General features: G+C 46.4%; 41 protein-coding genes and 1 pseudogene (2 of these 42 only partly in view). 7 read left to right on the top strand and 35 right to left on the bottom strand.

Annotated features, from left to right (window positions below):
• A protein-coding gene (locus tag B4V02_RS02530; protein ID WP_094153656.1) for a nitrite/sulfite reductase crosses the window boundary here: on the top strand, positions 1-1,319 show its 3' portion. 307 nt of this gene lie to the left of the window's left edge; 1,319 of the gene's 1,626 nt are visible here — the last part of the coding sequence; the start codon falls outside the window, past its left edge; it ends in the stop codon at positions 1,317-1,319.
• Positions 1,320-1,428: 109 nt separating this feature from the next.
• Here the strand turns inward: B4V02_RS02530 and B4V02_RS02525 are convergent, their stop codons facing one another.
• From B4V02_RS02525 to uvrB, 3 genes are all read right to left on the bottom strand, one after another.
• The gene (locus B4V02_RS02525; RefSeq protein ID WP_094153655.1) at positions 1,429-2,640 is read right to left on the bottom strand and encodes a hypothetical protein; all 1,212 of its coding nucleotides are present in this window, start codon (positions 2,638-2,640) and stop codon (positions 1,429-1,431) included.
• A 409-nt stretch (positions 2,641-3,049) separates the two neighbouring features.
• Entirely contained in the window at positions 3,050-5,911 is a 2,862-nt protein-coding gene (gene uvrA / locus B4V02_RS02520; RefSeq protein WP_094153654.1) for an excinuclease ABC subunit UvrA, read from the bottom strand.
• A gap of 173 nt (positions 5,912-6,084) precedes the next feature.
• Positions 6,085-8,076 (bottom strand): excinuclease ABC subunit UvrB, encoded by a 1,992-nt coding sequence (uvrB, locus tag B4V02_RS02515; protein WP_094153653.1) that lies wholly within the window; start codon positions 8,074-8,076, stop codon positions 6,085-6,087.
• Between the two features lie 208 nt (positions 8,077-8,284).
• Here uvrB and B4V02_RS02510 point away from each other — a divergent pair, with 208 nt between their 5' ends.
• Positions 8,285-9,115: a flagellar motor protein gene (locus B4V02_RS02510; RefSeq protein WP_007432643.1), complete on the top strand. Its 831-nt coding sequence runs from the start codon at positions 8,285-8,287 to the stop codon at positions 9,113-9,115.
• Positions 9,099-9,911, top strand: a complete 813-nt coding sequence (locus B4V02_RS02505; protein WP_094153652.1) for a flagellar motor protein MotB — start codon at positions 9,099-9,101, stop codon at positions 9,909-9,911. The genes B4V02_RS02510 and B4V02_RS02505 overlap by 17 nt, the downstream gene beginning before the upstream one ends.
• A gap of 238 nt (positions 9,912-10,149) precedes the next feature.
• Here B4V02_RS02505 and B4V02_RS02500 read toward each other — a convergent pair whose 3' ends face one another.
• Together B4V02_RS02500 and B4V02_RS02495 are read right to left on the bottom strand one after the other, a co-directional pair.
• Positions 10,150-10,377, bottom strand: coding sequence for an aspartyl-phosphate phosphatase Spo0E family protein (locus tag B4V02_RS02500; protein WP_094153651.1), 228 nt, complete (start codon positions 10,375-10,377; stop codon positions 10,150-10,152).
• 208 nt (positions 10,378-10,585) lie between these two features.
• Complete coding sequence (locus B4V02_RS02495) at positions 10,586-11,983, bottom strand: DNA-binding protein (RefSeq protein ID WP_094153650.1); 1,398 nt, start codon at positions 11,981-11,983, stop codon at positions 10,586-10,588.
• Positions 11,984-12,238: 255 nt separating this feature from the next.
• Here B4V02_RS02495 and B4V02_RS02490 point away from each other — a divergent pair, with 255 nt between their 5' ends.
• Positions 12,239-12,622: a helix-turn-helix domain-containing protein gene (locus B4V02_RS02490; protein ID WP_094153649.1), complete on the top strand. Its 384-nt coding sequence runs from the start codon at positions 12,239-12,241 to the stop codon at positions 12,620-12,622.
• A gap of 83 nt (positions 12,623-12,705) precedes the next feature.
• On the opposite strand, the gene B4V02_RS02485 is transcribed toward B4V02_RS02490, so the two are convergent.
• Positions 12,706-14,103: a helix-turn-helix domain-containing protein gene (locus B4V02_RS02485; RefSeq protein ID WP_094153648.1), complete on the bottom strand. Its 1,398-nt coding sequence runs from the start codon at positions 14,101-14,103 to the stop codon at positions 12,706-12,708.
• A gap of 42 nt (positions 14,104-14,145) precedes the next feature.
• A pseudogene (locus B4V02_RS02480) lies at positions 14,146-15,536 on the bottom strand (helix-turn-helix domain-containing protein).
• 897 nt (positions 15,537-16,433) lie between these two features.
• Here B4V02_RS02480 and B4V02_RS02475 point away from each other — a divergent pair.
• Both B4V02_RS02475 and B4V02_RS02470 read left to right on the top strand, forming a co-directional pair.
• Entirely contained in the window at positions 16,434-17,009 is a 576-nt protein-coding gene (locus tag B4V02_RS02475; RefSeq protein ID WP_094153647.1) for an RNA polymerase sigma factor, read from the top strand.
• On the top strand, positions 16,981-18,117 hold the full coding sequence (locus B4V02_RS02470; RefSeq protein WP_094153646.1) for a DUF4179 domain-containing protein: 1,137 nt from the start codon (positions 16,981-16,983) through the stop codon (positions 18,115-18,117). The genes B4V02_RS02475 and B4V02_RS02470 overlap by 29 nt, the downstream gene beginning before the upstream one ends.
• Before the next feature lie 69 nt (positions 18,118-18,186).
• Here the strand turns inward: B4V02_RS02470 and B4V02_RS02465 are convergent, their stop codons facing one another.
• The 11 genes from B4V02_RS02465 to ftsE form a co-directional block, all read right to left on the bottom strand.
• Positions 18,187-18,546 (bottom strand): BLB8/JUQZ-1 family protein, encoded by a 360-nt coding sequence (locus tag B4V02_RS02465; RefSeq protein WP_094153645.1) that lies wholly within the window; start codon positions 18,544-18,546, stop codon positions 18,187-18,189.
• A 201-nt stretch (positions 18,547-18,747) separates the two neighbouring features.
• Positions 18,748-20,076: a helix-turn-helix domain-containing protein gene (locus B4V02_RS02460; protein WP_157739698.1), complete on the bottom strand. Its 1,329-nt coding sequence runs from the start codon at positions 20,074-20,076 to the stop codon at positions 18,748-18,750.
• Between the two features lie 413 nt (positions 20,077-20,489).
• Positions 20,490-21,224, bottom strand: a complete 735-nt coding sequence (sigI, locus tag B4V02_RS02455) for an RNA polymerase sigma-I factor (RefSeq protein WP_094153644.1) — start codon at positions 21,222-21,224, stop codon at positions 20,490-20,492.
• 166 nt (positions 21,225-21,390) lie between these two features.
• On the bottom strand, positions 21,391-25,464 hold the full coding sequence (locus B4V02_RS02450) for a glycosyl hydrolase (RefSeq protein WP_094153643.1): 4,074 nt from the start codon (positions 25,462-25,464) through the stop codon (positions 21,391-21,393).
• Between the two features lie 741 nt (positions 25,465-26,205).
• Complete coding sequence (locus B4V02_RS02445) at positions 26,206-26,589, bottom strand: hypothetical protein (protein WP_007432654.1); 384 nt, start codon at positions 26,587-26,589, stop codon at positions 26,206-26,208.
• A gap of 269 nt (positions 26,590-26,858) precedes the next feature.
• A complete protein-coding gene (locus B4V02_RS02440) occupies positions 26,859-27,416 on the bottom strand; it encodes a class I SAM-dependent methyltransferase (RefSeq protein ID WP_007432655.1) in 558 nt (185 codons plus the stop codon).
• Between the two features lie 179 nt (positions 27,417-27,595).
• A complete protein-coding gene (locus B4V02_RS02435; protein ID WP_094153642.1) occupies positions 27,596-28,915 on the bottom strand; it encodes a PDZ domain-containing protein in 1,320 nt (439 codons plus the stop codon).
• 166 nt (positions 28,916-29,081) lie between these two features.
• Entirely contained in the window at positions 29,082-30,548 is a 1,467-nt protein-coding gene (locus B4V02_RS02430) for a S41 family peptidase (protein ID WP_094153641.1), read from the bottom strand.
• A 206-nt stretch (positions 30,549-30,754) separates the two neighbouring features.
• Entirely contained in the window at positions 30,755-32,035 is a 1,281-nt protein-coding gene (locus B4V02_RS02425; RefSeq protein WP_094153640.1) for a murein hydrolase activator EnvC family protein, read from the bottom strand.
• Between the two features lie 98 nt (positions 32,036-32,133).
• The gene (ftsX, locus tag B4V02_RS02420; protein ID WP_094153639.1) at positions 32,134-33,051 is read right to left on the bottom strand and encodes a permease-like cell division protein FtsX; all 918 of its coding nucleotides are present in this window, start codon (positions 33,049-33,051) and stop codon (positions 32,134-32,136) included.
• Complete coding sequence (gene ftsE / locus B4V02_RS02415; protein WP_094153638.1) at positions 33,041-33,727, bottom strand: cell division ATP-binding protein FtsE; 687 nt, start codon at positions 33,725-33,727, stop codon at positions 33,041-33,043. The genes ftsX and ftsE overlap by 11 nt, the downstream gene beginning before the upstream one ends.
• A 224-nt stretch (positions 33,728-33,951) precedes the next feature.
• Between ftsE and B4V02_RS02410 the strand changes: the two genes are divergently transcribed.
• The gene (locus B4V02_RS02410) at positions 33,952-35,367 is read left to right on the top strand and encodes a VanW family protein (protein WP_094153637.1); all 1,416 of its coding nucleotides are present in this window, start codon (positions 33,952-33,954) and stop codon (positions 35,365-35,367) included.
• A gap of 77 nt (positions 35,368-35,444) precedes the next feature.
• Here the strand turns inward: B4V02_RS02410 and B4V02_RS02405 are convergent, their stop codons facing one another.
• The 17 genes from B4V02_RS02405 to hpf all read right to left on the bottom strand — a co-directional run.
• Positions 35,445-36,626 carry an S-layer homology domain-containing protein gene (locus B4V02_RS02405; RefSeq protein WP_094153636.1) on the bottom strand — a complete coding sequence of 394 codons (1,182 nt, stop codon included), beginning with the start codon at positions 36,624-36,626 and terminating at the stop codon, positions 35,445-35,447.
• Between the two features lie 268 nt (positions 36,627-36,894).
• On the bottom strand, positions 36,895-38,529 hold the full coding sequence (locus B4V02_RS02400; RefSeq protein WP_094153635.1) for a glycosyltransferase family 39 protein: 1,635 nt from the start codon (positions 38,527-38,529) through the stop codon (positions 36,895-36,897).
• A 100-nt stretch (positions 38,530-38,629) separates the two neighbouring features.
• Positions 38,630-39,049 (bottom strand): GtrA family protein, encoded by a 420-nt coding sequence (locus tag B4V02_RS02395; RefSeq protein WP_007432664.1) that lies wholly within the window; start codon positions 39,047-39,049, stop codon positions 38,630-38,632.
• The gene (locus B4V02_RS02390; RefSeq protein WP_094153634.1) at positions 39,012-40,019 is read right to left on the bottom strand and encodes a glycosyltransferase family 2 protein; all 1,008 of its coding nucleotides are present in this window, start codon (positions 40,017-40,019) and stop codon (positions 39,012-39,014) included. Before B4V02_RS02390 ends, B4V02_RS02395 begins: the two co-directional genes overlap by 38 nt.
• 23 nt (positions 40,020-40,042) lie before the next feature.
• The gene (locus B4V02_RS02385) at positions 40,043-42,499 is read right to left on the bottom strand and encodes a cyclic di-GMP-binding domain-containing protein, MshE-related (protein ID WP_094153633.1); all 2,457 of its coding nucleotides are present in this window, start codon (positions 42,497-42,499) and stop codon (positions 40,043-40,045) included.
• Positions 42,492-42,743: a hypothetical protein gene (locus tag B4V02_RS02380; RefSeq protein ID WP_094153632.1), complete on the bottom strand. Its 252-nt coding sequence runs from the start codon at positions 42,741-42,743 to the stop codon at positions 42,492-42,494. Before B4V02_RS02380 ends, B4V02_RS02385 begins: the two co-directional genes overlap by 8 nt.
• Before the next feature lie 435 nt (positions 42,744-43,178).
• Positions 43,179-44,591 (bottom strand): argininosuccinate lyase, encoded by a 1,413-nt coding sequence (argH, locus tag B4V02_RS02375; protein ID WP_094153631.1) that lies wholly within the window; start codon positions 44,589-44,591, stop codon positions 43,179-43,181.
• Positions 44,592-44,678: 87 nt separating this feature from the next.
• The gene (locus B4V02_RS02370) at positions 44,679-45,914 is read right to left on the bottom strand and encodes an argininosuccinate synthase (protein WP_094153630.1); all 1,236 of its coding nucleotides are present in this window, start codon (positions 45,912-45,914) and stop codon (positions 44,679-44,681) included.
• A gap of 54 nt (positions 45,915-45,968) precedes the next feature.
• A complete protein-coding gene (gene argF / locus B4V02_RS02365; RefSeq protein WP_094153629.1) occupies positions 45,969-46,925 on the bottom strand; it encodes an ornithine carbamoyltransferase in 957 nt (318 codons plus the stop codon).
• Positions 46,926-46,973: 48 nt separating this feature from the next.
• Entirely contained in the window at positions 46,974-48,236 is a 1,263-nt protein-coding gene (locus B4V02_RS02360) for an acetylornithine transaminase (RefSeq protein ID WP_094153628.1), read from the bottom strand.
• A 59-nt stretch (positions 48,237-48,295) separates the two neighbouring features.
• Positions 48,296-49,135 carry an acetylglutamate kinase gene (gene argB / locus B4V02_RS02355; RefSeq protein ID WP_094153627.1) on the bottom strand — a complete coding sequence of 280 codons (840 nt, stop codon included), beginning with the start codon at positions 49,133-49,135 and terminating at the stop codon, positions 48,296-48,298.
• A 120-nt stretch (positions 49,136-49,255) separates the two neighbouring features.
• Positions 49,256-50,482, bottom strand: coding sequence for a bifunctional glutamate N-acetyltransferase/amino-acid acetyltransferase ArgJ (argJ, locus tag B4V02_RS02350; protein ID WP_094156924.1), 1,227 nt, complete (start codon positions 50,480-50,482; stop codon positions 49,256-49,258).
• Between the two features lie 112 nt (positions 50,483-50,594).
• Positions 50,595-51,644: an N-acetyl-gamma-glutamyl-phosphate reductase gene (gene argC / locus B4V02_RS02345; protein ID WP_094153626.1), complete on the bottom strand. Its 1,050-nt coding sequence runs from the start codon at positions 51,642-51,644 to the stop codon at positions 50,595-50,597.
• A gap of 221 nt (positions 51,645-51,865) precedes the next feature.
• Positions 51,866-52,765, bottom strand: coding sequence for a YitT family protein (locus tag B4V02_RS02340; protein WP_094153625.1), 900 nt, complete (start codon positions 52,763-52,765; stop codon positions 51,866-51,868).
• A gap of 99 nt (positions 52,766-52,864) precedes the next feature.
• A protein-coding gene (gene prfB, locus B4V02_RS02335; protein WP_157739697.1) for a peptide chain release factor 2 occupies positions 52,865-53,978 on the bottom strand; the annotation gives its coding sequence in 2 pieces (ribosomal slippage) (positions 52,865-53,905 and positions 53,907-53,978; 1,113 coding nt in all).
• 515 nt (positions 53,979-54,493) lie between these two features.
• A complete protein-coding gene (gene secA, locus B4V02_RS02330) occupies positions 54,494-56,944 on the bottom strand; it encodes a preprotein translocase subunit SecA (RefSeq protein WP_094153623.1) in 2,451 nt (816 codons plus the stop codon).
• A 368-nt stretch (positions 56,945-57,312) separates the two neighbouring features.
• Positions 57,313-57,671: the 3' portion of a ribosome hibernation-promoting factor, HPF/YfiA family gene (gene hpf, locus B4V02_RS02325; protein WP_007432680.1), read on the bottom strand. Its footprint extends 196 nt past the window's final position; only the last 359 of its 555 coding nucleotides appear in the window; its start codon lies off the right edge, out of view; its stop codon occupies positions 57,313-57,315.

Here is a 57,671-nt window from a genome sequence, read left to right as displayed (position 1 = left end):
CTCGTCAGGCCATTCAATTTCACTGGTTGACGGTTGAAAGCTTGCCCGATATTTTCGAGCGACTGGAAAAAGTCGATTTGTATTCCTTTGAAGCCTGTGGAGATTGCCCGCGTACCATTGTCGGCAACCCGCTGGCTGGCATTGATCCCAATGAATTGGTCGATACCAGAGAGATTGTCGATGAGGTGAACCGTTTTTTCTTATTAAATCGGGACTTCTCCAATCTGCCGCGCAAGTACAAGATGTCGATCTCCGGCAATACGTACAACAACGCACAGGCTGAAATTAACGATTTGTCCTTCACGCCAGCCACCAAAATCATCGACGGGAAAGAAGTAGTCGGCTTCCATGCGATGGTTGGGGGAGGTTTATCCGCCAAGCCACACTTGGCGCAGTCACTGGATCTGTTTGTTCGCCCTGAGGAGGTACTAAAGGTTGCTATTGCCGTCACAACCATTTTCCGTGACTACGGCTATCGTGAAAAACGGCATCATGCCCGTCTGAAATTCCTCGTCGCCGATTGGGGCCCGGAAAAGTTCCTGACTAAGCTCACTGAGTATATCGGCGAAATGCCGGGACGAGGTGAGGACAAAACGATCGGCTGGCAAGCCGCCTATTTTGACGGTGTACATCCTCAAGCCCAGAAGGGCCTGAATTATGTCGGTCTGAACGTGCCTGTCGGCCGTCTGAGCGCTGACGAGCTGCATGAACTGGCTGATCTCGCTGATCGCTATGGTGATGGACAGATTCGTACCACCATGTCCCAAAATATACTGCTGAGTGGCGTACCGGACGACCAAGTGGATGAGTTGCTGAAAGCTCCTGTATTGCAGCGCCTGACACCACAGCCCAAGCATTTTATGAGCCGCACGGTATCGTGCACAGGGAATGAATTCTGCAATCTGGCAATTGTGGAGACCAAAAAACGGGCGGTTGACGTGGCCGAGTATTTGGATCAGCATGTCGATTTGGATGAAAAAGTGCGTATTCATTTTATTGGCTGCCCAAATTCCTGTGGTCAAAAGCATATTGCGGACATCGGCTTGCAGGGCTCGCTTCTTAAAACCCCCGAAGGCTTGGTCGATGCGTTCGACATCGCGGTCGGCGGAGCACTCGGATCAGGTGCCCAACTCAACAAGGCACTCAAGGGCCGCGTGCGCGGGGACCAGGTTGGACCTGTCCTGGCAGAACTCATTCTGTACTACAAAGAAAATCGGAACCCTGGTGAAAGCTTTTACGCGTATGTACAACGTGTGGGTATTCCGGCTTTCCAGGAAAAGCTGTCTGACATTTTACAGTCCAGCATCGTTGCATCCTAGATACGGATCCAATATCAGCCTGTTTGTATCTCATATACAAGCAGGCTGTTTTTTTATGGCCACAACTATTCAATATCGCCCTCGGGGACTCGCAAAAAAAGACACCGGATTACTCCGGCATCAATATTTTCGCAAAATCGAGCACTGTTGGTTTCCGGGCACCTGATGTAGATGTTACCACCGCGTAGCCTGATGGTATTTTATATATCAAGCCCGTATCATATCGGATGCCAAAGGAATTGTCTTCCTTATAATGAGTCGTGGTTTCCCACTTCTTTGTCCCGTTTCCTTCCAAGCCTGTGATGGTGATTCCATGCATCTTCGTGGTTTTTCCCAGTGGATCATATCGATCACTGAACTGAACGTACAGCTGTTCTTCAGGCAGGTACACCCTGTCAGCCGGATAGTCCTCTGTATTGCCAAACAATTGCAGACCATTGCTTAAAACCTGTGTGCGCTTGCTGTTTCCTTTAAGTCCCGTTACAGCAATATGACCACTGGGCAGCTCACGTACGGCTGCAATGTCCTTGCCTGAGCCCAAATCCAAATGGATATCACGCATATCGCGACCATATACATCTGCTTGTACCCCTATCGGGCCATCCAAGCTGTTCATAAGCGCATAATATCCATTGTAGCTGCCAACCAGCCAACCCGAGTTCACCCCGGTCGTCGTTCGATTCCATTGGATATCGCCATCTCCTGTATATTTGAGCACAGTGAAAGTCTGCTCCGGACGGTTCAGAGAGGAGACCAGAAAACCTCCGTCCGCAAGCGGTTCCAAACCTATCCGGGAATCCTGTCCATGGGATATCAAACCATCTGTTTGCAACGTTTTGGACCACACAGCATTTCCATCGTTGTCCAATCGTGTAGCCTGTAAATCTTGTATTCCGTTCGGTTGGGTATAGTCAGTCAAAAACAGCATGCCACCATCTGGCGTTTCCCGCTGCACCCCCCTAGTGCTCGTTCCCGGTTGCACGTTCAATTCCTGCTGGTGCTTCCATACACTCTCCAGAGAGCTGTCCAGCTTGCCATATGTAACATGCACTACACTTGCCTCTAAATCGTCCTCGATATCCAGAATTAAAAATCCACCGTTCGCCGTGGGCTGGATATAATCGTAGGCGTTGTCTACATCCTTAATGCTTCCAAGCGCCGCACTGGTTTCAATCTCGGCTTGCTTGGGCACAAGTGCTTGAGATACCTCTGATGCATAGGATGGTGAAGCACTATATCCCATCACACATGCCGCTAAAGTAATTCCTGCCGCCCATGCATATACACGTGTACGTAGAACTCTGTTTTGCATAATCTTCAAAACGTTCCAGCTCCCTTCATGACTTTACCTCAGAGATGTTTTATAAACCTTGGACGTGATCAGACTACAGACGGTTTCGCTTCAACTTGGAATGGTTGTCACGGGGCACGGAGCTTTGTTGATGCCATATACTTATGAGTTAAATATTTACCTCTTCAAGTCCGAGCCTAAACATTCGCAACTCCAAAATAGAGAGACAACTCAGAACTTTCTGTCGATGAATATAACTATAGATTTATTATTCCAGCGCTTGGCAAACTAGCTGTCACATGCTTTAACGCAAGAAATTGATAAAAGTTTTCTTTTTTTCAAAAATAATAAAGCCCTGCCAAGGGAAAGGCCTAAATACGCTAATTCGTATTCCGCCTTCCTGCCTGTGCAGGGCTTCCAAAACATACGCTAATCCTATCTATAGATCAACGGTCTGAAGCGCTTGGCTGCGCTCCGTATCCCGTTCAAGGATTGGTTTTAAATATCGGCCTGTATACGATTCTTCCACTTTCACGAGCTGCTCCGGTGTTCCAGTAGCCAAGATCGTTCCACCGCCGCTTCCGCCTTCCGGTCCCAGATCAATCAAATAATCGGCTGTCTTAATCACATCCAGATTATGCTCAATAACCAGCACCGTCTCTCCTGAATCAACCAAACGATGCAGTACCATCAATAATCGGTCAATATCGTGAACGTGCAGACCGGTTGTCGGCTCGTCCAAAATATAGATCGTTTTGCCTGTGCTGCGACGATACAGCTCAGAAGCCAGCTTCACGCGCTGAGCTTCACCTCCAGACAGGGTAGTCGCAGGCTGACCCAGCTTGACATAACCCAAGCCTACATCCATCAGCGTCTGAATCTTGCGATGAATCTTCGGGATATTTTCAAAAAACTCTGTCGCGTCCTCTACCGTCATATCCAGTATATCAGCAATACTTTTGCCCTTGTATTTAACCTCTAAGGTCTCCCGATTATACCGTTTGCCTTTGCACACTTCGCACGGGACGTACACATCCGGCAGGAAATGCATCTCAATCTTGATTATGCCGTCACCTTTACAAGCTTCACAGCGACCACCTTTAATGTTAAAGCTAAAGCGACCTTTTTGGTAACCTCGGATCTTGGCCTCATTTGTTTTTGAAAACAAATCACGAATATCATCAAATACCCCGGTGTAGGTCGCAGGATTGGAACGCGGCGTACGGCCGATCGGAGACTGATCAATATCAACAACCTTATCAATATGCTCAAGCCCGCGAATTTCCTTATGCTGGCCCGGACGTACTCTCGCCCGGTTCAGATCACGCGCCAGCGTTTTGTACAGGATTTCGTTGACCAGTGTTGACTTGCCAGAACCGGATACGCCAGTAACAGCGGTAAACACACCTAACGGAATTTTAACATTCAAATTTTTGAGGTTGTTCTCCTTGGCCCCGCGAACCTCCAGCCACTTATCCGCAGGCTTGCGCCGTTCGGTATTGACCGGAATGAACTTGCGCCCGCTCAAATATTGCCCTGTCAAGGAGTTCGGATCTTCCATGACTTCCTGCGGGGTCCCCTGGGACATGATCATCCCGCCATGGATTCCTGCTCCCGGTCCAATATCAATGATATAGTCCGCCGCCATCATTGTATCTTCGTCATGCTCCACCACAATCAACGTATTTCCGAGATTCCGCATATGCTCCAAAGCACTAATCAGGCGGTCATTGTCTCGCTGGTGCAATCCGATACTAGGCTCGTCCAAAATATAGAGCACGCCCATTAGACTGGACCCAATTTGTGTCGCCAGCCGAATACGCTGTGCCTCACCACCGGACAACGTTCCTGCGGAACGGCTTAATGTCAAATATTCCAGACCGACATTGACCAGGAAGCCCAAACGGCTGTTAATTTCTTTTAAAATGAGATTGGCAATCGATTTCTCCTTCTCACTCAGCTCCAGCGTTTGAAAAAAGTGAGCCGCTTCTGTGATGGACAAATCAGTCACATAGGCGATATTTTGCTCCTGAATGGTTACCGCCAGGCTCTCTTTCTTCAGGCGGTGTCCCTTACAGGTGTTACATGGTTTGGCGCTCATGAAGCCTTCAATAAATTCACGGATACCATCAGAAGCTGTGTCACGATAACGGCGCTCCAGATTCGGAATGATTCCCTCAAAGGTCACATAGGCTTCCTTGCGTTGACCAAAATCATTTTCGTAACGGAACCGAATCTTCTGGTCAGCCGTCCCGTGTAAAATGATGTTCATTTGCTCTGTGGTCAATTGGCTAACAGGAACATCCTGCGGAATACCGAAATGCTCGCATACCGACTGTAAAAATTGCGGATAATAAGTGGAAGTTCCACCACTCCAGGCCTGAAATGCTCCCTCCTCCACGCTCTTTTGAGGATCGGGAATGAGCAAATCAGGGTCCACTACCATTTTAGCACCCAATCCGTCACAATCCGGGCAAGCACCAAACGGATTGTTAAAAGAGAACATCCGCGGGGTCAGCTCATCTATGCTAAAACCGCAAATCGGGCACGCAAAATTAGAGCTAAATCGCAGCTCTTCTTGCCCCATAATATCCACAAGCAGTTGGCCACCTGACAGTTTTAGAGCCGTCTCAATCGAGTCGGATAGACGCGCACGCACATCTTCCTTGACCACGATCCGGTCTACGACCACTTCAATCGAATGCTTCTTATTCTTCTCCAGCTCTATCTTTTCCGACAGCTCTCGCAATTCGCCATTGACACGTACCCGCACAAAGCCCTGCTTGGCTATATCCGCGAATAGTGTTTTATGCTCACCTTTGCGTCCGGATACCAATGGAGCCAAAATTTGCAGTCGTGTCTTTTCAGGATACTGCATGATGCGATCCACCATCTGTTCAACGGTCTGGGATGTGATCTCAATGCCGTGTTCAGGGCAATGAGGGTGACCCACTCGCGCAAACAACAACCGCAAGTAATCATAGATTTCTGTAACCGTACCGACAGTAGAACGCGGATTCCGGTTGGTGGTTTTTTGGTCAATAGATATCGCAGGAGACAGACCATCAATCGAGTCGACATCCGGCTTCTCCATTTGTCCGAGGAACTGACGTGCATACGCAGATAGAGATTCCACGTAGCGCCGCTGTCCTTCCGCATAGATCGTATCGAAAGCCAGTGACGATTTACCCGAGCCACTAAGCCCCGTAAGAACGACAAATTTATCACGCGGAATCGTCACGTCAATATTTTTGAGATTATGCGCCCGTGCGCCTTTGATGATGATGCTTTCATTCGCCAAATGTTTCATCTCCTTAGCTGTAGTTCAAGTCATGCTATATTCCACTGGGTTATGGATGCAGGTGATATATCGCAAGAGAACGACCACATGGGCCGCCCTCACTATTGTTAAAAACATTCAAATATTTCATTTTCAATGTGCTTTTGTTTATAGCTTATTCTTATACTACATGCTTAATCGGCCCGCAGTTCCAGCAAAGCGTCACGCAGCTCGGCGGCCCGCTCGAACTGTAGATTCTTGGCGGCATCCTTCATTTCTGCTTCCAGACGCTGAATAAGCGATTGACGCTCCTTCTTGGAAAGTTTACCCGTCTCACTAGGAAGGTAATCATTCCGTGCCTCTGTCGCCTTGGTTGCTTCAATGACATCACGAATCTTTTTGCGGATGGTTTGAGGCGTAATTCCATGCTCTTCATTATACTGAATTTGAATCGCACGGCGACGTTCGGTTTCTTTGATCGCCTTATCCATAGATTCGGTAATCTTATCACCGTACATAATAACACGGCCATCGCTATTCCGTGCTGCCCGTCCAATCGTCTGGATCAGAGAGCGTTCAGAACGCAGGAAGCCTTCTTTGTCCGCATCCAAAATTGCAACCAGAGAAACTTCCGGTAAATCCAGACCTTCCCGCAGCAGGTTGATCCCGATCAGGACATCGAAGGTGCCCAGGCGCAGATCCCGCAGAATGGCCATCCGCTCCAGTGTCTTGATTTCAGAGTGCATATATCGGACCTTGATGCCTACTTCTTTTAAATAGTCTGTCAAATCCTCAGACATCTTCTTCGTGAGTGTGGTGACCAGTACCCGTTCTTCACGCTCTATGCGAAGCCTTATCTCATTAATAAGATCGTCAATCTGCCCCTTGCTTGGACGTACCTCAATAATGGGATCAAGAAGCCCGGTAGGACGAATAATCTGCTGCACCATCGTATTGCATTTCTCCAGCTCGTAGGGACCCGGGGTAGCTGATACGTAAATAATCTGATTGACCTTGTCTTCGAACTCTTCAAATTTCAACGGACGGTTATCCAGCGCAGACGGCAGGCGGAAACCATGCTCCACCAGCACATTTTTACGCGCCTGGTCACCGTTATACATCGCCCGAATTTGCGGCAGCGTAACATGGGATTCGTCAATGACGATCAGCATATCATCCGGAAAATAATCCATCAGCGTATACGGCGTCGCTCCCCGCTCGCGGAATGTCAGGGGACCTGAGTAATTCTCGACGCCGGAACAAAAGCCAACCTCTCTCATCATTTCGATATCATAGCGGGTACGCTGCTCCAAACGTTGTGCCTCCAGCAGCTTGCCTTGTTCCTTCAGCTCCGCTAACCGCTCCTCAAGCTCACGTTCAATGTTGACCAGTGCTACCCTCATCGTATCCTCATGAGTAACGAAGTGAGATGCCGGGAAAATGGCAATATGCTCACGCTCACCGATTAATTCACCCGTAAGCACATTGATTTCGGTAATCCGTTCGATCTCATCCCCAAACAGCTCTACACGTATGGCATGTTCCCCATGGGAAGCCGGGAATATTTCAACCACATCTCCCCGTACACGGAAAGTACCCCGCACGAAGTTGATATCGTTCCGCTGATATTGAATATCGACCAAGCGGGACAAAATCTGATTGCGGGGTTTCTCCATACCAACTCTAAGCGAGAGCAGCAGGCTTGAATATTCTTTCGGCGACCCCAGGCCATAAATGCAGGAGACACTCGCTACGATAATAACATCACGACGCTCAAATAGAGAGCTTGTGGCCGAGTGGCGAAGTTTATCAATCTCCTCATTGATGCTGGAATCCTTCTCAATATACGTATCAGAAGACGGAATGTACGCTTCCGGTTGGTAGTAGTCATAGTAGCTGACAAAATAATCGACAGAGTTGTTTGGGAAAAACTCCTTAAATTCACTCGCCAGTTGGGCAGCCAGCGTCTTATTATGCGCAATAATCAGCGTAGGCCGATTCAGCTTGGCAATCGTTTGCGCGATGGTAAATGTCTTACCCGTTCCCGTAGCACCCAGCAGCGTTTGATGCTTCTTTCCTTCCGAGATCCCCTCTACCAGTTCAAAAATGGCCTGAGGCTGATCGCCTTGAGGTTGGAATTCCGACTCAATTTCAAAAGTCTTGTTGCTAACAACGATATCACTCATTGCCCTGCATCACCCTTATCGTCTAAAATGGAAACATCATGTTTCTACACCAGTCGAACTGGAATGTCTTTGCCTGTAACTCTATGTCAATATTTCCCGAGCAATGATACTTGGGAAATATGGTTGGATAAGAATGTTTGTTCCCGTATTATACCTCTTTCTTACTGTGGATGCAAACGATAAGTCTTGAATAGGAGTGAATTGTATCTTGGATATCACCATCGTATTGGGCATCATCGCAGGAATCATCGCATTAATTGGTGGCTTCTTATGGGAAGGCGGCGAATTTTCAGGACTTCTCCAAGGTACATCGGCTCTGATTGTATTTGGTGGAACCTTCGCCGCAGTTGTTATTAGCTACCCCGCCTCCAAGCTGAAGACCATACCTACTGCTCTTCGGATGGCGTTTAGCCGTGAGGAGAACCCTACCGAGCAATATATAGAAGATTTGGTTTCCATGGCTGCCACCTCCCGCCGATCCGGTGTACTTGCGCTAGAGCGTATTTCCTCGGAGCATCCGAATGCATTTTTGCGTGAAGGTCTTCAGTTGGTCATCGACGGCACCGAGCAGGAGCAGATCAAACAGATATTAGAGCTTGAGTTAGATACCATTGAACAAAAGCATGAAGGATATGCCAAAATATTCGAATCCGCAGGTGGCTATGCCCCTACGATGGGGATTATTGGTACGGTAATGGGTCTGATCCATGTACTGGGCAGCCTGACCGAGCCTACTGCGCTCGGACCGTCCATTGCGGTCGCGTTTATCGCAACACTATACGGCGTAGCCAGCGCCAATCTGATCTTCTTGCCTATCGCTTCGAAAATAAGAGCATGCAGTGAAAGAGAAATCTCCACCATGGAATTGCTGCTGCAAGGTATTCTGGCTATTCAAAACGGAGAGAATCCGAAGCTGGTACGCAAAAAGCTGGAGTTCTTTATCCGCTCAGAACAAAATCAGGATTACAAACCGCCACGGCGCACACGCATAGAGATCACCACTCCAAAGGAGGACTCCTTCCATGAGAACGCGCGCTAAGCGTCGTGGGCGGAAGGAGGGCGGAGACCATCGCGACCGCTGGATGATTACCTATGCTGATCTAATCACCCTGCTGCTCATTTTTTTCGTCGTGATGTACGCCATGAGCAGCCTGGATGCCAAAAAATATGAGGTCGTCGTTCAATCCCTCCAGGATACGTTCCGCAAGGGTGATTCTATTTTGGAGCAGGGTTCGGGCATCACGGGGACTGCGGATCGCTACACCAGCAAAAATCCGCCTGCGGCCAAGCAATCGGCAGCTGATAAAAAAGAAGCGGGATCAACCAAGCTAACCGAACGCGAACAGGCATTTCGCAAGCAGGAAAAAGAGCTGCAAAATCTCATGGGTGTCATTCAGAAGTATATTTCGGAAAACAAATTGGAAAGCCAGATTTTCGTGGCAGATCAACCGCGCGGAATTGTTATTACGCTGAATGACCGCTTTTTATTCGATCAAGGCAGGGCTGCACTCAAGCAGGGCTCTGCCAACACACTATCCAAGCTGGCCAGTTTGTTCAGAGATTTGAAAACACCGATCAGCATCGAGGGACATACGGACAACATTCCGTTCACCCGCACCACGAACTCATCGATCTACAAGGACAACTGGGAGCTTTCCGGCGCACGGGCGTTATCCGTACTGCGATTCTTTCTGGATAGAGAACAGCTGTCACCCTCTGGATTTCAGTATGCGGGTTATGCAGATACCCGTCCGGTTGGTGACAATAGTACCGAGGCTGGACGTCAAAAAAATCGGCGTGTCGAAATCACTGTATTGCGTCAGCTTCAACAGTAAATGCCAAAAACCTCCTGAGTCACGCAACAACGTGAATCGGGAGGTTTTTTATTGGACACACATCATCATGTTACATGGCTTCCGCTCTGATGTAGACGCAGAACAATAAACCGTACGAACAACGTGTAAAAGAGCGGCGTACAAGGTATAATAGAGATTATTTTTGTTTAGTCTATATCCCTACTATGTATTAGAAGCCAAGGTGAAGTTAGGTAAATCTTGTCATGCTGCTTGAAGATCAATAAGATAGAACAAGCTCATGTTGCTTCTCTTCCATCTGTGAACTTTGGGGTATGCTCTGTTGTCTACGATAGCTATATTTCCAATCGCTGTACTTATTCAGGAGCCGATCCAACTCCATGGACTTGGTCAACACCCGCCGATCCTTCAATCCCACCTCATTCGCCAAAACATTTAATTCTTGCCGCTTTTCTTCGATGCAGTCCTCCAATTCTTGCAATTTCACATCAATAAACCTCCTGTTTGGTGTGGTATTTACATTTATTTTACAGGCTGATACCTTCCCCACAGGTTAAAAATATAATAAAACCCATTTCATCCCTTAAACGGAATGAATCAAAAAAACCAGCCTTTCCAAGACTGGTCTTTTTGAAAACCGTTAACCACCAATCCCATGTCCAAACACAACAATGTTATGAGAGTATTCTAAAAAGCTAAAAAGCCCTATAATTAGAATGAATCTCAGGTTTTTTATTCGCATTTATCAAGACCTCCTCCATAATACTTTCATATTCTGATCCTTGGTCTTTTGTTGCCTGCGCTCTAAATTTTTCAAACATTGCTGTGCAGATCATAAACTTTTCTTTGTTATTGATTTGAAGACATTTTCTCAAGCATTTTAAAACATAATAAATACCTTTTTCATGGAAATGGTTATTAAACATATATATTGTTAGTTGATAACATAAATCAGCATACGTGTGATAACTGAATGATTGCTTATAATAACTGGCTTCCATAGATAATTCATTATTAAATGAGTTTAATTCGCGGGAAAACTGTTGGAGGATATTTTCAATCAAAAAACCATGCTTGTTAGCCGACTCTACTATCGTTAATAGCCCTAATAAAATTTCTGGTGGGTTATCTTTTAAGAATTGAATATATATTGGCAAACTACCTGTGTCGCCCATAAGAATTTTCAAGTTAAGTTGATTAGCATTAGCCCAAAGGGTGAACTTTTGTACTTCTTTTTGTCCAATCCCCCCTAAATTTTCAAACCAATTCAAGTCGGCATAGCCAGAAATATACTTCATGGCTTCCTCATACTTCTCTTGTTTTTCCAGAGCATTCCCCTTTATTAAGTAACCTTGGCCATAATAGACCACTAAATGTCTTTCAGTATTTAAATTGTTATTTTCTTTATTCTTACAAACAATACTCGCAAGAGATCTTAATTCATCTGCATACCGCTCTGCTTCCTTCCACTGATTCAAGTTATAATAAAGATTTGACAGTTTAAGTAGACCATCTAAATGATAATCTAAGGGTACCCGATTTCTAAAGGGTACGAATCTTAGTGCAGCTTCCAAATTTATCTTCATAATTCCACTAACAGAAATTGAAAAAATTCTATAGTGACTGATAGCCAACCTCTCGGAATGTTGGTATTTCTCATTTTCAATGACACATTCATAGAAAGGAATTGCCTCTTTTAACTTCCCTTCTTCATAAAGCTCTTCTGCCAAATTAAAGATCGTTGGAATGTGGTTAAGATCCTCCATTAACCGTGAGAGCACTTTCTCTACACACCGCAAGTTCCCCACTTCAACACAACGAATTAGAAACGGCTTAACCCTTTTCCAGTGTGGTCTTCCATCATAAAAGCATTCATCAACGTATAGATCATACAACCAGTCCTCTGGATAATTAAGCGCTTTAGTAATCAAGTCCATTTGTCTCACAGAGATTGGTTTAGGCGGATTGCCGTTAAGCATAGCACTAAATATGCCCCGATTAAGCCCCGTAGCTTGTCCAAAACTATTAAACGTGTAGCCACCAAGTTTTAATTCTTTCTCAATTTCCGAACGAATCGTGGTTGCATTTTCCAATAAAGACACCTCCCGGCGTATTCAGATGATTTAAAAAATCACCCTCCTCAACAACCAATTACAATATACTTGAAATTATATGAATAAATTGGATGATGGTCAACCCCTTTTCTGCACTGTTCTAATATATTATGGAATTTAACGTTTATTAAATAGTCCTTGTAAGGACTTAATAATGAATTATTCAGGTAATTCAATTACCTCCACGCTTGATCTACCTTTGTCTAGACTCATAGTATAGGAGTGTGGATGTCGATGGAAACAACAAAACTCATAGGAGCAAAAATCCGCCAATTTCGAAAATTACTTGGTATTACACAAGAACAACTTGCAGAAGCATCCGATTCAACAGGTTCATATATCGGGAAGTTGGAGCGTGGCGAGGTCAATGTGCAGATCAAAACATTGGAGAAAATAGCCGAGGCACTGGACACAAACGTGTTTGCATTTTTTGACTTCGATTCATATGAAGAACTTAAAAGTCAACCCTGGATATGGGGATGTATTCATATTCTTTCCCAGCAGAGTGAAGCGGAGCAAAATAAAGCTTATCACATTCTAAAGGAACTTTTCACCTCTTCAGAGAGCGAGCTTCTAGAGAATAACTCTGATACCCCTAATGCACACGAGGAATTTTAATTCACTCGATTAATATGCATGTAAAAATTAAAAGAGCTGTGTGATCTCCTACACTAGGTAGAGAAACATAGCCCTTTTATACTTTAAGAAGTCATTTGCTTGATGTTATTTTCCACTGCTTTTATCACTTTTTCATATTCTATCCGTTGTTCTTCGGTCGAATGATCCTTATATTTCTCAAACAATAGCGTGATAGACTTAATATAGTAAGTCTTATCATTTAACTGTGAGGATGCTTTTAAACTAATCAGCATACTATCTATTGCCTCAGTATAGCTCCCTTTATTAAAATAGTATCGACTAAGCTCAAGAAAAAAACGAGAATAGTTCAACATATTAAAATCCAAAGGGTAATAAGAAATATTTCCACTTAATTCTCTAAATTCATCAATCTGCTCAGAAAACAAGATTAAAATATCGTCTATTGAATAATTATATGCATTAGCCGATTTCACAATAGTTAACAGACCATGCAAAATTTCTGACGGATTATTTCTAATTAGTTCAACATAGGAGGGAATACTAACTTGATCTCCCATTAGAATTTGTATATGCAAAAGATTGGCTTTCGCCCATAATTGAAATTTCAGGGCTTCCATTGTTCCTAACTTATCAAAAGCTACCAAGCCCGTTAAATTAGAGTAATAAGGAATTGTTTCTAAAGCCTGTTCATATAAGCCTTGTCTCTCTAAAGCACTTCCCTGCAATAGGTATGCTTGACCTAAGTAAACGATTAAATGCCTTTCTGTATCAAGATCCTTAATTTTATAATTATTAACCTTTTTGCAAGTGTACTGCTTATAAATGTTTGTAGCTAGTATTTTCAATTCTTCAGCATAGAATATAACCGTTTCAAATTTCTGAAGTTTCAAATAGGTATTTGCCAGCTTTAATAGCGCATCCAGTTGATGATTTTCAGGCAAATTCTTGCGAAATTGAGCAAATACTGTAGCTGATTCACGATTTTTCTCCAAATCATCTCCTAACGAGTAACAAAACAAGCGATATTGGCTAATAGCTAGTCGTTCTGCATGGTAATACCTTTCGTTCTCTACCACACACTCGTAAAAAGGGACAGATTCCTTAACCTTGCCTCCTTTATGTAACTCTTCTGCAAGTTCAAATACCGTCAACACATAGGACAAGTCCTCTGTTAGTCTCGTCAATACCTTTTGAATACAGTCCTTCCTTCCTAACTCCACACAACGCAATAAAAAAGGCTTGATCCGTTTCCAGTGACCTTTTCCTTCGTAAAAGCATTCATCTATGTACAACTCATACAGCCAGCCCTCGGGATATCCCAATGCCTTGGTAATCAGGTCCATCTGCCGAACGGAGATCGGCTTGGGCGGGTTGCTGTTCAGCATGGTGCTGAATGTACCACGATTGATCCCGGATATTTTACTAAAACTGCTAAAGCTGTACCCCCTTTGCTTCAATTCTGTCTCTATCTTCGAGCGGATCGTAGGTGTATGTTCCATTTCAATCCCCCCTGTGTAGTCAAATAACAAAACAAATATAGTTTAGGGAACCATTTGCTTCATACCGTAGCGCACTTCTTCAAGCACTTTTTCATATTCTGTAAGTTGTTCACGTGTAACATGGCCTGTTAGTTCTTCGAATAACAAGGTTACTCCCTTAATAAATGTACTTTTCGTGTTTAACTGAGAAGATACCCTGAGGCTTTTTATTAAATTGTCAATAGCTTCTGAATATCTGCCTTTATTGAAATAGTAACGTGCAAGTCCAAGATATAAACGGGAATAATTCCATAAAAGAGTGCTTATTTGATAGTGCGAAGGTGCTGAAACGTATTTCTTATAATCAGCAATTTCCTCAGAGAAAACATTTAGAACATTTTCTAAAGAGAAATTATACTTATTTGCCGACTCTATAATGGAAATTAAGCCATGAGAGATTTCTTGGGGATTTTGCTGTATAAGCTCGACATAAGCTGCTAAGCTGCTACATCTCCAATTAAAACCTTCAAATTAAGATGATTAGCCTTTGCCCATAATTGAAGTCTTTTCACCCCTTGTAGACCATTTTCATCCAACCTCTCAAACCAAGACAAATCTTCATAATAGGGGATGAATTTTAAAGCCTCTTCATACAATCCTTGATTCTCCAACGCATTCCCGTGCAATAAATATCCTAGACCATAGTATACGACAAGAGGCTTCTCACTATTGAAGTTATCCGGTTTTCTATTTCTTGAATAACTATAAACTTGCTGGTGATATACATTTATAGCCAGTGTACGGAGTTCTGTTGCATACTTTATTGCAGCCTCCCAATTACTTGTGTTGAAATAAACATTAGCTAACTTCAATAATCCATCCAACTGATGATTCTCTGGTAAGCTTTTGCGAAATGGATCAAATTTAATAGCAGCCTTCACACTGCTTTCTAAATCTTCAGTAAGCGAGTAACAAAACAATCTATACTGGCTGATTGCCAACCGCTCGGAATGGTAATACCTTTCGTTCTCTACCACACACTCGTAAAAAGGTATCGCTTCCTTGCCTCCTTTATGTAACTCTTCTGCAAGTTCAAATATCATCGACACATAGGATAAGTCCTCTGTTAGTCTCGACAATACTTTCTGAATACAGTTCTTCGTCTCTAACTCCACACAGCGTAATAGAAAAGGCTTGATCCGTTTCCAGTGCCCTTTTCCCTCGTAAAAGCATTCATCTATGTACAACTCATACAACCAGCCCTCAGGATATCCCAATGCCTTGGTAATGAGGTCCATCTGCCGAACGGAGATCGGCTTGGGCGGGTTGCTGTTCAGCATGGTGCTGAATGTACCACGGTTAATACCGGATATTTTACTAAAACTGCTAAAGCTATAGCCCCTTTGCTTCAATTCTGTCTCTATCTTCGAGCGGATCGTAGGCGTATGTTCCATGACAATCCTCCACTAAAAGTATATTTTAAAAGCAAATCTCCTAGGTAACATAGAATTTAGTCCAAACAAAGATATAATTAAAAAAAGTCTCTCTTTTAATCCATCGTACTGAAGCATTTCTGGGCTGACTTAAGCAATTTTAAATAAGTAAAAGAAAAATTTCTGTTATTCTCGTAATACTGTATGAGATTCCCCATCTCCTCTTGAATCAACAGAGAAAAATCCTACATCCATTTTTCCTATAACCACATGAAATTTTTGATAAAATGATCCATCTAAGGTTTGTATTAAGGACTATTATGCTCCTAAGACGACAACTTAAGAGAGCCTTTTTATCTCTGAAATATTTTGAAGGAATAATCCCGTGAAAGGTTATTTAGATGAACGGGAACGCTTTATTAGGAAGATGATCCCCCATATTAATCCTCCGATTATTATTAGAGTCAACAGTAAATTAGGCCACTCAATATACAATCATATCACTCCATGTATAAATTATCTGGATTTCCAAAACAGATAATTTTTGATGAATTAACAATTTCATACAATTAAACTATAGAAATTGATGTTTTGTTTGAAAATTTTGATTTTTTGAATAATTCCAAAAGAAATGAAAATAAGTTTAGACATATCATAAGTGGCATTTTATATGTAAAATTCACCCTATAGGAAATTCACCCCAATACAAAATAACGAAAATAGTGAAATATATAGTCAATATCCCTATTTTAATTTATGATGCCTTAGAAAGAAGTCTTTTTTTAACGAATTCGGTGATAATTGAAAAGTTGAATGAAGTACATAAAGAGAGCTTTAAAAACAAACTTCAAGTTTTTTTATTTGAATGTCACAAACGCATACCTTTTTCAGTTATATAGGCAGAAAGGAGGGATGTTAATGGAAAAACTACATGCAAGTAATCAAGACACAGATATTAATCTTGTCATAGAACAGGTTCAAGCGGGCGACAAACAAGCTTACACACATATCATACGGCGTTATCAACAACAGATCTTTTTATATTGCTACTATTTACTTAAAAATCAGGAAGAAGCGGAAGATGCCGCTCAAGAAATATTCATCAAAGGGCTTGAGCACATCCATCAGTTCGTACCTACAGTCTCTTTTTCAGCTTGGCTTTACAAAATCGCTCAAAATCACTGCACTGACTTATTAAAAAGAAACGCTAGAACATTCAAATCCTTCATTCAGTACAAACTGAACCTAAAACAACAACCAATACACGAATATACAAATTTAATTCACGAGTTACTGGACCAGCTAACATTAAAAGATCGCCAAATTTTATTACTACGTTCACTTGAGGATTACAACTACGAAGAGATTGCTACAATTATGGGACAGAAATCATCCACTATTCGAAAAAGATATGAGCGACTCCGTAAAAAGCTAATCAACTACAATGAAAAGGGAGGAAAAACATATGAGCATTCCTTTAAAACCGGAAGATAAAGAAATCGAGCATTTACAAAAGCTTATTCGGAATACCCCAATCCAAGTAGATTTAATTGATAAAACTATGGAACGCTTTGAGAAAATGGACACAAGGCTTTATAAGCGTTCTAGCATTACACTCAAAAGGACGCGTAATACAATTATTGCGACTTCTGCTACGCTTGCAATTTTATTTATGGTTGTGGTTGGTACTAGTTTTATTTCTCCAACTATGGCTGCATCCATTAGACAAATTCCAGGTATGGATTCTATATTCCAGCTTGCTGGTGATCTTGGTTTACAAACAGCAGACGAAAAAGGGCTGTTATCAAAACCAAATCTTAGTGACACTCACGATGGCCTGACTCTCAGCGTACCGGAAGTTATGTTCGATGGAACACGTGTATCAATCGCCTTAGAACGGCAAACCACTGACAAAAGATTTACAAATGAAACAGTATCATCACTGATCAACGATGTTATACTTACTATTAATGGAAAAGAAATAAACTCTTATGCACCTGCTAACACAAGCAACTCCATTGATCCTTATATGATTCCTGGGAAAAATTCTAACTCAACAATTATACAATTTTCAGATTTACGTAACCAAGGAGGAAAATCGTTTCCAGATAAGTTTGATTTAACACTTTCCATGCCCGTGTCTGGGATTCAACAACCATTCAAAATCATTATCCCTATTGAGAAGAATACTAAAAAAAATATAGTACAGACACCTGACCTTAAACGCCAGTATGAGAAAATTCATTATACATTGGAAAAGATTGAGCTGACCCCAATTACAACTAACATAACTACACGTATTGAATTACCCAAACCCCTAAAGATCTCTACTTTACCTTTTCTAAACTACGAACTTTATGATGATAAGGGAAATGAATTAAAACAAATTGGAGGTAAAGGTTGGAGTGCAACAGACGGTAATATTCTAATGACTGATTCTCAGTTTGAACCCTTTATATCCACTCCAAAAGTTATTACTATTAAAGTTTATAAATACATTTTTAAAGAAGGGAATAAAAGTCAGTTCGAATTGGATAAGGAAGGTAACCCAATAAAGGAGTATTTCTCTGATCTAGAGGTCAGCGTACCGATAAGTTCATAAAAAAGCTGTCGAGGAACCTCGACAGCCTTGGTGAAGAAAGTGAAATATACTTTCACTTTCTTCATTAACTTATCTTTTCACAATAAAAGTATAGACTCCCAACTTGTCGCCATTAGATTTATATGCGGCCACTTGAGCTGTTCCATAACCGATCATTTTGGCCTTATTTCCATGAAGTTCTACAACATCGCTCCCATATAGTATCATCCAGTTAGAACCGGACATTTTATATACACTGCCAATTCCCAATGGTACTTCTTCGTCTTGTTTTGTAATAGGTGGCTTTTCTCCGTTGGCAGGACTAAAGGTTACGGTCACTTTTGCTGGAGTTACAGCTGATGCCGTTGAACTTACTGGTGAAGCGGAGGCTACTCCCCCTAAAGATAATGCTAACGCAGAAATTGATAATGCTAAGATTGCTTTTTTCATTTGTCATTTCTCCTCTTTAATAGTTTTCTTTCTAAGCCACTAAATGCCTTACTTTATGATCTGTGACTACGTTTCTGTTATTCTCAAGATATTAACCTTTTCATTTCTTCATCCCCTTTCTTCTAATTAATTTCATTCTAATTCTTGATGTGTTACAAAAAAGATCAAAATAAACATATCATTTCATTTTTTACAAAATAATCAACAAAAAGACCAATCCCGTAAGATTGGCCTAGTCTTATTGCATATGATCTTGAAGAGTTCAATAGCTACTGGCGGCTTAAACCAATTTCTTTGCTCAGATAATGACAAATAATTAAGGGTATCCTTTTGCCCTTCTATTATTCTCCCACGTCTGTAATGGTAAATAGCAAGCTGATACATGTAAGAATAATAATAGGTCAATTGTTTAACATCATCTGATTCCTGTAATCTCTTTATTTGCTCAGAATATTTATCAATAATAGAATCTACATCAAAATCATATCTATTAGCAGTTTCAAGTATAGTTACAAGTCCGGAACTTATTTCTTCAGGGTGATTTTCGAGGAAAGTTATATACGCCGGAAGGATATCTTTCTTGCCTAAAAGTAAATCTAAAGTATAAGAGTTGGCTTTAGCCCACACACGGAATTGCTCCACATCTGCTTCACCTTCTGAGTCAAGCCCTTTAAACCAGCTTAAATCTGCATAGCCCTCAAGCTCTGCCCTTGCCTCTTTAATGTAGCCTTTCTTTTGTAATGCTGTAGAGACAGAAAGAAATCCGTAGCCATAGTAAAATACCAAGTTTCGCTCTGCATGTAACCATGTAGTTGCTTTTCTTTTTTCTTTCCTTATTTGCTGGTTCGTATAAATTACATACGCCAGTTCCTTTAATTCGTGGCCGTAATTTTCCACCTCATCCCATTTGTGTAAGTAAAAATATATATTTGTGATCTTATGAATCGCCTCCAACTGATAATGCTCAGGAAGTAAATTACGATAAGGTATAAATTCCAATACTAACTCAAGGCTCTTTTCCAAGTCAGACATTGTAAATGCTTTAAACCTTTTGTATTGGCTTATAGCCAAGCGCTCCGAATGACGATATTTTTCATTTTCGATTACACACTCATAAAAGGGGACAGATTCCTTTTCCTTGCCTCCTTTAAATAGCTCTTCTGCAAGTTCAAATATCGTCGACACATAGAACAAGTCCTCGGTTAGTCTCAACAATACTTTCTGAATACAGTCCTTCCTCTCTAACTCCACACAGCGTAATAAAAAAGGCTTGATCCGTTTCCAGTGCCCTTTTCCCTCGTAAAAACATTCGTCTATGTACGACTCATACAGCCAGTCTTCAGGATATCTCAATGCCTTGGTAATCAGGTCCATCTGCCGAACAGAGATCGGCTTGGGCGGGTTGCTGTTCAGCATAGCACTGAATGTACCTCGGTTAATACCAGAAATTTTGCTAAAACTGCTAAAGGTATAGCCCCTTTGCTTTAGTTCTGTCTCTATCTTCGAGCGGATCGTAGGTGTGTGCTCCATGCCAATCCTCCTCTTTAACTCAAAAAAAATTATATTTTTCGTCTTTTATAACATTATGAGGTAATTTTAGCTCCTGATTTCTTAAACCTGAATATAGTAATCAAACATATCTCTACCTTCAAATCTCCCTGCTAAAGTCACAACCACCGGCTTAGCCGATGGCTTCATCAGCCCTATAAGGGCATGGTACTACCAAGTGCCTCAGAAGACGCGTTGGAAGTCCGCCAACCACGTGGGTTTCCGGTTTACCGACTCTCTCGTAAACGGGTCTAGCAGTTCTTTCATGGTCAGTTATTCGTATGTATGTGATCCATGGGGGTTTTCTTGTACAAAAAAATGAGCAGGCGGGATACTAAATCCCCCTGCTCATTTCAGTGATGGTATTTATATCATTTTAAAATGGCGGAAACTCGCTATAACTGCTCTACGCACCGCGCTTCCTCCTCCACACTTGTAAAAGAGATGCTCTCGCGGATTCTCGTAAAATCCTCGCAGCCGAAAATCAGAATCAGCGATATCAGATACTTTCGATTGCGTTCCAGTGTCTTTTTACTGACGTTGATCTCTTTGGTCATTGCCTTCAAGGGAAGCTTCTTTTTTTGAAAAAGATCGTTCAGCCACTCCCGGTTGTTGCAAAAATTGCGGGCAATCCGCACCAGCATTTGCCGGGTATCCCGGTGGCTTGGCATGATATCTTCCAGTTCCCGAAGACAAACACCGAATTCCTGGAGTCTTTCATTGTAGCTGACCAAATCCTCCGACAGCGCCGCAGCTCGTTCCTGCCTCTCAAATGCATCCAGCGAGCTTACCTTATCTGCAATATACAGCATTTCCTCTTCGTCTTTCCAGTCAGCTTCGTTTTGGGAAATTTTTATTTTTTTCCGAAAATCATCAATCAATCGTCGGCGGATCATAAGAAAAGCGAAATTATTAAATGTTTTTCCATACTCCGTACGGTATCGATCGACAGCTTCATTGAAAGCGATCAAACCTATGCTTGCTTCATCATCACTCCATCCAATTCGGCGCTTGCAGACGTGTTTGACAACCTTCAATATAAAGGGACGGTATTGAACAATCAGAGCCGACCGTGCCTGCTCATCGCCGTTGCGAATTTGCGGCAAGTATTCTTCAGATAAGTTGTTCATCTGGCAACCACTTTCCAATTTGTAATCACTTCATTTTTTTGTATTGTGGTGATTTACGGCCATCATAATGATGGTATGAAGCTTCGGGTTGAGAAGAACGTAATGCCCCCCCTCTCTTGGCAAATAATCGGTTGATTCACATGTTGCCGTATATCAGATGCTTGCCTTAATTCGCTGTCGGTTCGGTTCCCCAAACAAGTTCGCCGTTTTGATACAACGTAACTTTCGTATGATCGGCAAATGAAGTTTGCGTGCCTTTATACGAGTAATCGTCACTTTCGTTATAGTTCGACCAGTCTGTTTTATTAATACGGGTTTGAATTTCGCCCGTGGTTCCTCCAGGTGCTAACACGCCTGCATCCGGGTTGAAGCTGACTTCCAAATAATAATCAGCACCGGTTGCAGCTTTATCCATTTTAACCAGCTTGCCGTTCAGCTTCGAGCAGCCCAGCGTCGCATAGTCGCAGTTGAATGTCTGGGCGCGGTCGCCGTCGATCGTGTAGTAGTAGCGAATTTTCAACTCGTTGATCGGTACGGAGGTTGTGCCTTTGTTTAAAATTTGGAAATGCGGCTTAAAATGATTGTCGTTCACATTTGTATCCGCTGCGCGATACTGGAGCACCAGCCCTGTTGTCGGCTGCTGAACATCCGCTTTCGGCGCTGCACTAGCCGTGTTCGAAACCGTTTGGCCTGCATCGTTCTTCGCTACGACTTGGTAGTAGTACGTCGTGTCTGCCGTTACGTCTGTGTCGGTGTAGCTGCTTCCGTATACATCGCTCTCTACTGTGGCGAACACGCCGTTTTCAGCCGTCGAACGCTTCACTTCATAGCTTGCCGCCTTCGCCGATGCTGTCCAGTTCAGCGATACTTTCGCCTTTTCGCCCGCTGCGCTCAGCGTGAAGCTGCCCGGTACTGACGGCTGCTCGGTAATGCCATACGTTTTTAAGTTGGTTGGGAGCTTGTCAAGCGTAATGACGTTCGGATGATTATACACTTTTTTCAGATGCTCAAGGCTGTTTTGTTTGCCGTCTCTCAGGAAATCCCCATACCATGTAGCGAACCAGCTCCAATGGGCTTGATATGCCTTCATCAGATCAGGGTCCGGGATAGGTCCGTTTTCGCTCATGGCAACTAACTTTTTGTCCTTGCCCAATGTAACAAGGTCTTCGTATTTTGCAACTTGCGGACTGTAGTCGCCTGCTTGCGGATAAGAGTCAAAGCTCAAAATATCCACATACTCGTCTCCCGGATACCAATCCGGAGCAACGGAATTCCATACCCAAATCAGATTGTTCAATTTGTGCACATTAGTCAAACGGTCGTGCATCAAAATATACAATTTTTTAACAGGCTCAGGGCCTTTGGCGCCCCACCAGAACCATTTGCCTTCTGCTTCGTGCAAAGGACGGAACAGGACAGGAACTTTCGCATCCTGCAGCTTCTTCAATTGCCCTGCAATCACATCGATGTCGCGAATAAGCAATTTATAATCTTCGGACTCTGGATTATTCATCGCATATTCTATATCGAATGTAGTCGAATCGGCATAGAAGCCTCTCCACCATTCTTTACCTTGTGTATCGATAAGATCTTTCGGCGCGTTCCAGTGCCATGCAAAGGAAACAATGCCCCCTTGCTTATCCCACTCAATCGCCTTTTCCGTCTCAGTGGAACTAAGACCGTGTTCCGCTCTGCTTGGCGAATAGTCGATCAGGTCAAGCGTCGCAATAGCCGGCTTTTTACCTACATTTGCTTGAAGCCAATCAATTTCGTCTATATTCTCTTGACCGGAGAGCATATTCTTGCCATATTGATCAACCAGGTAGTTCATCAATGCTTTTGCTTCTACCGTCGCATTCGGATTGGTGAGCGTCTTGGTTACCGCATGCGGTGGACGATCAGCAGCAGGCTCCAGCTTGACGTAGTCAATATCGTACCAGCCCCAGCCTGTTTCAAAACCGATCGTATTCGCCCCTGCATTCAACAGAAGCTTACCTCCGGATGTTTCTTTAAAATCAGCCGATTTCCAAAGCACCAGTTCGCCAGACGATTTGCCGTTTAAAGAGAAATTCGTGCGTTTGTCGTCATATGGAGAACGGTAGCCGATTGTAAGATTGTACAAACCTGCCGTCTCTGCCTGAATCGTCATCGTCAGGGAATCCCCTGCATTGTGGAAATTAGTTACATAACCGGTACCGGAGAAGCCGGCCCCGCTGGATTCCACAGTTGTTCCCTTCAGTATGCCGTCTTCGGCTTCAAAGCGAACAGGGCCGTCTTTCGGTACCTGTGGAACTGCATTCACGACATTGGAATCGCTCGTTCCCGCATTGGATCTTGCGGTTACTTTATAATAGTAAGAAGAGCCGTTCTTTACGTTGGTATCTGTATAAGATGTTTCGATCAGGTTGGATGCTATAGCAGTAAAAGGACCGTTTGCATCCGTTGCCCGCTGTACACTGTAACCCACAGCTGCGCTGGAAGCGTCCCAAGACAAATCGACTTTCCCGTCGCCAGCCTCAGCTTTCAGTGTAAAGCTTTCAGGATCATCTACAGGAGGTACAGGCGGCTCAGGTGTACCATTGCCGGCAGTCAACACGATATGATAAGCCGTCAAAGGCGGTACTGTATAGGTAAAGCGGTTGCCGGAAATTTGCGTGATTGGCGCTGCTTGCTTAATTTGCGAGCTATTTTTGTCGAAGCCCCATACTTTACCGGAACCGTAAGTCGTATCGCCGGAAAGATCGAATTGGGCATCGAATGCGCTGTCCATGCTTTTATTCATGACAACGAGGTGCAATTCTTTGTAGGATGCATCCGTAACGGAAGCATGCACTGAGCTATTGACAATATCCGACGTTTGCGCATTGACGCTAGTATCGCCGAAAGTAGAATTTTTTCCGTCATAATTGCGGTAAAGCTTGTAAGCGGCGCTAACGTAGTTGTTGACACCATCCTTTAACTTCCAGTAGTCTGCCATATAAACATCGTTTTTGCCAAATATGCCTAGCACATCGGCCATAGCGATACCGCCGGAAATATCATTTTCACCGCCGTAGCTATACTCGGTCAGAGCCAGCTTGGTTCCCGGGTAATACTTGTCTATCGACTGCTTCAATCGAGGCAGTAAAGGCAAGAATGCGCTGTTCCATTGAGCGATCCAGCTATCTTCCTTGTAGGTCGGGTCCCACAAAGTACGAGGCGCCTGCATTCTGGCTTTCTTCGTTTCGTCATTGCCTACCTCATTCGTAATTCGTATGCCCCCGCCCATCGCTTCGGGATACCAGTGCACATCGAAAACATCCAGCAATCTCTTGCCTTCAGCTTGCGAGCTGAGGCGCATTTGATCCAGGTAATAGTCCACGAACCAACTGTAGTTGCCTTTTACAGAGTTCCAATCAGGTGCGGATTGAAGATCTGTATAGGCGCCAAAACCGTAAAGAACCGGGCCAAAAATTTCCGCACTCGCGTCAACTGCTTTGACAGCTTTGGATAAACTTACCGACTGGTCTACCAGTTCTTTCGCTCCGACCTTTTCACCATGAATGCGCGGATGCGTATGCGACCAGAGAGCTGGTTCATTGTCGAGCGAGTATCCTTTCACACCCGTCTTTGTTGAAGCAACGCCGTACTTGTTCACCAAAAAGTTGACGAATTCGTCCGCATAAACCTTATTGTCATTCAGATCAGGCTGCAATTGGAACGGCGCATTTTTGGCGTTTACGACCTGATTCCAACGAGCGGAAGGGGCTTTTTCGCTTTCCTGCACACTTCCGTTTCCATCCTTGGCCACATAACCGGCCAGCGGCAGCGTGACTAAAGAATAAGCGCCAAGCTTCTGCGATTGATCATGAAACGAAGTCGTCACCGCTCCTGGCTTTTCGCATTCGGCTTTTGTCAGTCCACCATTAGTGCATAAATAGTTATCGCTGGATTGCTGCCAATCGCTTCCTGCATTGGACATATTGTTTTCCCAGTTGTAGCCGGTCATTCGATTGCCACCAAGTCGTCTGGCAGCCAAATTTTCATCGCCTGCCAAGTCCTGATTCGAACCGTATATATAAGGACTAATAGGCTTACGATCCTTGGATGTATCGACTTTAATGGTAACGGTCTTTGCCGTTTGACCGTGAACTACAGCTGGAGCCGGCAGTGCCCCCCCTGCTATAATCGTGCATGCCATGAAGATAGGCAGCCATTTGGAACGTTTGAACAAAATACCACTACTATTTCTTGCCTTCATGCCGCTTTCCTCCTTTAAATTTGAAAAGAGCGGCACCCATACGGGTGCCGCTCCGTCAGGCTTTAAGGCTCCTGACCCCAAACGAGCCTATCGTTCTGGTACAGCGTCACCTTACTCCAATCCGCAAATTCATTTTTTGTAGGATCGTAGGAGTAGTCATCTGCCATATTGTAGTTCGTCCATTCGTTTTTGTTGATACACGCTTGAATTACGCCAAAATATGGCAGGTATAACAATTTGCCTGCATAGCTTTCTGCAAATTTATTCTAGCTATGTCACCGCCTTTCTTATTGAAACTGGACAAACTTCGACAGGTTATCTATTTATACGCAGGAAGATATTGTTTTCTGTCCGTCCAACTTCATATTTTTACATTTTATTACTTTCCACCTCCCTAGATATAGAGATTAAGAACGATATATGTCCAATTGTGAGGTTATGATATAACTTTAACACAAAGGTATATTGAAATTTTTAATTCTAGTTTTAATTCACTAGGATTAATTCCCTAAATAACCATAAATATTGGGTGTTTATCCATGAATTGCGATATGGGTATAGAAGAATGCTAAAGTCAAATTGCTTTATGTAGCTTTGAACCTCTGAAAATAAAAAAGAATGGTTGAGCAAACACGGAGCCTGCTAAACCATTCTTCATGGAAAATGAATACGCCGTCCAGTCGCGCCACCGGCGGCGATCACGACCCCGTTTAGGGAACGGGAATCTTCACTCCAATCTCCCTATCGCACCTTGTCCTTTTGAATAAGCTCGTAATAGATGCGTGAAGGCTCTGATTCTCCAGTGGATAAAATGTATTCTGCCAACGGGGCACACAGCTTTTGGAGGTAAAAAGAATATAGCAGCTCGGCCGTGTCAAAATGAATTTTCAACACCTGCTTCATTAGTCCTTCAAATTTGGAATAATCTAATTCCTCCGGGGTAATGTCGAACGGGTACTCAGGAAAGGTTTTTCTCTGAATCTCAACAAATTGTTCTCTAAGTTTCGGATGATTGCCTGATCGGGCAGCCGAGAAATTCATCATAAAAAAAGATATAAAATCTGTCTCACGGTCACTTAACCCGTAATACTCACACCAACGCATGAACATCATCGGTTTTACCATACATAAATCCCCTTTAACAAAAGCTCAGAATTATTATGAATTACACAAAATCTAACAGGTTCCAGCATATGTAATATATAGGTTAAGTCCCATTTTAAAATATGATTCCTTAAACGAACTTTGCTTTTAAACATATCCCCTTATTTCACCTCTCTCCCCCTTGGGCATGCAAAACAAAAAAGACCTGTTCAACATCTTAATGACGCTAACCGGGTCTTCCCAAAAATTCTCTATTCGTATTTATTCTTATCCTCTACATAGGTGATAGATTACAGGCTGCAAGTGAATACATAGGCAGGCGGGACGTTGTAGTGTACTTTTTTAATTTGAATGTCCGCAAAAAAGGTGCGAAAGAAGTTGTGTTTGACCTTGCTGTACTGGAACGTAATAAATTTGCCCTCTTGACCCAAAACCTCTGCTGTTTGTCCCAAAATAAGGCTGGATAACGCGGCTGGCAGGCTGGTAAAAGGAAGCCCTGACACAATATAGTCCACCTTGGAGACCTCATACTGGTGCATATACTGTGCTACATGCTCAGCCGATCCGTGAATAATGTGTACCCGTTCCAAGTGTCCGTACTTGCTTTGTAGTGTTTTGTAAAACGATTCATTGGCTTCGATCACCAGAAGTAGCGTTTCTGGACGCTTGTTGGAAATCAACTCCTGCGTAAACACACCGGTACCTGCGCCGTATTCAATAATACACGATGCTTCGTCAAAGGAAATCGGTGTGGTGATTTGCTTGGCCAGCTGTCTTGAACTTGGGATGACAGCGCCTACGCTGCGTGGATGCCTAATATACTCTCGAATAAAGTGAATTGCATTCATCTTTTCCTCTCCCTGCTTCACACACTTGATAGGCATACGGTTCATCAACGTATCATATTCCATATCCATTGTATATTGATCAGAATAGTGATTTCAAGCAGGCCACTACCTGAATATAAAAAAGAGCGCAAATCCTTATTCGACTCTAATCAAATAAAGACTGCCCTCTTATGGTACATCTATTTTTCCATGGTGTCCAAGCTTACACCCTCTGCCTTCGGTGCCTGTCCAGCTTTACGTCGCCGTGCACCTATATGCATGGCAAGAATCCGGTAGATGGAGGCCGGCTGTATGGACACGGCCCAGTTCGCGTCCTCATCCGGTGCAAGCACGACCCCTAGCTGGTGATGATCGCCATCGTACATGCCGCGCTGTACAAACTTGATCTCACCTTGAAGGTTGCGCACCTCCAGTTTGCAAAAAGCAGAATGGATTCGCAAGGCCTGGTGCAGCTCGGCACGGCTATTTACAACGACACCGTTCACACGGTAAATGGCCTCCCCTGGCAGAATGCCCATGGCCGTCGCCGGACTGTCCGGCAGCACAGCAAGAACGCGCATTCCTTGCTCCGGATGAACAAACATCGGACTGAGACGGCCTTCCTCCAGGTTGCCATACCAGATTAGCGCTTCATGGGCGAGGAAGGAGAATAATGCTGCCAGCAGCATCAGCGGGCTCCACCATGCCGCCAGCAGGCTTAGCAGAAGCAAAACCACGCTGTACAGGAGCAGGCGGTTCGACGTGAGCAACGCCTTTTGACGTGGCAGGTAGCCCAGCGTCACGCTGCTGAAGCCCATCAGGACTGGCAAGGCAGCCAGCATATATCCGGCTCCGGCGTCGCTGCTGCCGAATAAAGGTGTCCATGGAAGCGTAAAGCCTCCCTGAACGGGAACCAACAGCAGCAGTGGAATCGGCCAGAGATCTTCCATACGATAGCCTCCAACCAGTCTTCCCCGTTTGCCCTCCACAAATAGTGGAGTGGCCGCCTTTCCTCCTTGCCAGCGAACCAGCAGCGCCTCAGCCACATGCAGCGCGGCGACCAGCACCAGCAATGCAGGTATATCCAATCCGCGGATGGCTGCTAACGATGCTCCGAGCGCCCCCTCAGGCTGCCAGCCATCTGCGACGTTCAATACAAATTGAGCCACACCCAGCAGACCTACCGAATAGGCCAGGCACAGGTAACGGACACGTACCAGCATGAGCAGCAATGTGGTCACCCACAGACACACGATGGAAGCTGTGTTCAGATGTACGCTGACGAACATTCCCAGAGCGGATAGCACTATTCCAGCGATCAAGCCACTCCATACGACGCGCCAGGCTTGTCCTGCCCAGCTGTGCACTCTGGTATGAAAGAGCTTGCGCTCCAGCAGCATTTGCCGACGATAGCCAAGCGCGACAATGAGTATTGAGATATAGTAAAACGGCTGCAAAAGCAGGTACAAGCAAGCATTCAGAACGCTCCATCCCCATTGTAATGCCCATTCCAAGTTCATTCACACTCCTTATGCCCCTGGCCCGCTGGTATAGCGGATCACGTACGTTTCATATCCATTTATTCTATATGAAATTGCCAACGTAGGGAAGACAAACCGACAGACTGCAAATAAATCCCAACAACAAAGGAGGCTGTTTCCAGCCCCCTTGTTGTAGCCTTCCTAATTATTTCGCTGCGCCAGCCTTCATTTCCTTCCGAATCTCTTCAATCCCCTGCTTGAGTTGATTGTCGTTTTTCGGATCACGAATTTTTTGAATCAGCTTGGCTTCCATCGCCGCTGCTGTCTTCGCATCAATGATACCGCTAGCTGTCAGCTTCGCCTGCTTTTGAAAAGCAATCACAGAGCTTTCGGTCGCTTTATCAAAATAGCCGTCTTCACGCCCCGGTTTGTAACCCAAGCCTTGCAGAATGATTTGCGCATTTTTTACATCGCTGCTATTCATATTGTATTTCAAGGACTTTTCTTTGTTCAGTGGTGCCGCTGTGAAGTATTCAGGCTGCTCCACTGCGATATCCGGCTTAATCCCTTTTTTATGAATCCACGTACCATTTGGCGTTAGCCATTTGGCAATCGTGATTTTGAGCAGGCTGCCGTCGCCCATTTGCTTGTCATAGCTGGTTTGTACCGTTCCTTTACCAAAGGAGTTTTCCCCGATCAACACTGCACCAGCCGATTGCTGGAGAGCACCTGCCAGAATTTCGGACGCGCTGGCGCTGCCTTTATTCATCAGCAACGTCACCGGATAGTTTTTGCTTGAACCTTTGGATTTCTCTTCTTCACGCTTCTGGTTCTTGTCTTCCACCTGTACAATCGTTTTGCCTGAAGGAACAAATTGCTGGGCAATATCAATGACGACCGAAAGCACACCGCCAGGGTTATTACGCACGTCGATGACGAGTCCTTTAAGCCCTTTTTTCTCCAGCTTCGCCAGTTCCTCTTTGAAACGGTCTGCTGTATTCAACGAGAACTGGGTGATGGTAATAACACCTACACCGCCGCTTTCCATATGAGCTGTGACGGTTTCCATATCAATGTTGTCACGGGTAATCGTGTATTCGAGTGGATCAGGAGAGCCATTGCGCTGAATTTTGACCTTGGCCTGACTGCCCTTGGGTCCCCGAATTTTGGAAACGGCCTTATTGAGATCCAATCCATCCAGTGTTTCACCGTTAACAGACAAAATAATATCTTTAGAGCGAAGCCCCGCCTTTTCCGCCGGAGAACCTTTAATTGGTGTTACTACGACTACCTTTCCGTTTTCCGCCGCTACCTCGGCTCCGATCCCGGTAAAAGAACCTTCAATAGACTGCTCAAACTGTTGTGCAGTTTCTTTGCCCATATAAGAGGAATACGGGTCGCCTAGCGACTCCATCATACCATTGATAGCGCCATCCACCAGCTTGGTACGATCCACATCCTGATAATATTGTCCCTGAATCAGGTCCATCGCTGTCTCAATTTTGCGGATATCGCTTCTGGAGGCGGAACTGCTCCCTGTCACACTTGCCAGCAGTCCCTCGCCCAGGGCGCTATTCCCCACTGTGGCCGTTCCAGTATAAGCAAAAGTGAGCAGACTGCCGCCAAGCAGGCCAATCACCATCAAGAGTACTGCTGTACTTTTTTTCAACATCTAATCGTCCACCGCCTTCTCTTTATCTTGTAGCCTATTCCTCAAACGCATATCCATTCACGCAGTATACGTCTAGCTTGTACGGAATATGATAATTGTATCCTACTCTGTGTCTCAATGCACATGTTCTTCATCGGGTATCAAGCTATGAAAGCAAAGCCCTATCTACAACCGTATCGGCTACAAATAGGGCTTGCCTTTTTCAGCTATAAATAGTTCATCGGATTTACAGGTTTGTTATTCTCGCGCACCTCAAAATGACAGTGAGGTCCTGTAGAATTACCCGTCGAACCAACTTCCGCAATTTTTTGACCGCGTTTCACTGTCTGTCCCGTATGAACCACCGTACCGCCATTGCGAATATGTCCGTATAGGGTCCATAGCCCGTCTCCGTGGTCAATCACAACCGTGTTTCCATAGCCGCTCCACCATTCGGCTACAATGACAACACCGTCTTCTGCTGCATGAATATCGGTTCCCTGCGGGGCCGCCATATCAATACCTGTGTGGCCTTTCAGCTTGCCGGTTATCGGATGTACCCGCATGCCAAAAGTAGATGAGAGTCGGTAATGGGATACAGGCAAAGCCAACGTGCCCGATCCGCCTGTATACGTACTTGCTGCCGCATGGCTGGAATTCGAGCCGGAACCTGAGGATGAAGCATATCGCTTAGCTTCAGCAGCACGTGCAGCCGCTCTGGCGCGTGCTGCTTTAGCAGCCTGCTCCGCTCTGAGCTTGTTTTTCTCCTGCAACAGACCCACACGTTTGTTAGCGAGGGCTACCAGCATATCATTTTGTTCTTCACTGATTTCATCTGACTCAGCAATATCATGATCATAGCCGGCGATCAATCTTTGCTTTTCCTGCTCCTTGGAATTCAGTTCTGCTTTGGCGTCCTGCTTGATCGCATACAGCTTCTTGGCATTTTTATATTCCGTGTCGAGCTGCTTCTTCTTGCTTACGACCAGGGCCTTGTCCTTTTTATGCTCGTCCAACAGGATTTGATCCTGCTCCACGATCGTTTTCAAGGAATCTACCCGGCTGAGAAAGTCGCTAAAGCTGGTCGAAGACATAAGCACGTCCATATATGAGACAGTTCCATCCGTATACATCAGACGCACGCGAGTTTCCAGCATTTTTTCCCGTGACTGGATACGATCAATCGCTTCGGCTAAATCTTTTTTAGTCGCACGCAGATTATCTTCCGTTTGATCAATCTGAACCGCTACACGACTCAACTGGTCACTGACACTATTAATCTGATCAAGTACAACTTTCAGGTTTTGCACGGTTTTATTTTTATAATGCTGGGCATACTGTTTATCTTGAGCAGCCTTTTCCTGCTGTTGCTTGGCAGATTTGGCCTGCTTTTCCAATTGGTTCAGCTGCGAATTGATTTCACTCATGCTTTTGGCATATCCGTCAGAAGGCTGAATCAGCAATGCGGCTACCAGGGTAGCGGCCAACACAGATCCTGTTTTCTTCAACTTGCAATCCCCATCCTTTATCGCAAAATCTTTATCGCAACATAACAGCGGGCTTCCCCGTTCTAATTGATATCAATTACGACGCACCAAATGATTCTTTATACTTTCAAGAACTTGCGCATGGACAGGGTACTGCCAATAATGCCGACCAGCATCCCCAAAATAACCAGCAAAGCACTCAACTGAATCCAAATGCCCTCAAGCGGCATAAGCTTCAGCATATTCAATGCGATATCTCCCTGAACGGCCGTGAGCAGACGCTGATAGCCTGTAAATAAAATACCTACGGTAATCAAGGAACCAATGAGACCAATAAGCGCGCCTTCAATAAAAAACGGCCATCGTATAAAAAAGTTGGTCGCACCGACCAGCTTCATAATGCTAATCTCTCTGCGTCGTGCCAATATCGTCACACGAATTGTATTCGAGATCAGGAACATGGACATAATCGCCAACCCGGCTACGAATATAAAGCCAACATTGCGAATCAGCTTGGTTATCGTAAAGAGCGTCTCTACGGTGCCTTTTCCATAACGAACCTTTAAAATCGGCTTCTCTGGATGCAACGTATTCAGCTTCTCAATCTTCTCGGCCACAAATGGAACCGTCGTCGGTTCAATAACCTCTACCACAATTTTGTCCGGCAACGGATTGCTGTCCTTGTCAAAACCCTCCAGCAGCTCTTTGCCGCTGTCGCCCAGATCTTTGCGCAGCTCTTCCAATCCTTGAGCTTTAGTCACAAAGCTGGTTTTGCTGATTTCCGGCATGGCCGCGATTTCCTTTTGCAGCGTTTCACGCATGTTCTGATCCACATTCAGCTCCAGAAATACGTTGATCTCCACCTGGCTATCTGCTTGATCAGCCAAGGAGTTGACGTTGAGCACCAGCATGATGAACACGCCCAGAATAAGCAGTGACACAATAATTGAGGTGATGGATGCGATGGACATCCAGCCATTGCGGAATATGTTTTTGAAACCTTCCCGCATATGACGCAAGAAGGTATTAAAAGTCATATCCGTACTCTCCTCTGACCTGATCTCTTACGATGTTGCCATTTTCGATGGCAATAACGCGTTTACGCATGGAGTTCACGATGTCCTTATTGTGTGTTGCCATCACAATCGTCGTCCCCCGGAAATTAATTTCGTCCAGCAGCTGCATGATCTCCCACGATGTTTCGGGGTCCAGATTACCCGTCGGCTCATCGGCAATGATCACCGATGGATTGTTCACGATGGCACGGGCAATCGCTACACGCTGTTGCTCCCCACCGGAAAGCTGGGCAGGCTCACGATTCATTTTCTCTTTCAAGCCAACCAATTCGAGCACTTCCGGTACTCGTTTGCGGATCAGCTTTTTGGGAGCCTCGATCACTTCCATGGCAAACGCTACATTCTCATAGGCCGTCAAACGCGGCAAAAGGCGGAAATCCTGAAAAATGACTCCGATGTTGCGACGGACATAAGGGATTTTACGCTGCTTGAGCTTCCCGATATTAAATCCATTAACTGAAATTTGCCCCTTGGTCGGTACTTCTTCTCTATAAATAAGCTTCATAAAAGTCGATTTACCCGCCCCGGACGGGCCGACTACGTATACGAATTCATTACGGTCAATTTTGACCGACACTCCCTGAAGTGCGTGGGTCCCGTTAGTATAGGTCTTCCACACATCCTGCATTTCAATCACTCGATCACTTCCCGCTGCTTAATCATGTTACGTATAACCTAATAACCATTCGACATATTCCATGCATTTCCTTTATAAACTTCTGTATTTCATCATACCGTCTATCATTGTAACAAATTTGTTACCTAAATAGTACCGAAAGTTTTCCGCATTTGGCACATATATATGAATATGATGGCACACGAATGCGTTACTAAGCTTACGAGACAGGAGACATCTGCATTATGAAAAAAATTCATTTATCTGTCATTTGGATATGGTGTGGAATTTTGGCGCTGGCGATGCTATGGGGAGGGCTTCACCTGTACGCCGACAGACAAACACTGCCGAAGGGAGTAAGGGTCGGAGGAATCAGCATGGGAGCTATGGATAAAACAGCCGCTCTTCGCCTGCTGGACGAGAAACTGGATGCCTTGAAGCAGCGCCCTCTGATCTTGACGGATAATGACAGCAGTGCGCAGGATATAAAACTTACCCTTGGAGACGCAGGGATTACTTATAATGCATCGGCATTCCGCAATGGCGTGAAGGCGCTCGGCTCGGAGCATCTGTGGACTCGTGTGCAGACACGCTTTACCTTTGAAAAGGAATGGTCTGTCACGCCTTCCCGACAGGAGAACGCCTTAAAAGCCCAATTGGGGACCGATTGGGAGGAACAGCGCTACGGCATGCCTGTGAATGCCGTACGTCAGATCACCCCATACGATCAGGTTCACTATATTCCGGGGCGATCCGTCCGCCGCCTGGATTGGCCCAAATTAAACGTAGCACTGGATAAGGCGCTGCCCAAGGATTTAACCGCCTCCGGGGAGCCGGTACGAGTGGAGCTACCGTTCCGGCAGCTGGAACCGGATATTACGGTGGATAGCCTGCGGGGCGAAGGTATCGAGCGTAAAATCGTCCAGTTTTCCACCAGCCTGGGCAGCAGCTCGGAAGGACGTGTGTATAACGTCAACTCAGCCGCCAGCACTGTTGACGGATTGATCCTCAAGCCAGGCGATATATTTGACTATGGTCAAATTATAGCCAAGGCTGAGCGCACTCAAGGCTTTCGTGAAGCCCCGGTGATCGTGAACGGACAACTGGAATCCGGCATTGGCGGCGGGATTTGTCAGGTATCCAGCACCGTCTACAATGCGGCGCTGCGAGTCGGTTTGGACATTATTGAGCGTCGCAACCACTCCTTGCCGGTCAGCTACCTGCCCAAGGGGCAGGATGCCACTTTTGCTACAGGATCTATTAATTTTCGCTTTAAGAACAATACGGGCAAGCATTTGCTCCTGCGTGCCGCCGTTCAAAACCGCATGCTTACCGTAAAATTTTTTGGCACCTTCCCGTCAAATGTGTCCTATGAGCTGGAATCCCGCACGGTTCGTGTCCTCCCTATACCGGAAAAGAAAATCCGTAATGGCTCATTTTCCCCCGGCTTCTATCAAGTACTTCGGCAGGGCAGGGAAGGATATGTAGTGGAAACATACCGAATCAAAAAGGTGGACGGCAAGACTGTGGAACGCACCCGGATCAGCCGCGATACATACCATGCGCAACAGCGTATTGTTGCTGTTCCTGACGAAAGTACATCGTCTGAGCCACAAACACGTGAACCGCAAAAGCGTATCATCGAGGACGGCATAAGGTAATAAACGAAAAATCCCCCTCCAACGGCTGCCTGAATCGGTTCAGACAGAGTTAAAGGGGGATTTTAATTATAGATTGATTACTCGCTGCGTTTACCCAAAACAGAAACTTCTACAGGCGTACTTTCGTTGCCGTCTGCATCTTTAGCTTTGATTACCAGCGTAACCGTTGCTTTTTGAGTAGTCACACTGATACTAAACTTACCATCATCCTTGGCTACCGCACTACCGATGGGCAGATCGTTGGAATAGGCAGTCACTGTGGAACCTGCTTTGGCTGTCCCTGTGATTGTACCTTCCCCGTCATACACATCATTGACTTTCAGTGTATCTGTGCTTGCAGCTGCGTCAGTGGTTGTGTCTGTAGTTGCGTCTGTATCTGCACTAGTATCGGTTGTTGTAGAGTTGTCCACAGTCGTGCTGCTGCTCGTCGTAGCATCTGTATCTGTGGTTGTGCTTTCCGTGCTCGTGCTTGTACTTGTGCTGCTATCTTCAGCTTCGCTGCCGGAAGTAGTAGACGTGTTGCCATAAGTGGAATCCGTAACAGTGCCGTATGTGGAATCTGTTACGGTTCCGCCAGGAGTCGTTGTCAGATTATCAACAGAGCTCAGGTTGTAGCCGGATGCCGCATCCAGAATGGCAATCGCTTCGGCACGAGTCAGCGGCTTCAGTGGCTGGAATTTGCCATCAGGATAGCCGTTAATGATTTTTTGCTCCGCAGCTGCTGCTACACTTTTCTTCGCCCAAGATCCAATCTTGCCGGAGTCGATGAATTTAGTGACATCTGCTGCGTTACCCGCAGTCAGCCCAATCGCTTTGCTCACGATAGCCGCGGCTTCCTGACGTGTCACTTTTCCATTCGGTTTGAGCTTGTTATCTGCATAGCCGCTTATGTAACCTGTATTCACGGCACTTGTCAGCTCATTGTATGCCCAGTGCGACGCTGGTACATCTGTGAACGTTCTGCTTCCATTGCCGTTTACCTTCACACTGTCTGCATATGTTACGTCCGTCACAGCCGGAGTGTCCACTGTAAACGTACCCAAGCTGCGGTTCAGAAGAACAATAAATTCTGCACGCGTGATCGCTGCATCCGGTTTCGTTGCACTATCCAAATGCCCTGTAGCCGACCAGCGTTGTACCTGATCTCCTGCCCAATGGCCGCTTGTTGTTTGAGGAGCTGCCGCCGCTACGCTGAATGCGCTTAGAATAAGGCCCGTACTCAATACACCTGTGACTGTGTTTCTAAACTTTTTCCCCATATTATAAATTCCTCCTTTGATTGGCTTCATCACTCTTTTTTAAACACTTTACCAGAAATCAAACCCAAATAACCACCAAATTACAAAAATCGTCCCATTTAACCACACCCCAACTAATGTAGGATAAACAAGACTTAGGACTTAATACCCAGCTAATTGCTAGGATATGTATATGTGGAAGGCTACGGTATACTGAGGTTAAAAAAATCCCCACAGCCTTCCTCACCATACTACAGTGAAGAAGAAGCTGCGGGGATTTGTTGCACAATCAAGGAGCTGTCGTTGTCTCTGTCGATAAAGATACCTGCGTCTGTGGCTTGGGCAGCACTTTGTACAGGCGCCACTCGCCGTTAAACTCACGCTCAAGCTGAACCCACGGCGCACCCTTTTCATACAAATTCGGATATACCATGTTGATTTTACTCAGCGGCATGCCTGGCATGATTTTAGGTACAAGGATATAATCCACATGGCTATCCTGCGGATAGCTTAATGCTTTATTGAACGAGTAATCACTTGTGATCAGGAAGCGTTTGGGATACTGACTATACACGATCATCGTGTAGGCTGAGGCCGAATCGGTCATAATCGTAGACTTCGGCAGTTGCTCATCCAGCCAGACGGCGATCTTTCGATCTGATACCTGTCTTACATAGTTCACATTACCCGTTCGGGTGAGAAAGCTGTTCTCATCCGGTGCAATATCCGGACGAGTCAACGCATAAGAGAGCAACCCGGCGGTAAGCAGCAGACTGACAGATACCAGACCAAAGGCCGCTCTCCGCCATCGTCCCTGAAGCTGGCTGAGCTCATACGGCAACCAGGCTACGGTAATGGGGAACACATACATAAAATAACGGAACCACCCATACGAGGATTGCTTCATCATGAGTAAAAATTGCAAGCCTGGCACGGACAGAAACAGCAACAAAATAATCAGGGTACCCCACCGGAACAAGCGCCCGCTCAATAAGCGAATGAGCAGAATAGCAAACAGCGGCACAGAATACCAAACCGTTTTGGAAGCAATAAACTTCAAGGCTACCAGCGGATTGGAAAACATCTCCACGAATTTATCATCATTCAACAGCTCTGCCGATTGCGCCGTGTTCGAATACTCTGAATTGAGGAAATAAAAAGCATTTCCCATAATGAGATAATTAAAGAAAATCCACAGCAGCCCGGAAAAGACCACAGGGAGCAGGAGCAGAAGCCAGGTCGCCTCGACCTTGTGCAGCTTTTCCCGCAAAGGCAGTTTACGTCTGTCCATATGCCGATGTAAGAACAGCACTGCTACGACCACGCCGCACGCCATCGCTACGCCCAGGGGCACTGCCTCATAGCGAGTCCAGAACGCCATAGCTAACGCTAATCCGGATACAATCAGACTCGCCGTCGTACGATCCTTGAGCCACAGCGCAAATTCAATCACCGTCATCATAATAAAATATATGTATAGCGAATCACTCAGTCCGTTGGCGCCGAACAGTAAAATAAATGGATTTAGCACATACAGCAAAGCCAGCAGCAAGCTCATTCCCGAGCTAAGCCCGGTTCTGACACCAGCCCGATACAGCAGCATAGCAGTCAAGGCGGCAAAGGTAGCACTAAGGATGACCGCGGCCAATCCATAAGATGCTAATGCCGGAAAAACCGGATACAACACGAGAATCACCATTTCCAGCAGACTGGGCAGCGGATTCCAAATAAACCCGATTGCGCCCAGATGCGGGTCACGGCTATACAGCACATAAAACGCGTTAGCAACGCGACTGAGCGCATCCGTATGCATATATCCCAAAACATAGCTGAAATAAATGCCTGCGGACAGCTCTAACGCAAGTATAAATACAAACAGACCTATAGCCATCCATCTGCTTGCAGACCATTTGCGAAAGGACATCCCTCTCGTTCCTCCTCAAACTTGTTGCGGTATTGCAGCTATAGCCTTATCTTCCAGCCTATAGCTGCATGATTCGAACGTTTTCCGCGTTTTTTTAAAATTATGAAGCCTCTTTCTGACGCTTTTGCGGAACGGAGAAAATCCAATAGCGGTTCCAGAGGTAATTATGAATGGGCACGATGATGGTAGTCAGTACTTCACCAATCAGATACGGCCAACCGATCCAGTGAATGGTTACGTACATAAGAGCTGCATTCAAGAGCAGGCCACAGGAGCAGACCAACAAATATTTAAAAAATTGCGTGCGGCTCCCCTCGCCGGTAGGTTCGAATGTCCAGTTCCGATTCAGCACGTACGAAACGCACAACGTCACCACAAATCCTATCGTAGTAGCGGTTACCGCAGGGACCTTGAACAGCTCCACCAGCAGCACAAGCACACCGACATGGATACCTGTACCCAGCAACCCCACAATACCGTATTTAATGATTGGATACTTTAGATATGAACGTCTGATCATGTTGATTAAGCTCCCTATCCACCCACAATCGGTCAGCATTCGCCCGTTTGTCTGCGATTAGATAACGGGGGCGGGCTTTAACTTCGTGATATATGGCGGCAATATATTCTCCTACTACTCCAATGGACAGCATGAGGACACTGCCAATGATCAAGAGCAGCAATATGACAGTGGTAAAACCGGTAACAGCGTCACCCATTAACTTGCGCATCAAGGTTTGAATCCCCAAGACGACTGAAATCAGCATAAAAATGATTCCCATCAGACTTACTACCCGCAGCGGTACGGTTGAAAACGATACGATCGCTTCTGCTGCCAGCCGAAACAGCCCGAACGGGCTCCAGCGGCTTGGACCTTCCTCCCGCGGAGCCACCCGGAACGAAATCTGGGTTTTGCGGAAGCCAAGCCAGGCCGTCATTCCGCGAAAAAACGGCATCCGCTCCGGCATCGCCATCCAGGCATCCACGACCCGACGATCCAAAAGCTTATAATCAGAAGCATCCTTCAGGTTAAAGCCCGTCAGACGGTTCAAGGTCGCGTAGAACAATGAAGCACCGAGCTTTTTGCCCACCGACTCTTCTCCCCTAAATTCTTTTACACATTCGACCAGATCATAACCCTCATCCTGCCATAAACGCACCATTTCCCCGATCATCTCAGGAGGATGCTGCAAATCACCGTCCATGACAATGATCGCATCGCCGGAGGCGTTTTCCAAACCTGCGCACAGTGCCAGCTCCTTGCCAAAGTTCCGGCTCAACCGCAGCGCGAGCAAAGAAGGCATGCGACGGGACAATTCGGACAGTTTGAGCCACGTGTCGTCTTTGGAACCATCATCTACGATAATCAGCTCATAGCGTGAGGTGACAACAGACAATACTCCATCAATTACCGTGAGTGAACGCTCCAAATGCGAGCTTTCATTGTACATCGGAATGACGACGGATAAAAAAGGTGTTTTTGTCTCCATTCTTGCCCCTTCTTTCTTCATATTCAGGAGGACTGTGCCGGGGCATCATCCAAGTCGTGCATATCGGTCAGACCATGTGTCGTCTTCTCCCAATAGAACGGCTTGGTAATGAGCTGCCAGGCTGCTTTTACCGCAGCTATACTCATAAGTACCCAATATATTGGCGAAAGCAGCCCGTATTTGACCATCGCGTATGAAAATGTTCGTTCACCACGCTCTTCCAGCTCCCCGATGACCCAATACATGCCGGCCACATTACTGAATACGAACAGAAAGTTGCCGATATAAAATTCCGCGCTGGCCAGGTAATACACATAGCCCGGGAACAGCTTGGGAATAAAGGACATTTGCCAGCCAAACCATAAAATAAGCAAGCCCCAAAAAATCGGATTCAGCAAAGGCAGCATTGGAGTTGCCAGAATCATGACCTGAAAACCAAAAAAACCTTTCCAGCCCACTTCACGCACCAATTTAACCGGATTGCGCATATGAACCAGCCATGTCTGCATATAACCCTTGATCCAGCGTGACCGCTGACGAATCCAGTTGCCGACGCGACTGTTAGCCTCCTCCCATGTACGGGAGTCGACAATGGCGGTTTTATAGCCGCCTTTATACAGACGTATGCCCAAATCGGCATCCTCGGTTACATTGTAGGGGTCCCATGCGTTGATATCTTTTAATACAGATACCCGAAAATGATTGGACGTGCCGCCCAGCGGGATTGGAGTATCCAGCTGCATAATGCCCGGCAGCAGCAATTCGAACCACATGCTGTATTCTTGAGTAAACCAGCGAGTGAGCAAATTTTGCGTGCTGTTAAAATAATTGAGCTTCGCTTGAATACACGCATAATTCTCAGGGAGTGAATTGAACGCCGCAATGACCTTTTTGAGCTGGTCAGCGTCGGGACGATCCTCGGCATCATAAATGACGACAAATTCGCCGCGTGCCCGAATAAGCCCGTAGTTACATGCCTTCGGCTTGGTTTTCGGCAAGCCGTCAGGAACGATCAGTGTCGTATAATAAGCAGGCAGCTTCATTTCGCGAAGCAGCTCAATCGTCTCCATGTCATCCTCTTCAATTAGCAACCGCACATCCAGCTTGGACTTGGGATAATCCAACTGCTCCAAATTCCGCAAAAGCATCGGAAGCACGCCAGCCTCCTTGTACATCGGTACAAGAACCGTATAGATCGGCAGCATTTTTTCATCCATGGCGTCAACTTCTTCCTTCGTGAAGCGAAGCTGCGCTGCACGCCGGGAGCCGAGATAGATAATACCGAATTTGAAAAGGGTCATAGCAAAATAAAACAGCTGAATCATCATATTGATGATCAGCACCGTTTTCCAGCTGTTCCAGAAGAGACCGAGCAGTGTGATTACGCCCATCGCCGCGAACACCATCAGCTGCCCCTTCGTAAAGGTCGTGCGCGCCGAATTGTGCGGCTCTTTTTCCAGCAGTCCGGTCGTGCTCTCCTGCATCATTTCTTCACCGTAAATTTTACCCCAGAGCTGCTCCATTTCTTCCTTGGTCGCCAGCACTTGCTCTACCGGCATACCGAGGATTTCCTCCAGCTTCAAGCGTCGCTCTTCCGGGAGCGGGTCACTGACCGCCACAATATAGCGGTTCATATATTGATGAATGACGACCACACCATAAGCCATAGCCACCTGCTCGGGCAGCTTATAGGCAGCATCCAGCGCCAGCTCCTCACCAATACGGCCGATCCGGTTCTGTGTAGCAATCGCACGGTACAAATCGGCGGGTTCCAGCATTTGCAATGACAGTAAAATATCGCCGAGCAGCCCGCCGCTCTTCGCCTGGAACTCCAGTGCGCGCTCTAGCTGCTCGGGTAAAATATAGCCGGAACGAACCAACATATCGCCTAAGCGTTCCTTGGACTCGTCCCCGCTAACCTGCTGCTGCAGCTGCCCGGCTGTAATGAAGCCCATCTCCACGAGAATGTCACCCAGCCTGCCACCATAACGCTTCTGGCTTCGGATGGCGTCCGCCAGCTGATCCCGGGTAATCAGCCCGTTCTCCACCAGTTGATCCCCCAGACGGGCTTTACCGTTTCGTCCGCTTTGTTCTCCAGTGATAATCTCTCCATCTGCCGCGCCTGCCACACTGGAGGCCGCTCCCATAGCGGTGCCTGCTGCCTGTTCCTGCTGCCCGGAAGCGTACTGGACTTGCGCCTCCTGTGCCTGTCCAGCCTGCATGTCTTCAGCCTGCAATGGCTCCACTGCTGCTGAATCATCAGCGTTCTTGATAGCCTGGATGCGAAGCTCTGTATCCTGGAGTCGCCGTTCCAGCTCTTCGATATGAAAATCAAGCTTGTACAGCACCGGAGCTTGCTCCGACCGCTGGGCTTCCAGCTGCTGCTGCAGTTGAGCGATCAGTTGGCGTTCCTCTTTTATTTTTCTCTTGGTTTGGCGAATCGACACTCCGCCAATCTGCCACCTAAGCTTGTCACCCATAGATTCCCGCCCTTTCAATCCAGCGCCGCTCTTCGGCGAGCGCGTCCGCAAGCAGCTGCTTCAGCTCCGCATCCCGCTGCTTTTTCCGTTCCAGCGCCGCGTGAAAAAGCTCCCGTTCCTCACGCAGCAACTTCTCCGCTTGCATCCGCTCCTCATTCAATGAAGACACCAGTTGTTCGGCGTCAGAAGCACGATAACCGATCCATGCGCTCTTTAACTTCCGTGCCGTTCTTTTACTTCTCATAATACCTCCTGTACCGTCCCAATTCTGTCCCTTGAGCATATCACTACTTCGATGATCCATCCGTCCTTATGCACATCAGAACATCCTTATATTTCTTATATATACCAATCGTTTACACATTGATGCAAATTTTCCGGTCAGAAAACACTCTTTCCGGCCTGATCTCAGCTATGTATAAATGGGTCCGTTCTGGCTAATTGGGTCTACCTTTAAAAACTTAGTGCTATTCTACCATAATTATGTCAGAAGTAGGTATATAAAATGTAAACTATTCAATCTTTCATACTTATGCACAACTAGGTATTTAGGACTACTAACATATGTCTTAAAAAACACAAAAGGCACCGCGAACGGTGCCCTCTATTGAACAGAACTTGAGATTCCATATATAGCCTTGTAGCCACACAGAAGAATCATACTTCTTTTTTTGCTGATTTAGTTGCTCCGTTGGTGCTTTTCAAACCAGGTTGATGTGCCCGCCAAGAGCTGCTCACTGCGTCCAATGGCTGCCTGTACCTGTCCTGTAGCTGTTCCGCCATATACATTCCGTGCGTTCACTACTGCCTCCGGTTGAAGCACCTCATAAATGCGGTCGTCGAACAAATCGGAGAACTGCTGGAATTCCTCCAGTGTCAGATCAAGCAAATATTTGCCGTGCTGGATACAATAGAGCACGGTTTTGCCAATGACCTCATGCGCCTGACGGAAAGGGAGTCCCTTGCCGACCAGGAAATCCGCAATATCCGTTGCGTTCGAGAAATCCTGATTGACCGCTTGACGCATGCGATCCTTGTTCACCTTCATCGTAGCGATCATCGGTGCGAACAGTTGCAGCGCTCCTTCCAGCGTAGCAACGGTATCAAACATGCCTTCCTTGTCCTCCTGCATATCTTTGTTGTATGCCAGTGGCAAGGATTTGAGAACGGTTAGCAAGCCCATGAGATTGCCGTAGACACGTCCGGTTTTGCCGCGTACCAGTTCCGGTACGTCCGGGTTCTTCTTCTGCGGCATAATGCTGCTGCCTGTGCAAAAGGCATCATCCAGCTCCACGAAGCCAAACTCCGTGCTGCTCCATAGCACCAGTTCCTCGCTCAGACGAGACAAATGCGTCATAATCAGCGAGGCTCCAGCCAGGAACTCTACTATAAAATCCCGATCGCTAACGGCGTCCAGACTATTTTCATATACGCCATCAAACCCGAGCTGCTCAGCTACAAAATGACGGTCGATCGGGAAGGTGGTTCCTGCCAAAGCGCCAGCACCTAACGGCAATACATTGATACGCTTGTAGCTGTCCTTAAGACGGTCAATATCACGCTCCAGCATAGATACATATGCGAGCAAATGATGTGCAAATAAAATCGGCTGCGCACGCTGCAAGTGTGTGTATCCGGGTACAATCGTGTCCAGATTGTCTTTCGCCTGTCCGATTAACGCGGCTTGCACGTCATGCAGCATCCCCACCAGCGATACGACACGGCCACGCAAATACAAGTGCATATCCGTGGCTACCTGATCGTTGCGGCTACGGCCTGTGTGCAGCTTACCGCCAACCGGACCAATAGCTTCGATCAGATTTTTTTCGATATTCATGTGAATATCCTCGTCCGAAACGGAAAACTCAATCTCGCCACGGCGAATGCGCTCCAGTACTGTGTGCAATCCTTCCTTGATTGTGTCGGCGTCCGCTTGCGGGATAATGCCACATTTGCCCAACATGGCTACATGGGCCAAGCTGCCCTGAATATCCTCTTCTGCCAACGCCTGATCAAATCCGATAGAAGCCGTGTATTCCTCTACCAGCTTATTCGTTTGCTTCGTAAAACGCCCGCCCCATAACTTACTCATTGCATGATCCCCTCTCTGCAATAACAAGCCGCCCTCGTCGTTTGGACAAGAACGGCCCGCATTCCGTACATTTTTTAGATTACATCATTATTTATGATTTTGTGTTACGCCCGCATTGACCTTCAAGCGCAAAGCATTCAACCGGATGAAGCCTGTTGCATCACCTTGATCATAGGCTTGTGTCGGATCGGCTTCCATCGTCGCAATATCCGGGTTGTACAAGCTAACCGGGCTTTTGACGCCTGCGCCGATAATATTGCCTTTGTACAGCTTAACGCGCACCGTACCACTGACATTTTTCTGGCTCTCATGAACCAGAGCCTGCAAAGCCACACGTTCCGGTGCGAACCAGAACCCGTTGTATACCAAGGTAGCATAACGGGTAATCAGACTGTCACGCAAATTCATAACTTCGCGATCCATCGTGATGGATTCCATTTTGCGGTGAGCTGTGAACAGGATCGTACCGCCCGGCGTCTCGTAGACTCCGCGGCTCTTCATGCCCACAAAACGGTTCTCCACCATATCCACGCGTCCGATGCCGTGCTTGCCGCCCAACTCATTCAGCTTTTCCATTACCTGCAGCGGTGTCAACCGTTCTCCGTTCAAAGCGACGCAGTTGCCTGCTTCAAATTCCAGCTCCAAATATTCCGCTTCATCAGGAGCGTCCTCTGGCGCGTTGCTGAGCAAGAACATCTCTTTATTTTCAGGAGCGCTCGGATCAAACCAAGGGTCCTCCAGCACACCGCTTTCATAGCTGATATGCAGCAGGTTGCGGTCCATGGAGTACGGCTTGGCTGCAGAAGCGGTTACCGGAATATTGTGTTTTTCAGCATAGGCAATCATTTCTGCCCGGCCCGGGAACTGATTGCGGAACTCTTCCAGCCGCCAAGGTGCAATGACCTTGATATCCGGCGTCAACGCCGCCGCGTTCAGCTCGAAGCGCACCTGATCGTTGCCTTTGCCTGTTGCGCCGTGAGCGATCGCTGTTGCTCCCTCGGCAATCGCAATATCGACCATCCGCTTGGCGATCAATGGACGTGCAATACTCGTTCCGAGCAAATATTGTCCTTCATACAAAGCACCCGCCTGAAACATCGGATAAATAAAATCCTTGGCGAATTCATCACGCAGATCATCAATGTACACTTTGGAAGCCCCCGTAGCGAGCGCTTTTTCCTCCAAACCGTCCAGTTCTTCCTTCTGACCGATGTCAGCGGTAAATGCGATGATCTCGGCATCATACGTTTCCTTGAGCCATTTCAGAATGACCGACGTATCCAGACCGCCGGAGTATGCGAGTACGATTTTTTCTTTTGCCATGATTAAAGTCCTCCCCAAAATGCTTCTAGCCTTTATCTTCCTTACCTATTTTCCTTATCCCAGCAAAGCAACCAACAGCGCTTTTTGCGCATGCAGGCGATTTTCCGCTTCATCAAAAATGACTGAATTCGGACCGTCAATGACACCCGCACTCACTTCTTCCCCACGATGTGCAGGCAGACAGTGCAGGAACAAATAATCCGGTTTCGCCAGCTGGACCAGCTCCTCATTCACCTGGAAGTCGGCAAAAGCAAGCTCACGCTCCTTCTGCTCTTCCTCAAAGCCCATGCTCGCCCATACATCCGTATAAATTGCATCCGCATCCTTGACCGCTTCTTGCGGACTTTGGGTTATAACAATTTCACTCCCTGTCTGCTTGGCAATCTCACGGGAAGCTGCAACCACACTCGGGTCAGGCTCGTATCCCGCAGGACTTGCAATCGATACATGTACTCCGAGCTTCGCTCCGCCGATCAATAGAGAATGTGCCATATTGTTGCCATCCCCGATGTAAGCTAGTTTGAGTCCTTTTAGCTTGCCCTTTTGCTCATACAAAGTTTGGTAATCAGCCAGCACCTGACATGGATGCGCCAAATCGCTCAAGCCGTTGATCACAGGAACGGATGCATAACGTGCCAATTCTACGACATTATCGTGCCCAAAGGTACGAACCATAATGCCGTCCAGATAGCGTGACATGACTTGCGCCATGTCGCTAATAGGCTCGCCGCGTCCCAGTTGAATGTCATTTTTGCTCAGGAAAAGGGCATGCCCGCCCAATTGATACATACCGACTTCAAAGGATACCCGTGTACGTGTGGAGGATTTTTCGAAAATCAGTCCAAGTGTTTTCCCCTGTAGCGGCTGATAGGTTTCCCCGTTTTTGTGCTTACGCTTAATTTCGATGGCGAGATCAATTAAATACTGGATTTCCTCTGTAGAGTAGTCATCCAGCTCAAGGAAGTCCCGCCCCTTCAAATTCATCTGCTGCAGTGCGCCGCTCTGGCTCATGCTATCGTCTCCTTTTACACTTTAATTTGGATGATTTGCTCTTTAAAACTAAGCCACATGCTCCCGAATCAATTCAGCAATCAGTGTTACTGCCTGATCAATTTCATCCTTCGTTACATACAGGTTAGGCAACAGGCGAATCACGTTCGGTCCTGCTGTAATAAACAGAATCCCCTTCTTCTGTCCTGCCAAAACAAGCTCTGCTACCGGCTCCGCACACTCAATGCCGACCATCAGCCCTTTTCCGCGGATATCCTTTACAAAAGGAATATCTCCAAGCTGCTTTTGCAGGCTATGGAACAAATATTCGCCCATCTCAGCTGCACGTTCTGGCAGTTTGTCATCTATAATCGTTTCAATGGTCGCCTGAACCGCTGCCATCGCGAGCGGCGTACCACCAAAGGTGGAACCGTGGCTGCCCGCCGTGAACGCTTCACGCAAATATCCTTTGCCCAGCATCGCACCTACAGAAAAGCCACTGCCCAACCCCTTCGCCAATGTAAAGATATCCGGCTCTATGCCATAATGCTCGAAGGCAAACAGCTTACCTGTCCGTCCCATGCCTGTTTGCACCTCATCAATGATCAGCAGCAAGCCATGCTCGCGGCACAGCTTGGTAATCACATCTACAAAAGCAGGGTCTACCGGATACATGCCACCTTCAGCCTGCACCATTTCCAGCATAATGGCCGCCGTATTTTCACTGATTGCTGCTTCAAGCGCAGCCTGATCATGAAGTGGAACGCTTTTAAACCCGGCAGGAAGCGGCAAAAATCCTTCTTTAACTTTATCCTGACCGGTAGCGGTCAGGGTTGCCAGCGTCCGCCCGTGAAAGGATTGCGTGAACGTAATGACTTCGTAGCGGCCGTTCTGCTTCACCTTTTGGTGGTAACGACGCGCCAGCTTGATCGCAGCTTCATTCGCCTCCGCCCCGCTATTGCAGAAAAATACAGCATCCGCGCTGCTATTGGCAGTCAGCAAAGCTGCCGCCCGTTCCTGTCCTGGGATATGAAACAGATTGGATACATGCCACAGTTCATCAATCTGTTTTTTCAAGCGCTCGGCTACAGCCTGAGGGGCATGCCCGAGATTGGTAACGGCAATGCCTGACATGAAATCCAGATAACGCTTGCCCTGATCATCCCACAGCCAGCTTCCTTGACCTTTGACCAGTGACAGCGGATATCTTGCATAGGTTGGAAAAAGAGAGCTTTGCGGCTGCGCTTCTGCCGCTACCTTTTCCGTACGCACTCCGATTGCATCCGTATTTGGCAATTCCTCGCTCACCAGTGCATTAGACTCCTTACTCATTATGTTCACGCTCCTTTTTTCGTTTGGTTATAAAGGTTTCGGTACATGTCATGTCTCAATTACTGCATACGCACGATGCGTGTTCCTATCGATTCCCCGCCCAGCACACGGCTTAACACCTGCGGTTCACTGCCATTCACAATAACGACTTCCTTCACTTTTCCGTGGATGCAGGCAATAGCCGCCCTCACTTTTGGGATCATACCCCCGTAGATTTCACCCGTGCTGATCATATCTTCAATCTCCTGTACGGTGATGGAGTCCAGTACCTTCTTCTCGCTGCCACTCTTTTTCAATATCCCCGGCACATCGGTAACGACGATCATCCGACTGACCCCGAGGTGAGAAGCCACTGCACCCGCCGCTGTATCCGCATTAATGTTGTAACGCTGACCAGATCGATCAATGCCAATAGGTGCAATAACAGGCATGTAGTTCATATCCAGCACACCTGTAATAATCGAAGCTTGAACAGACGTTACCTCTCCGACCCAACCGACCTCTGCGGCATTCGGCACAGGCTTTGCTTCGATTAAATAGCCATCACTGCCTGACAAGCCCAATGCCCGCCCTCCGTGCATCCCTATTCTGCGTACAATCTGCTTGTTAATGCTGCCTGCCAGCACCATTTCCACGACATCCAGCACAGGTTCAGTCGTTTTACGCAATCCATTAATGAACTCCGTTTCGATTCCCAGCTTCGCCAAATTGTCAGAGATCGCGGGACCCCCGCCATGGACAATGACAGGCTGAAGTCCTTCCGACTGCAAACGGGCCAAGTCGTCAAAAAAGGAATCAGGCAACGCAGCCAGCGTACTTCCTCCGCATTTCATCACAAAATTACGACGTGCCACTCCGGCATGATTGGCTTGATCCGCCTGCTCCATTGCTGATTGCATATCATCTCTCCTTTTCTCCTCTGCACAGGTCCGTGCGATTTTAAAAAGACGCTAGATTTACACCCACTCATTGCTTATATCAACGAATGCCGTTGTTCAATTGGTGTTTATTCCTTGCATCTATGTCCGATATGCAGCGTTAATCCGCACATAATCATAAGTTAAATCACAGCCCCAGGCTGTAGCAGTTCCGTTCCCATGATGCAAATCAACGATAATTCGCACCGTATCTCCACGTAAATAGGAAAGCGCCTCGGCTTCATCAAAAGCGACCGGACTGGATTGACTCAGCACGATAATATCACCCAGGCGGATGTCTACCGTATCTGGATTCACCGGCTCTCCGGCGCGCCCGACGGCTGCAATAATGCGTCCCCAGTTGGCGTCTGCACCGAAAACAGCTGATTTCACCAAACTGGACCCGATCACCGTCTTGGCTATCGCCTGGGCAGACGCATCGCTTACCGCCCCGCTCACCGACACCTCTACTAGCTTCGTAGCACCTTCTCCATCGCGAGCAATCGCCTTCGCCAGCTCCTGGCAGATATAGGTGAACGCCTCGGCAAAAGCCTCCCAATCGGGATGGCCTGCATCCAACTCGCGGTTGCCCGCCAGCCCGCTTGCCATAGCGATCAGCATATCGTTCGTACTTGTATCGCCATCCACTGTAATCATATTAAAGCTGTTATCCGTCGCCTGCTTTAGGAGCTGATGAAGCGCTGCCTGCCCGATGGCTGCGTCACAGGTCATAAAGGCCAGCATCGTTGCCATATTCGGATGAATCATGCCCGAGCCCTTCGCTGCCCCGGCGATGTGCACCGTCACGCCATCCACTTCAACCGCCACGCACGCTTCCTTTTTCACCAAATCTGTCGTCAGGATGGCTTGGGTAAATTGCTCCGCTCCATCGCTTTCCCCGTTCACACGGTCAGGTAATGACGATATACCGCCAAGCACACGATCCATTTTCAAATGCTCGCCAATCACGCCAGTCGAAGCAACGGCTACATTACTCTCGGCTACACCGAGCTCTCGAGCCGCAGCCGCACGCATAGCGTAGGCATCCCGCTCCCCTTGCTGCCCTGTGCAAGCATTGGCATTCCCGCTATTCACCACTACCGCCTGCAATCGGCCATCTACCAGGCTCTCGCGGGTCACCTTCAGCGGTGCAGCCTGAAACACATTGGTGGTATACACCGCAGCAGCTGTCGCCTCTACCTCGCAACGAATGGCGCCAATATCGTTGCGATCCGTATTTTTCAATCCGCAGTGCAGTCCCCCGGCTGTAAAGCCACGCGGAGTTACGATGCTGCCCCCGTTTACTACTGTAAACCCTACTTTACTCATACTCATAATTATGTGCCCTCGTTCGCAACCTATGGGATGAATGACAGCTAAGCTTGCGTTCCCAAACCTGCCTTCCGTCGTTCCCCGCAACCTGTTGCGGTTACTTGCTTACTTACGGATATACCGGTATGAAGCCGAGCCCGAGGTTCTCCTCCCATCCCATCATCAAATTTAAATTCTGAATCGCCTGTCCGGCAGCACCCTTCACCACATTATCAATGACAGAAATAATCGTAAGGCGCCCGGTTCGGGCATCCGCTGCAAAACCGATATCACAATAATTCGAGCCAAATACTTCCTTCGTCGCTGGCCATACACCTTCGCCACGTACACGGACAAAAGGATGGTCTTTATAGTAGTCTCGGTATAGCCCGATAAGATCCTGATCCGTATGGTCACCTTTCAGCGTGACATAGATTGTACTCATAATCCCCCGGGTCATAGGCACAAGCTGTGTCGTAAACGTGACCGTAACATCCTCGCCCGCAATATCGCCCAGAACCTGTTCGATCTCAGGGATATGCTGGTGCTTATTCACCTTATAAGCCTTAAAGTTCTCGTTCATTTCCGCATAATGCGAAACAAGACTTGTTCCCCGTCCAGAGCCGGATACCCCGGATTTGGCATCCACAATCAGCGTCCGATGGTCGATCCAATCCGCTTGAAGGGCAGGGATAATCCCGAGCAAAGTTGCCGTCGGATAGCAGCCTGGATTAGAAATAAAAGAAACACCCGCAAGCTTTTCTGCATACACCTCACTGAGTCCATATACCGCTTGCTTGAGATATTCGGAGGAAGCGGCAGGCTTTTTATACCATGCTTCATACGTTTCCCCGCTTCGGAGCCTGAAGTCCCCGGACAGATCAATGACCTTTAGTCCGGCATCCAGAAGCTGCGGTACCAGTTGGGTACTAACACCCGATGGCGTAGCTGTAAAAACCAGATCGGCCTTGGCAGCAATTTCGTGGATATCAACACCGTCCAAATCCTGCACCACGATGTCCGTCAGATGTGGAAACCCGTCACTGATCGGGACACCCGCGCTGGACGAAGATATAACAGATACAATCTCTACCTGCGGATGATGAACCAAAAAACGAATGAGCTCCACCCCGCCATACCCGGTGGAACCGACAATTGCCACTTTTAGCTTGCTGCTCACAGACCTTCCTCCATTCCGTTCCTATGAAATATGTATTATTATACGACTCTATTCATATAAATACAACACACTCATGTAATGTTTTACCGCAAATTTAAAATTGCCGCTCCTGCCTATTCTTTTGACGGACAAGCTATGCAGGACTATAAACAAAGAAATAAAGTAACAACAAAAACCCCCCGTCTGATAAGACGGGGGGTTCCGGCAGGTCACTCCTGTTTTTAGCTTTCCTTTTTAAAGCCTTCTCCCAGCACTTCACGCGTGTTGCTAATGATCACAAAAGCTTCCGGATCTACCAAGCGGACGAGCGTTTTGAGACGAGTTACCTCGTTTTGCCCGACCACAACCATAAGTACAGGGCGTTCCTCATTCGTATAACCCCCACGTCCTGCCAGCTCTGTCAATCCCCGATCCAAGTCCTGCAATATGGCCTGTGTGATCGTTTCCTTTTGATTGGATATAATGTAGGCCACCTTTGAGTAGCTTAGCCCCATTTCCACAGCATCAATGACCTTGCCTGTTACAAACAGCCCAATCAATGCATACAATGCCCGCTCCGGGGACAGGGTAAAGCCAGCCAATGTAATGACCGTGCCATCCATTAGCATGACACAGAGAGAAAGGCTAAAGCCCGTATATTTATGAATAATTTGCGCCAAAATAGCCAGCCCGCCCGTCGAGCCTCTGCCCCGAAATACGGTGCCCAATCCCAAACCCACTCCGATCCCGCCATACAGCGAAGCCAGCAGCGGATTCGTTGTCGGAACCGCCCAATCCTTGGTCACATACACGAATAGCGGCAGCATAATACTCCCCAGCAGAGAGCGCAGTCCATACTTTTTTCCTAACAGCAGCACCCCTGCTATGAATAGGGGAATATTCATACTCCATTGCGTATAGGCCGGTTCTAGACCAAACAGTTCCTCGCCCACGATAGACAGACCCGATACCCCACCGGACGCAATCCGGTTTGGAAGCAGGAACATATTGAAGGTCAGTGCTGTAATGAAGGACCCGAGTATTATCAGCAAAATATCCGTTACATTACGTACGGGGCCGCTGGCGGCAATCCAAGGCTTGCGGCGTCTTCGACGAGCAACGGGAGGATTCAATTGAGACATAAGTTCATGTGCTCCTTTAGTTCAAAATACCGTATACACAAAAATTCCTACAGTCCGCAGGCACCCGGTCCACGGTTCTGTAGGAAAACATACAGGCTATTATTCTGCGTCCAGCTTAATTTGACTGCGCAGGTAACCGTCGATGAACGAATCGAGATCGCCATCCATAACAGCTCCCACGTTGCCTGTTTCCACGCTGGTACGATGATCTTTGACCATACTGTACGGATGGAACACGTAGGAGCGAATTTGGCTCCCCCATGCAATATCAGACTGTTCTCCACGGATCTCGTCCAATTGCTGCTGTTGTTCTTCAATCTTGCGCTCGTAGAGCTTGGAACGAAGCATCGTCATCGCACGTTCACGGTTCTTGATCTGAGAACGTTCATTTTGACAAGTCACGACAATACCGGTAGGCAAATGCGTAATCCGAACAGCTGAGTCGGTCGTATTAATATGCTGACCACCCGCGCCGCTGGCCCGGTACGTATCAATTTTAAGATCCTCCGTGCGAATCTCAATATCCACATCATCCGCAATTTCCGGTACCACATCACAGGATACGAACGATGTATGCCGACGACCGGAGGAATCAAATGGAGAGATGCGAACAAGCCGATGCACGCCTTTCTCCGCTTTAAGATAACCGTAGGCGTTATAACCTTTGATCAACAGGGTTACACTCTTGATCCCCGCTTCATCACCTGCCAGATAATCCAGGGTTTCCACCTTGAAGCCCCGTTTTTCTGCCCAGCGTGTATACATACGCAGCAGCATTTGGCCCCAGTCCTGGGACTCGGTACCGCCTGCTCCCGGATGCAGCTCCAGAATAGCATTAAGCTTGTCATATGGCTGATTTAAAAGCAACTGCAGTTCAAACTCCTGCAATTTGCCCAGCAGCGATCTGACACTGTTTTCAATTTCTCCAACCAGTGTTTCATCGCCTTCCTCATCAGCCAGCTCAGCCATCATGCCTGCGTCTTCATATTCCTGACGAAGCTGTTCATAGCTGTCCACAGAAGACTTAACAGCATTCATTTCGGCAATTACACCTTGGGCCTTTTCGTTATCATCCCAAAAATCAGGCGCAGCCATCTTTTCCTCAAAGTTCGCGATCATTTCCTGTTTGAGATCTAAGTCAAAGAGACCCCCTAAGGTTTGTTAGTTTCTTGCCTATTTCTCGTAAATCATGTTTTACACTTGCATCAATCATGATGTCATTCTCCTTTAATATGTGGTTAGGGGGAGTAAAAGCGTTGTGAGTTACGGCTGGGTGGGAGAAGAGACGCTACGCGAATGATTTGATCTTACGATCGCTGTTGCAGCGAGATGCCCTGATTGAAATAACACATTTACAGGTGGGCATCTAACTGCAAAGGCGAACGTTGGCGCTTCTCCAGATTCAAATCCTCCGCTTCGCTACCGACCGCCGTAAAGTCAAACTGCTTTTAAATAACCAGCTCTGGTATGTGAGCCGAGTCAAGAGTTGAATTAACTGACAAATAAGCAGGGGCCTGCTTTTTTGTCATAATTATAGAGATAGGAACAACCCTTTCAAGAAAAAATTATTCAACCGAATCCTCCAACAAAAGAGCTATCCGTTGAAAACATCAGTGTCGTCCCCTGTATGGCACAAAATGGCCGACGGTCAGTGAATGTACTGCCGTCTGCCATTATATGCATTGCACGGAATGGTGTATCTCTATAGCTATCCCTTAATTCAAATCATTATCTTCTGCGTGGGCGAGCAGGGGCGGATTTCTTTTTAGGTGCAGCAGGTTCGCCACTTGTCGAGATTTTATCTTCATCAACGACAGCCTGACGCTCTTGGTTGGATTCAATTTGTGCTTTCATGATGTATGTCGATACTTCCTCTTGGATGCTGCCGATCATAGCATGGAACATTTCGAAGCCTTCAAATTGGTATTCACGTAGCGGATCAGTACCGCCGTAAGCACGCAAGTGAATGCCTTGACGCAATTGATCCATAGCATCAATATGATCCATCCATTTGCTATCAACTGCACGCAGTACGATAACCTTCTCGAACTCGCGTACCATTTCCTCGCCAATCATCTCTTCACGGCTGTGGTATCTGGCGGTAACTTTCTCGAAGATCATTTCTACCATCTCTTCTCTTTCCTTGCCCCACAGATCGTCACGAGTCAGTGTATTTTCCTCAAGCAGGTTGTTATTCACATACTCTGCAACTTCTTCAAGCTCCCAGTTTTCAGGAATGTCATCCCCGCAATGAGCTTCCACCACACGCTCAATGACAGGCTTGATCATATCAAACACAATTTCCTTAATATTCTCTGATTCCAGCACTTTACGGCGCTGTTTGTAGATAATAGCACGCTGCTGGTTCATAACATCATCATACTGAAGAACGACTTTACGCTGATCAAAGTTGTTGCCTTCGACGCGTTTTTGCGCTGATTCAATAGCACGTGTAATCATGCGGCTCTCGATTGGCTGGTCTTCTTCAAAGCCCAAGCGCTCCATCATATTCAGTACGTTATCCGCACCAAAGCGCTTCATCAATTCATCGCCGAGTGACAAGTAAAACTGTGTGGACCCTGGATCGCCCTGACGTCCTGCACGTCCGCGAAGCTGATTATCAATACGGCGGGATTCATGACGCTCTGTACCAATGATATGCAATCCACCGAGTTCTGGTACGCCTTCGCCCAATACGATATCAGTACCACGTCCTGCCATATTGGTAGCGATAGTAACTGCGCCAGCTTCACCTGCGTGGGAAATAATCTCCGCTTCCTCAGCGTGATACTTGGCGTTAAGCACCTTATGACGAACGCCTTTGCGTTTCAGCATCTCAGAAAGCAGCTCCGAGTTTTCAATAGAAACCGTACCTACCAATACCGGCTGATTCTTTTTGTTACGCTCCAGAATTTCATCCACCACTGCATGGAATTTACCTTTTACGCTCTTGTATACAACGTCAGGCATATCTACACGCTGGTTAGGTCGATTCGTTGGAATCTGGAGTACTTCCAGACCATAGATTTTTTTAAATTCTTCTTCTTCTGTTTTCGCTGTACCCGTCATACCCGCCAATTTACGGTACATACGGAAGTAGTTTTGGAATGTAATCGTCGCCAGCGTCATGCTTTCATTTTGTACAATGATGTTTTCCTTGGCTTCAATGGCCTGATGCAAACCATCACTGTAGCGACGTCCAGCCATCAGACGGCCTGTGAACTCATCGACAATCAGGACTTCACCGTCAGCTACGACATAATCCACATCCAGGCGCATAATAGCGTTAGCCTTCAATGCCTGTACAATGTGATGGTTGATCGTCACACTTTCCTGATCGTACAGATTTTCCAGTCCGAAGAAATTTTCAGCCTTGGATACGCCGTTTTCGGTCAAGGCAACCGACTTCACCTTAATATCCAGCGTGTAATCTTCTTCAACATTCAGGCTCTTCACAAAACGGTCAGCTGCAAAATACAGTTCTGTCGATTTTTGAGCTTGTCCTGAAATAATCAATGGTGTACGAGCTTCATCGACGAGAATGGAATCCACTTCATCAATGATACAGAAGTACAATGGCCGCTGTACCATCTGCTCTTTGTAAAGCACCATATTATCGCGCAGATAATCAAATCCAAACTCATTATTCGTACCGTACGTGATGTCACAGGCGTAAGCTTCCTGCTTGGCGGCATGATCCATGTTCGCCAAATTCAGCCCTACAGTCATCCCCAGGAAGTTATAGATTTGTCCCATTTCTCCGCTGTCACGCTGTGCCAAATAGTCGTTGACCGTAACCACGTGCACGCCTTTGCCCAGCAAAGCATTCAAATAAACCGGCAACGTACCTACCAATGTTTTACCTTCACCGGTTTTCATTTCGGCAATTTTACCTTCATGCAGCGCAATACCGCCCAGCATCTGGACATCATAATGGCGTTTGCCCAGCACCCGCTTGGACGCTTCACGAATGGTCGCAAAAGCTTCCGGCAGAATTTCTTCAGCCGTAGTACCTTGTTCAATCCGCTCTCTAAACTCCACCGTCTTCGCTTTCAGTTCCTCATCCGAGAGCTTCTCAAAATCCGGCTCTATTTTATTGATCAGTTCAACCGTCTTCATTAAACGCTTGACGTCACGTTCATTTGTATCACCAAAAATTTTCTTGACAATTCCTAGCATGGTTTACCCCTTTCACGCAAAACAATTAATTAATAGAATCAATTTCACAATAAGAAAGGGTCCATGATGAAATTGATTCCTGATATGTTTGACAGGCCCGGCTGTACCAGCCCATCGTGCGATGTTCTTTGCATAAATTGTAACAGTTTGTAGGACATGCCGCAACACAAGCAGCCTCAGGAATTGCATCCGGTTAAAGATACCAGAGCAATTGACGCAAGAAAGACACATATAAAAGAGCCTTACCCCGCCAGATTCGCAGGGATAAGGCTCGTCGTTATTATCATTTTCCCTAATATCCATAAAACATGATTGCATTAATAATGTACTATTCATTTTAAAATAAGATGAGCTTCTAACTCTACAAACTATTCCCGTTCGATCAGACCATACTTACCGTCATTGCGTTTGTAAACCACGCTGACCTCTTCGTTATCGATATTGGCAAATACGAAGAAATTATGTCCAACCATGTTCATTTGAAGAATAGCTTCTTCCACATCCATAGGCTTCAATAAGAAACGCTTGGTGCGAACGACCTCCAGCTCATCCAAGTCTGCATCCTCAGCTACAACCACGCTGCCTGCCGGATCTTCCACAAAAAGAGTTTTCAAACTGCCTTTTTGACGGAATTTTCGGTTTAGCTTGGTTTTGTTCTTGCGGATTTGCCGCTCAAGCTTGTCTACCACGGCATCAATGGACGCATACATGTCATCGCTTTCGTCTT

This window comes from Paenibacillus kribbensis, assembly GCF_002240415.1.
Taxonomy (GTDB): Bacteria; Bacillota; Bacilli; order Paenibacillales; family Paenibacillaceae; genus Paenibacillus; species Paenibacillus kribbensis.
This window is presented reverse-complemented; position numbering and strand designations above follow the sequence as displayed.

Excerpts from the sequence above, each read along its gene's own strand:
- B4V02_RS02445 (WP_007432654.1), bottom strand. The coding sequence starts at position 26,589 with ATGGTAAAACCGATGATGTTCATGCGTTGGTGTGAGTATTACGGGTTA.
- B4V02_RS02470 (WP_094153646.1), top strand. The coding sequence starts at position 16,981 with ATGAGCATTCCTTTAAAACCGGAAGATAAAGAAATCGAGCATTTACAA.
- B4V02_RS02430 (WP_094153641.1), bottom strand. The coding sequence starts at position 30,548 with ATGTTGAAAAAAAGTACAGCAGTACTCTTGATGGTGATTGGCCTGCTT.
- argF (WP_094153629.1), bottom strand. The coding sequence starts at position 46,925 with ATGAGCCAGAGCGGCGCACTGCAGCAGATGAATTTGAAGGGGCGGGAC.
- B4V02_RS02410 (WP_094153637.1), top strand. The coding sequence starts at position 33,952 with ATGAAAAAAATTCATTTATCTGTCATTTGGATATGGTGTGGAATTTTG.
- B4V02_RS02380 (WP_094153632.1), bottom strand. The coding sequence starts at position 42,743 with ATGAGAAGTAAAAGAACGGCACGGAAGTTAAAGAGCGCATGGATCGGT.
- secA (WP_094153623.1), bottom strand. The coding sequence starts at position 56,944 with ATGCTAGGAATTGTCAAGAAAATTTTTGGTGATACAAATGAACGTGAC.
- B4V02_RS02405 (WP_094153636.1), bottom strand. The coding sequence starts at position 36,626 with ATGGGGAAAAAGTTTAGAAACACAGTCACAGGTGTATTGAGTACGGGC.
- B4V02_RS02465 (WP_094153645.1), bottom strand. The coding sequence starts at position 18,546 with ATGAAAAAAGCAATCTTAGCATTATCAATTTCTGCGTTAGCATTATCT.
- argH (WP_094153631.1), bottom strand. The coding sequence starts at position 44,591 with ATGAGTAAGTTATGGGGCGGGCGTTTTACGAAGCAAACGAATAAGCTG.
- B4V02_RS02460 (WP_157739698.1), bottom strand. The coding sequence starts at position 20,076 with ATGGAGCACACACCTACGATCCGCTCGAAGATAGAGACAGAACTAAAG.
- B4V02_RS02370 (WP_094153630.1), bottom strand. The coding sequence starts at position 45,914 with ATGGCAAAAGAAAAAATCGTACTCGCATACTCCGGCGGTCTGGATACG.
- argJ (WP_094156924.1), bottom strand. The coding sequence starts at position 50,482 with ATGAGTAAAGTAGGGTTTACAGTAGTAAACGGGGGCAGCATCGTAACT.
- B4V02_RS02475 (WP_094153647.1), top strand. The coding sequence starts at position 16,434 with ATGGAAAAACTACATGCAAGTAATCAAGACACAGATATTAATCTTGTC.
- B4V02_RS02485 (WP_094153648.1), bottom strand. The coding sequence starts at position 14,103 with ATGGAACATACACCTACGATCCGCTCGAAGATAGAGACAGAATTGAAG.
- B4V02_RS02400 (WP_094153635.1), bottom strand. The coding sequence starts at position 38,529 with ATGTCCTTTCGCAAATGGTCTGCAAGCAGATGGATGGCTATAGGTCTG.
- B4V02_RS02385 (WP_094153633.1), bottom strand. The coding sequence starts at position 42,499 with ATGGGTGACAAGCTTAGGTGGCAGATTGGCGGAGTGTCGATTCGCCAA.
- B4V02_RS02490 (WP_094153649.1), top strand. The coding sequence starts at position 12,239 with ATGGAAACAACAAAACTCATAGGAGCAAAAATCCGCCAATTTCGAAAA.
- B4V02_RS02505 (WP_094153652.1), top strand. The coding sequence starts at position 9,099 with ATGAGAACGCGCGCTAAGCGTCGTGGGCGGAAGGAGGGCGGAGACCAT.
- ftsX (WP_094153639.1), bottom strand. The coding sequence starts at position 33,051 with ATGACTTTTAATACCTTCTTGCGTCATATGCGGGAAGGTTTCAAAAAC.
- B4V02_RS02340 (WP_094153625.1), bottom strand. The coding sequence starts at position 52,765 with ATGTCTCAATTGAATCCTCCCGTTGCTCGTCGAAGACGCCGCAAGCCT.
- B4V02_RS02440 (WP_007432655.1), bottom strand. The coding sequence starts at position 27,416 with ATGAATGCAATTCACTTTATTCGAGAGTATATTAGGCATCCACGCAGC.
- B4V02_RS02395 (WP_007432664.1), bottom strand. The coding sequence starts at position 39,049 with ATGATCAGACGTTCATATCTAAAGTATCCAATCATTAAATACGGTATT.
- sigI (WP_094153644.1), bottom strand. The coding sequence starts at position 21,224 with ATGAACAACTTATCTGAAGAATACTTGCCGCAAATTCGCAACGGCGAT.
- uvrB (WP_094153653.1), bottom strand. The coding sequence starts at position 8,076 with ATGAGTGATATCGTTGTTAGCAACAAGACTTTTGAAATTGAGTCGGAA.
- B4V02_RS02360 (WP_094153628.1), bottom strand. The coding sequence starts at position 48,236 with ATGAGTAAGGAGTCTAATGCACTGGTGAGCGAGGAATTGCCAAATACG.
- B4V02_RS02435 (WP_094153642.1), bottom strand. The coding sequence starts at position 28,915 with ATGAACTTGGAATGGGCATTACAATGGGGATGGAGCGTTCTGAATGCT.
- B4V02_RS02390 (WP_094153634.1), bottom strand. The coding sequence starts at position 40,019 with ATGGAGACAAAAACACCTTTTTTATCCGTCGTCATTCCGATGTACAAT.
- argB (WP_094153627.1), bottom strand. The coding sequence starts at position 49,135 with ATGCAATCAGCAATGGAGCAGGCGGATCAAGCCAATCATGCCGGAGTG.
- B4V02_RS02450 (WP_094153643.1), bottom strand. The coding sequence starts at position 25,464 with ATGAAGGCAAGAAATAGTAGTGGTATTTTGTTCAAACGTTCCAAATGG.